This is a genomic window from Candidatus Poriferisodalis sp. (assembly GCF_965208555.1).
GTDB lineage: Bacteria > Actinomycetota > Acidimicrobiia > Acidimicrobiales > Poriferisodalaceae > Poriferisodalis.
The window spans coordinates 1-47,186 of sequence record NZ_CBDBOX010000001.1; the positions used below are offsets into that span (position 1 = coordinate 1).

Consider the following 47,186-nt stretch of genomic DNA (forward strand, 5'->3'; position numbering starts at 1 on the left):
ACGTATCGGACCCGCTTGATGTCCCTGAGCACTCCAGGAACCCGCAGAATGCCTGCTGGCGAGCTTCTGCGGAAGCTCAGTGATGCCCACTCCTCGCGGTCGACAAGTGGTACGCCAGCGATGACCGAAACGGCCTCCACAGAGTCCAATAGCAGGCCAGCAAGAGCAGAGTTCGATAGCGCATCTGTACCGATGCCTCTCCTCAAATCAACGTAGGGGACTACTTGGGTTGCTTCGGTTGCCACCGAACTAAGACACGATCGTGAAGAGCGTTACGGTCCTCTCGGCCAGCTACCCTTACGTGAGAGTCACGGTGAGCTTGCGCCAGGCGGCGGGCCGGTAGTGCGCGAAACCACACCGGCACGTCGAGGAGTAGGTGAGCCGGCCGCGGATCATCTGGTCGTTGATCATGCCGATCTCCGTCTCCATCGCTCGCCGCGTGACGAAGCCGAGCTCCATCGTGTCGCCAACGTATCCGATGTTGTACTTGCCGGCCGCAGCAGCGCGGAGCGGGCTGAGGTGCGTCGACAACGTGATCCCCATGCCGTAGGCCGCAAACGCCGGAAGCTGGAGGCCACGGACCGTCGGGATGATCGGCCCATACTGTGTCGTCGATGCCCGGAAGAGGTCCCGCACCAAGTCCGGGTGCGCCCAGAGGACGTTCGGCCGGTTCTGGTTGTGGGTCGCCGTCAGGATGTCGAAGACGCTGGCCAGGACATCGCCCACAACCATGTCGCTGTCGATCACCGCTGACGCGAAGGCTGACGTCGAAAGTTGGATCGGCGACTCGCCGGTGACTGCGCTGCTGAGCCCGCGGAGCGTGGTGCCGGTCCCGTCACCAGCCCCAAAGAGTGCAACCTCGACCGCGTACTGAACCGACTGCGGCATCCTGATGTCCAGGAGCCTGCGGATCTGCGACACGTCCTCGAGCGCGATCTTCGAGACGACCGCGTAGGCGCCCAGCTCGCGCATGCCAACCGTCTGCTCAGTGAGCTGGAAGGCAACCTGGGCGGAAGTGGCACCCTCAGCTTTCGACGCGGCGTCACCCTTATTCGTCGGCTTGCCAGACGCCACGCTCTCCTCCATGTAGACGAGCGACGCCTGGTCGGTCGTCTCCATCATGAGCTGTTCATAAATCGTCGGCATCTGCCATGCGGCCCGCTGGAACCAGTCCGGGCGGCGGATCGACTGCGAGGTGGTCAGCACCTGCGTACCGCCACCGCCAGAGGTCGTCTGGATCTCGTCCGCGGCAGTCAGAATCCGCTGCTGATGGTTCCAGGCGTCGTCGGCCGACTTCAGCGCGATCTTCCCGTTCGTCCCGGCCTCCTTGAAGACCGCGACGAGTTCGGCGTCGCCACCGAGGCTTATGGCCGCCACTTCCGTCGGCGTCTGGCCTGGAGCACTGAAGGGCTCCATCGGCGGACCGTCCGAGCGCGGCCTGCCGGCCGTCGCCGCGTCCAGGTCGATCACACCGTCTAGCGACTCCTTGTTCTGGGCGATGATGATGAGCGTCGCGATCTCGCCGCCGAGACGGTAGAACGCAGCCTCCTTCTCCTTCGCCGTCCCCTTGAGTACCTTGACCTCCTTCCGCTTCCAGTCGAGCGCACTGCCGCCCTCGACGGTGGCCTGGCCGTGCGCCTCCTTCGCGGTGAGGATCCGCTCGGTCGCCTGCTTACGCGCCTCCTGCGCGCTCAGGTGGCCGTGGTCCTTGAAGAACTTTTCGGCCGCGTCGGCGTGCAGCGTCCGGTAAGTCTGTTGGGCGAGTTGCAGGTCCATCAGTTGGCCTCCATGTCAAGGTTTGAAATCATGTGTTCGACGTTCGCCATCAGGGCGTCGTCGATTCCTTCCAGGGCATCCAGTTCCGGCTTCTGGCCGTCCGGGTTGTACTCGGTGGCCAGGCCCTCATCAGCCATCTCTTTGCCACTGAACCACTTCTCGGCCTTCATGTAGTCGTTGGTCTTCTTCGCATCCCATCCGGTGCGCGCCACGATCACCTCGCCAATCTGCTTGGTGCCGGCCACGACCATCTCCTTCTCCTTCGCCGCCTCGGCGTCGAAGGTGTCCTCGGTGACGTTCACTAACATCGCCGTGAGGCGCGGCTTGTGGATCATGGCCATTGTAGCCTCGTTGCTCTCCCGCACCTTTCCAGCCAGGAACAACGTCACGGCCGCTGACGCCACCACGCCGCCCGACATGGTGACAACCTCGACCCCGACCTTCGCGCGGCTGCGAAGCAGGTTGTACAGGGTATTGGCCATGAGCACGTTGCCGCCAGGCGAGTCGATCGTCATCTCGATCTTCTTCGCGTCCTCGTTGTCCTTGATCGCCGACACGATCGCGGTCGTGTCGGCGAACATCGGACCGATCGGGCCAACGACAGAAGCCTTGAGGGTGTCGCCATCGAGTTTGGCCTCAGCCTTCCATGATTCGATCCATCGCTGGGCGGACGGCGGCTCTGCACTCAGGCGCTTCGCGGCATCGCAGACGATGCGGTACATAGGGGCGAGTTCTGCCTTCAGGGAGTCGTACATGTCGCCGAGAACCATAGCAAACTGAAAATCACCGCGGCGCCGCCCGCCGATTCGGGTCCTGCGGCCTACCCTTGACTGGGTCGTTCTCGTTGCCCTCGCCCTCCCGCATCGTGACCTTCGCGCCGCCTACCGGGAACAGAAGGTCGTCGCCGCCAGGCTTCGCCCTGAAGCCATCATCGGCACGTAGCTCGTTCGGTGTGCGCAACGCGCCCTGCACCTGTAATCCGGCAATCTCCACGCGGCTGCGCAACGTACCGAGCGAGATCCTGCTCGTGTCCAGGATGATGCGCCGGTCCATGCCGTTGCCGATCAGCTTGAACGTCAGCTCCGAACCCACACGCCGCGCCCAGGGCCGCACCGCAATCCGCTCGAACATCTCGAAGTGGTCGTTCACGTCCAGGCCCTCGGAGTCGCCGCCCACCATGAACGGATGGATCTTGAGCGTCCGGATCACATCGCGCACGACCCAGTCCAGGATCTGGTCCAGTTGCAGGTCCAGCTCCGAGATCTGCACCGCATCCCAGTCCTCGAGCGCCAGCGGCCCATCGCCCTCCTCGTCCGATAGCGCCAGCGCCAGCTCCTCGCGCGCCTTCTGATTGCCGCCACGGCCCGACTGGCCAGTCATGAGCCGGTCCGCCAGCTTGAAGAACAGGTTGGCCAGCGGCCCGCGGCGAAAGTGCTTGATCTGGAGGTTCTCTGCCGATTCCAGCATCTTGATCACGCGCTTGGCCACGTCCTTGAACGGAGACGGCGATGACATGACGTTCGGGTTGAAGCCGGGACCGTTGAACACCAGCATGTCCGCAGCGTTGTAACCCTCAGCCGCGCGGCTGTTCACTGTGTACTTCACATCCTGGAACATGCCGTAGCGCGCACCTGAGCCCAGCAGCAGCGGCGTGGCCTCAACCCGTTGCAGGCCATCGAAGTCGCCGTTGTTGCGGCCGATGGTGCAGTACGAGTTGCCGTTCTCGATCAGCGTCCGCATCACCACCGTCCAGAACAGGTCGGCGTTCACGATGTCGGACGGCTTGTTCAGCATCGGCACAATCTGGCTGTCCGGTACGTCGACCCACTTCTCGATGTCGTCCATGCGATCCCGGCGCTGCTCGCGGAACATGCCCTCTAACAGGCTGTCCACGATGAGGCTGGTGATCTGGAACACCACCGGCACCCGCGTAAGCGCCATCGCCATCGAAGTGCCGTACACATAGTCAGCCACCTTCTCCAGCGAGTAGAACTGGTCGTCGGCAGTGCCAGTGTCGGTTTCAGTGCCAACACTGCCGCCTCCTTCCACGCCCAGCGTTGGCATCGCCGACTCACCGGCGACAGCCACCAGGCGCCAGCCGGCACGCGCTCCGCGCAGCTTGCCAATCATGCTCATGGGCGCCTGTACCTAACACCCACATCAAGCAGCCAGACCGGCGTGTACCGCTCACGCACATCGTCTGAGTTCTGGCGAATCGGTCCGTCGCCCTGAGCTACATTCACAGCCGGTATCCTAACCGCATGACGGCCTTCACCGTTCAGGTCCGTGTCGGCCGGCGCCGCATCTGGGGAGTGGTCGATGCCGGCTGGCAGCGAACGCTGCGCGTCAGAACGCGCCAGCTACAGCTCCAGGTACTGGCCCGCTCCGTGGCACTCCTCATGCGGACACTGCCCAAGATCACCGGCAGGCTGCGACGGTCAACCAGGATGAGCGTCGAGAGCGGCGGCCGGCGCTACCGCATCTGGTCCTTCGCGCCGTACAGCCGCTGGGTGCGCACCTCCATCCGCGTGTGGATCCGCGTCGGCAGGTGGACCAGGATCCAGCTCGCAGCCGCGAAGGGCAGAGCCTACATCCGCGTCCGCGTCTACAGCACGGAGCCGCTGATACCGCCCACCAGGTATGAGGCTCGAGTGCCGTACACGCTGCGGCTTCGGAAACTGCGCCCCACTGGCCGGCGCGTCCGCGGCAATGAGATCGTCGGCAACATGAGGTCGCTGTCCACACTGAAGGCCGACGTCGGCCGCACCGTAGCCGCCTGGTTGCGGCGCCGGGGCTGACGCGGCCATACTCGGCGGCCGTCCAGGCCGGCAGGCGAGCACGGCGCGTTTCCCGAGGTGTCGATCCCCGTGGGGGGCCTAGCGCCGCTTCTTCATCGGCCGGCGCTTGCCCATCTTCTTGCGCTTGCCCATCCGCGACGTCATCCGCTTCTTTCCACGCTTCTTCATCGGCATTCGATTCTCCTCCGTTCGGCCAGGATCTTTGCGATGTTGGCCCTGCTCATGACCGTAACACGCGGCTCTGTGTAGCGGTACGAGTACAGCAGGTAGCGCGCGGCATCAACCGAATGGTCGTGGCTCTTTACCGGCTTGTCCTGACCTCGCTCGGTGGCCTTCTGATCCCAGATGTAGCCCTCTAGCTCCTCAATGAACTTTGCGTTTTCCGCGTTGTCGGCGATGCTTACTTCGCCGCAATCGAACATGTCCTGCATGTTGATGATACCGTCCTCAACAGCGTTGTTTCCTGCCTCGCAACGGAACGGCGCGTCGCCGAAGCCAGCCGCGAAAGCGATCGCGTTCGGGTCCAGGAACATGACCGAAGGGTCCGGGCCGGCCCATTGGATGATGCGGGCCGCCTGCACGTTGGGCGGCACTACCGCACCGTCCGTGGGCGTGATGTACTTGCTGGTCGGGAAGTGGAAGTGCAGGCCACCGTCAGGCATCTCGTACACGTCAGCACGTACCGCGGCCGAGGCACTGGTGCTGCCGTAATCGCAACCCAGGACCACATCTATGAGCTGGCCGCCTACAGGTGGACCACCCAGCGGGATCTCCGGGAAAACGGCACCCTCGTTGCCAACCCACTGGCCCAGGATGTAGCGCTTGAAACGCGGTGAACCCTCGATGTAGCTGCTGGCAACCGCCGCGCGATCCTCAGCGTTGAGCCGCGGGTTGTCAGTCATCAGGAACTTTCGGTCGAACCCGAACAGGCCACCATCGATACGGCGCTTAACCCAATGCCGCGGCGCCGCCGTGTTCGTGGTTGCGATCAGCTTCGAGCCCGCGAACGTGAGCCGCGACAGCACGTACTCGTAGTACTCCTCCGGCTGCAACGTCAGCTCGTCCACGAATGCGTTGTAGGCCGTGAGCCCACGGATCCTGGCCTCCGACAGCAGGTTCTCGAATGCCGTGAACCGGAAGCGATGGCTGGCTGCCGCCGTCAACGTCCTGGTGGCGCCATTCCAGGATGGCACCGCCGATGGCAACAGGCCGCGAATGAGCCGCTCCATCGGCTCGCGGTGCTCCTGCTCCGCCGTGGTCGCATTACGGCCGATGACCAGGTTCGTGGGAATCGAACCCTCGTCGTCCCGACTGGTGTCCCGTAGCAGCGAGTGGGTTACGAAACCGACCCTGGCGGCGTGGCTTTTCCCGAACGGACGCTTCCCCAGGCCACCAGGGTCCGCTCACTGCCAGTAGCGCACTGGCGCCAGAATTCATGCTGCCGCGGCGAGAGCACTACCGGCTCCGGCCAAGCATCGATCCGAGGTAGACCGCGAACCCGAACAGACCGATGGCGGCGCCCAGGGCCAGCAGTCCGATGACGGCAACCACCCAGCCCATCAGTTAGCGGCCTCCATGTCGTCCGGGTCGTTGACCACCGCGCCAGTGATCGCCATGACCTCCTCGCGCAGGGACCGAACATCCGACGACACATCGACCGTCGCCGCCACCTGCTGCACCGGCTTCCCGTAGCCGTAGGCCAGCAACAGCTCGATGGCGCGCACCTGGCCAACACAGCCGTGATCCTGCGCGATCCGCATGAGCAGCTTGACCAGCTTCTTCCCCTTGCCCTGGCAAGCCTCGCGGATCTCTACGGTCGACTTGTTCTTGGAACCAACCGGCCGGCCGCCTGATCCCTTCACAAACTGCCCCTTCGCGTTGCGCTTGAGCGGAACACCGCTCGCATCACGCTTGGACTCGTCGATCGTGATCTCGTCGTTGCTCTTGAGCTTGTCGGTCATGGCCCGCAGTCTACACGGCAGATAGAAGACCACCTAGAACAGCGAACCCTGAGCTGCCGCAGCTCTGATCAACGATACCGCGACGTTGAAGTAGCTCCGCTTCAACTCGCCGCCCACGAACCGCCGCCCGAGCGAAATCGCCACGACCCCCTCGCTGCCGATGCCGGCGAACGGCGAGTACACGAGATCACCGCGATTGCTCCAAAGCCGGACGATGCGCCTGATCAGGCCGAGCTGGAGCGGGCAGATGTGCCGTTCGTCCTCCGGCAGTCTGCCGAACGCCGCGTTCAGGGTGTCGGTTTCCAAGATGCCGTCGTCGTCGGTGTCGGCTCCGGCCCACACGGGGCGCGCCCAGCGAATCCACTCCTCGCGGGTGCACTCAGGCGCGACCGGCTCCGTGTTGTCGCCGGGCGCGCGGAAGTGCAGAACAATGTCCGCGAGCGCCATGTGCATCAGCGCCGAGTCTTTCTCGAGCTGGACGAACAGTAGGCCACGGTCCTTCGTCCTGGCCGCCTTCGCCTGCGGGTTCTTGTCGACGGTGATCTCGCCGTAGTGCGTGTAGCCGGCCGAAACCATCTCGGCGATCATCGCACCGCGGAAGTCCCGGAGGCCGATGAAGCCGTCGCGGACCTTCTGCGCGACGCCCTGAGTGAGGTGGATCAGCACCGACCGGCCCGGCATGATCTTCGGGCGCATCGCGCGCGCCAGATACCCGAACCCCTCAACCATCTCCTCGATCTTGTGTGAGTTCCCCATGTCGCGGGGGTCGTCGGTGTAGACGTACATACCGGGGAACGGCGGCGAGAAGACGGACAGGCCGACCGACTCATCGTCGAGAATGCGTACGGTGTCGACCGAGTCGCCGAGCATCAACTTCCATTTCTCGCCGCTTTCCGTGTGGGCTGCTGGAGGTCCGCCATCCGGCATCATCTCCACCTTCGGGGTCGGCCGGATGTCTCCTGCCGGCGCGTTGTAGATCATCATCGCTTCGTCCTCCTTCCTGCGGAGGACGGCCAGCGCGTGGCGCGACGCCTCACCCCCGGTCACCAGCACTCGGACTTCCCGGCGCTGTCCCTGTCTCCAGCATCGGCGGATCGCCTGATACCACTGTTCGTAGCTGTAGCCGGCACTGATCCACGCCATCCGCGCGCAGTGCTGCCAGTTGAGGCCGTGGCCGGTCATCGACGGCTTGCTGACCAGAACCCGATGTTCTCCGGCCGCGAAGCCGTTCAGCACGGCCTCCTTCGTCTCGATCGGGTCGCCGCCTCGAATTTCGACCGCACCGGGGATCGCTTTCGCGACGGCCTCGGATTCAGCGTTCAACTCGCACCAGATCACCCAGGACTCATCCGGTTCGGCGGCAACGGCGCCGGCGATCACCTGGACCGCTTCCGCGAGGCCGTCTCGCCGCGACTGCCGCAGTGCCGAGATGCCTGACGTGTCCGCGAACAGCCGTCCGGATGGGGCATCCGCCTCCTTCGTGTGGAACGCCTCGACGATCCGGTACGGCGGCGGCTGCACGAACGAGGCCGGCACCCCACATCCCATGTCGGCCGGCGTTCGGCAGGTCGCCGCCCACGATCGCACCCACCGCCAGAAGTCGGCGGCCGCGTGGCCCTTGAGTCGCCATTTCGAGGTGTGATCGCCGTCGTTCACCATCCAGAGAGCGCGGGCCTGATCGGCGGACATGATGCCGAGCCAGTCGGCGTGATTCAGGAGCTCCATGACGTCGTTCGGCGCTGGAGTCGCTGTCGCGGCCAGCCGCAGGTCTATGTCTCCCTCCGCGACGAACGCCGTAAGCGCCCGGCGCGTCACGCCGTCCAAAGCCTTGAGGATGCTGGACTCGTCCAGCACGATCGCCCCGAAGTCGGCAGGGTCGTAGCGGTGCAGCCGTTGGTAGTTCGCCACCTCGATCGAGTCGAGGAAGATTGCCATCTCCGCAGCTTCCGCGACGATCTGCGGAGCGACCGCGAGCGGCGTCAGGTACAGGACGCGGTGACCGGCCTCAACACAGTGCCGCGCCCATTCGAGCTCGATCCTGGTCTTGCCAAGTCCGCAGTCGGCGAACACGGCTCCCCGGCCTTGCTCCACCATGCGTTGCGTGATTGCGGCCTGGAAGTCCCACAGACCGGACGCAAGACACGGCGACCAGTCCAAGCCGGTGCCGGTGTACCGGATCTCCTTCGCAGCCAGGTAGTCGCGGTAGCTAGTATGATTCATGCAGCCATGACCCTCCTTCACAGGGTTCGAGGTTAGCTCCGGGGGCCGTCGTGTAGCGGCCCCCGTTGAGCGCTTTCACTCTACAACATCCACGATGCGGCTCGTGCGGCTCGTCTGCGGCTCGATTTTTCCGCGAACGCGTACACCTCAAACACCTGCAAATACAGGCATTTACGCAGATGCGGCTCGTGCGGCTCGTCTTCCTGACAACCTCGCGCATGCGCGCAACGGCAGTGACACTGTCAGCGTCGCCTGTCCCGTGGCCAAAGCCGACAGCCGAACATAGGGCAAACGAGCCGCACGAGCCGCACATGCCGCAACAGGCACCGACGACGACGACGTCTGCCAGCGACGGCGGCTACAGCAGGTGACGACGACACCCACCAACGGCGTATAGAGGTTAGTACAACTACCACGAGGGAGATATTCCATGTGGGGAGGGTCGGCGGCGGCAACGCCGCCGCAGCCGCGGCTCCTACCCCCCTCTGCCCCCGCAGCTTTTTCGCAGGTTTTCCGCAGGCTGCGGAGGTTGGTGGTCGGTGGCGCTGGGCTGGTGGTCCAGCCACGGGCAGCCGGCGCAGCAGCAGGGGGCACGAGGCAGCAGGGCAGCCTGTAGGCCGCTCAGGACGGGGCACGAGGCAGCAGGGCAGCCTGTAGGCCGCTCAGGACGGGGCAGAGACGGGCAGGACGGGGCAGAGACGCTCAGGACGGGGCAGAGACGCTCAGGGCAGCCTGTAGGCCGCTCAGGACGGGGCAGAGACGCTCAGGACGGGGCAGAGACGCTCAGGGCAGCCTGTAGGCCGCTCAGGACGGGGCAGAGACGGGCAGGACGGGGCAGAGACGCTCAGGGCAGCCTGTAAGCCGCTCAGGACGGGGCAGAGACGGGCAGGACGGGGCAGAGACGCTCAGGACGGGGCAGAGACGCTCAGGGCAGCCTGTAGGCCGCTCAGGACGGGGCAGAGACGCTCAGGACGGGGCAGAGACGCTCAGGGCAGCCTGTAAGCCGCTCAGGACGGGGCAGAGACGGGCAGGACGGGGCAGAGACGCTCAGGACGGGGCAGAGACGCTCAGGGCAGCCTGTAGGCCGCTCAGGACGGGGCAGAGACGGGCAGGACGGGGCACGAGGCAGCAGGGCAGCCTGTAAGCCGCTCAGGACGGGGCAGAGACGGGCAGGGCAGCCTGTAGGCCGGGCAGGACGGGGCCTGAAAGGAAAGCGGCCTGCCGTACAGAGACGGCAGGCCGCAGGACGAGAGTGCAGCGTCAGGCCGGTGTCACGACAGGAGGAGCCACCCGCCGTCCGCCGGGCTGTACACCAGGCCAGGCCCGTCCGCCTCCTCCGCCGTCAGATCACGTTCCGCGCCCTCGCCAGCGAGACTCGGGACCGCCGAACAAAGCTCCGTGTAGGCATCCGTCTCCGCCGCCGGCTCGCGCCAGAGGTTGCCGACTCGCTCCCAGCCCTGATCGTCGAGCTCCCGTAGCAGTGTGTCCCGGTCCGCCAGCCAGCAGTAAGAGCCGTCATCTACCGCGACGTACCGCGACGTCGTTGCCATCTCAGTGTGGGTGGTGTTGGTCATGGTTGGGGGTTTCCTTTCCGTTTGTTGTGCGGTGGCGTTGGGCTGTGTTGCCCTGCGTCGGGGTTGTCGGGGTGGCGGGCCATCAGCTCTGGTAGGCGTACTGGCGGCCGTCCTCGTATCCGTGCTGGACGATCGCCTCGTAGTCGGCGCGGCAGATCTCCACGACGCGGAACCGGTCGGCGGCGTCCTCGACGTCCAGGTGCGGCACCGGCTGGCCGGCGGCGTAGCCCGCGACACGGCAGGCCGTTTCGATCGCCTCGTCGGCGCTCGGAGCGACAGCGTAGGCGACGTCATCGTCGTGGCCCAGTGCGGCGTAGTAGGTCTCGGTGGTGGTGGTCATTGTCTGTTCCTTTCCGTCGTGGCGTTGGGCTGTGTTGCCCTGCCGTTACTGTTGAGGGGACAGTACACGCTCCTGCCGCGTAATGCAAGGGGTCAGGGCAACTCTTTTTCGGCGGCCTGCGCGGCCGGTGGCCGGCGCTCGGCCGTCGCGTGGGTCAATCGGCCGTCACGCGGGTCAATCGGCCGTCACGTGGGTCACCCTACCGTGCAGCGCTGCACGGCCCGGTGCCGAGGCCTCTGACCACGCGGCACACCTGGGCGGTGGGTGGCCGGGCGCGACAGCGGCCGTCACGTGGGTCAATCGTGGGTCAATCGGCCGTCGCGTGGGTCAATCGGCCGTCGCGTGGGTCAATCGGCCGTCGCGTGGGTCAATCGGCCGTCGCGTGGGTCAATCGGCCGTCGCGTGGGTCAATCGGCCGTCGCGTGGGTCACCCTACGGCTACGCCGCGGCCTGCCAGCAGCCTGCCAGACTGGCGTGGCTGCTATGAGTCGGCTGCGGCGCGGATCGCGGCGCGGCGTGCGGGCCCGGCACGCCTCGCTGGCCCAGCGCCGCTTGCCGCCGGCCGGGATCGTGGCCCCGCAGCCGCAGGCGCACGGCCGGGCCGGCTTGCGCGTGCGCGATACGCCGTCCGGCCGGCAGGCCGTGCAGTACAGGCGCGGACGCCCCGGTCCGGTCGAGGCCGGGACCGGGGCGCCGCACGTGCACACGCGAGTCACGCCTCTAGGGCCGGACCGCTCACGGGATCGCCTCGCCGATGCCGAGGGCGAGCGCTTCGAAGCGCCCGGGCACGCTCCCAGTGGCACACACCGAGACAAAGGTGCCCGCCGAGCGTGTAGCTCGGCGGGCGGCAGCGCAGTGGGACCCGTCGTCTAAGGTCAGCGCCGATCAACGATACACAATCCGGCGCCGGGATCGCAAGGGGTGGCCGGGCGCGACAGCGGCCGTTTTCGGGGAGGCAGAGGCCGACCGCGTGGGTCACCCTACGGCGCTGCCGTAGCGCTGCGGCCTGCCAGCAGCCTGCCAGCGCTACCTGGCGTTCTGCGCCGAGGGTAGGTGGTGCGACAGCGGCCAGCAGCGGTAGGCCGGGAACGCCAGCCACGGGCAGCGACGCAGGTGGTAGCGCGCCGGCAGGTGCAGCGGCCAGGAACACCACAGCCCGCCTGGTGAGGGCGGGCTGTGGCTGGCCGTGGTGGTGCTGGTTGCCGCCGCCGCTACTTCCAGCCCTCGCCACGGATGAAGCTGGCGGCCAAGTAGCCCAGCGCCGCCTGCCGCGCCAGCACACCGCTGGCCAGGTCAAACTCCTGGGCCGGCAGCCGGTCGTACACCGGCCGCGCAACCACCTTGCGGTCGTACACATCCAGATCGCCCAGGCGCTGGCCATCCCGCTGCGGCGCCCAAACGCTGATCCGGTTGCTGCCAGAGCGCATGTGGAAGGTGTAGCAGCCGTCAAACTCGGCCTCCAGATCGCGGGCCATGTTGCCGGCCCAACTGCCGGTGCCGCTGGCGTAGCTGCTGCTGATGTAGGTCATGGTTCGTTCCTCTTGGGTTGTGGGTTGCCGCGACGTCGTTGTCATCTCAGTGGTCATCGTCATCTCCTTGGTCGACGCCTCTAGATCCAGCCCCAGAATTTCCAACTGCGATCGACGGTCACGTCGCTGGTCTTGGTGCGGAAATGGATCTCGCCGTCGCGGTGCCGGAACTCGCGGTCGGGATAGCGGTCGCGGAGAGCTCGAAGCGTGATGCGGATGCTGCGGGTGAGGGTGTGGTCGGTGCGGGGCTGGCAGCTGGTCATCGTCATCTCCTTGGTCGAGGTTGGGCTTGGGTTGTGCGGTTGCTGTGTGGTGGGTGGCGGTGAGCCGTCGCGCCGGTGGCCGGCGCTAGTTATCGGTCAGCGGCGGACAGTCCGGGCACGCGACCGTCTTCCAACCGTTGCAGCCGTCGCGCGCGTCGACGTCGATCGTGCCGGCTCCGTCGCAGGTCGTGCAAACGACCGGGACGTCGTCGCAACAGGCGTCGACGCCGACCGCGAGCTCGCCGACATAGCCGCAGGCCAAACAGAGTACCCAGCCCTCGGGCTGGTACGGCCGCGTGTCGACGTCGTCAGCGCGGCAGCACGGTTCGTCCGCCTCGAGCTCGCCGACGTAGCCGCAGCGCTCGCACTCGCGGAGCGGCGTCGCGAACAGGACGTGGTCGGGCGTTTCTTGGAGCTGCATCAGGTTCGTTCCTCTTGGGTTGTGCGGTTGGTGTTTGGGTGGCGCTAGTTATCGGTCAGCGTCTAGTTATCGGTCGTGGCCGTATCCGTACTGGACGGCCGCCTCGTAGTCGGCGCGGCAGATCTCCACGGCGCGGAAAAGGGTGGCGGCGTCCTCGACGTCCAGGTGCGGCCAGCGCCGCAGCGTGGATGTGGGGCTGTACACCGGCTGGCCGGCGGTGTAGCCCTGCCAGCGGCAGGCCGTTTCGATCGCCTCGTCGGCGCTCGGAGCGACAGCGTAGGCGACGTCATCGTCGTGGCCCAGTGCGGCGTAGTAGGTCTCGGTGGTGGTGGTCATTGTCTGTTCCTTTCCGTCGTGGCGTTGGGCTGTGTTGCCCTGCCGTTACTGTTGAGGGGACAGTACACGCTCCTGCCGCGTAATGCAAGGGGTCAGGGCAACTCTTTTTCGGCGGCCTGCGCGCTGGCTTTTCACCCGGGAGCGCGGCGCAGAGGCAGGGCCGTAGCAGGCGCAGGTGGTGTAGGTAGCAGTTGCGGTGCATGCGGCTCGTGCGGCTCGTGCGGCTCGTTTTCCCTATGTTCGGCGCACATTCGCACCTGCTACCTGCCAGTGCCACTGCCTGTGCCTGTGCCTGTGCCTGTCCCCCCGCGCGCATGCGCGAGGTTGTAAGGAAAACGAGCCGCACGAGCCGCATCTGCGTAAATGCCTGTATTTGCAGGTGTTTGAGGTGTACGCGTTCGCGTAAAGAACGCGCCGCAGACGAGCCGCACGAGCCGCATCGCCAACAGTGTTGGTGTTTCGTGGTTGGCCGGATGCGGCGCGTTTGGTGCTGGCCGCGGCGCGTTCCAGGTAACACGCTGGGGTACACGCTGGGGTAGTGGCCCAGGCCGGAGCGGCGTTTCTCGGCGTGCAGGATCGTTCCGCGTGGGTCAGCCTACGGTGGTCTGATGCTGGCTCTGCTGGTGTACAGCTACGCGAACGGCATCTTCGGTTCTCGTCGGATCGAGCGGGCGACGTACCGGGACCTCGGTGTGCGCTACGTGGCCGCGAATCTGCACCCGGACCACGACACGATCTGCTCTTTTCGTCGCAACAACCTGGTAGCGATCGGCTCGGCCTTCGAGGAGGTGCTGTTGATGGCTCGGGAGTTGAAGCTGTTGCGTGTGGGGATGGTGAGCGTGGACGGCACGCAGGTGGACGCAAACGCGAGCAAGCGGAACAGTCTGCGTTACGACCGGGCGATGGAGCTGCGCGAGCAGTTGCAGAAGGAGATTGCGGGCCTGATGGAGGAGGCGGAGCGGGCTGACGGCCGGGAAGCCTCAGACGAGCAGAGCTTGCCGGAGGAGTTGAAGCGGCGGCGTCACTTGAAGGCGAAGCTGGACGAGGCCTGCGCGACGCTCGAGCGGCGCGCGCGCCGTCGGGCGGAGCGTGAGCGCGCCGAGTACGAGCGCAAGCTGGCGGAGCGCAAGAAAGCGGCCTCCGAAGCGAAGAGGTCGGCGTCCGAAGCCTCCGAGCGAGGAGCCGGAGGCGGAGCAGCAGATCAACCTGACGGACCAGGACAGCGGCCTGATGAAGAAGAGCCGGAACAGCGAGTGGCGGCAGTCGTACAACGCTCAGGCGGTGGTGGACGCCGATGGGAGTCAGTTGGTGCTGGGGGCTCGGGTGAGCGGTTGCGCGAACGACAAGCGGGAGCTGGTCGCGGACGTGGAGTCGGTGCCGGAGACCGTGGGCACGGTCGAGCGGGCGCTGGCGGACAACGGCTACGCGAGCGGCAGCGAGGTCGGGACGCTGGAGGACCGGGGCATCGACGTGTTGGTGTCGACCCGCAAGGAGGACCGCCGTCGCCGGCACGACTTCCGGCCCGAGACGCCGGAGAAGCCTCAGAAGGAGCCGAGGGCCGAATGGGTGCTGAAGATGCAGGAGAAGATGGCCCGGGACGACAACCGCAAGAGGTACGGCCTGCGCAAGCAGACGGTGGAACCGGTCTTCGGCATCGTCAAGCAGGTCCTGGGATTCCGGCAGTTTCACCTGCGCGGGCTGACCAAGGTCGACACAGAGTGGAAGCTCGTCATGTTGGCGTACAACTGCAAGCGTCTGCACAACCTGATGGCCGCTTGAACCCCTCGTGGCCGTCTCGGCTCCAATGTCTGAAGCTCCCGACTGCACTCGCGGGCGAACCCGGACCCTGACAGCCGCCGAACGCCCACGAACGCTCGCTCAGCCCGCGACGGCGGCGCTCACGCAACGCCTATCGAACCGTCGCCCTGGCCTACAGGGGCGACTCCGCGACAACCCAAGTCCGACAGGCTTGTTAGGCGAACTTTTTTTCGGCGGCACGCTGCGCACGCATGTAGCAGCGCGAGCAGTATCCCCGGGCCAGGTGCTTCCGGCCGCAGCCTGGCGTTGTGCAGGTCTTGGCCGGTGGGCCGGGCGGCACGCTGCCAACGGGCGACAGCATGTCCGGGTGTTCGGCCGGGTTGGCCGGCCGGCCCAGCTTGTTCCAGCGCCGGTAGTGGCCCTGGCAGAGGCCCTTCGCGCAGTGCGGGCGGCCGCAGCCAGGGATGGTGCAGGTGCGGGCGGCGGTGGTGGTACGGGCCATCAGGCACCCACCGATCCGCCCGAGCCGAAGAAGCCCAGCCTGACAAAGCGCCGGCCGCCGTGGTGTTTCTCAACGGAGACCACAACTAGCTCAACAGGATTTGCGTCGGGGTTGTCGGGGTGGAAGGCCCTGACGACAATCTTGTCGCCAACGTTCGCCATGCCAAGCTGGTCGCCCGGGCCGGCCCAGATGTCGACGGAGTTGACCGTACCGGTCTTGGTGTTCAGGGTCATGGGCATTGTCTGTTTCCTTTCCCGTGTGGCGTTGGGCTGTGTTGCCCTGCCGTTACTTGTTGAGGGGATGATACACGCCTGCCGCGCAATGTCAAGGGGTCAGGGCAACGGTGGTGGCTGGGCTACCGCAGGCCCTCCCACACGGCGGCAGGGTCCGGCGCCCAACCTGCGTCAATGGCAAACTCGCAGGTAGCGCCCAGGGTGAGGCTCATCGCGTGCAACTTGGCCAGCGTGGCGCGCGCTTTCTGGATCGCGGCCTGGTCGTCGCCGTCGGGCACCAGCGTGATGCGCCGCCACCTGGCCGGCCCCGCGTGCAGTGCAGCTAGCGCCAGCCTGCCCATGCCACCCGACCCGACCGCGGCCGCTACCGTGCCGCCCTGGGTGCTGAGCGCCAGGGCGTCCGCCACGCCCTCGCACACCCGCAGGGTGTCGCCGGCGCCTACGCCAAAACCACGGCCGGCAGCAGGGCCGTAGGTGCGTTTGTCGGGTGAGCCGAACTTCTTGTGCGCGTGATCCAAGTACAGCAACTGGCAGGCGACGCCGGCGCCCAGCGGTGCTACCAGCGCACCTGCGGAGCCTTCCGGCACGTTGGCTTTCAGGCGTTGCAGCGCCGCCGCATCCAGCCAGGCCAGGGCCGACGGTTGCGCGGATCTGATCAGGCCGCAGCGCCATCCTTCGCGCACGCGCGCAGGTACAGGGCCGGCAGCTTCCACCAGCCGCCGCGCCAGATCCGCGATGTGCTTTTTGTGGTTGGCCACGGGCTTGGGTGCCGGGCTTGGTGCTGGCCGCGGCCTGGTGACGCGGTGCGGCGGTGTTACGCCGTTGCCACCTGTTTCGAAGTTTGCCGCGGCCAGTGCCGCCACATACCACTGTGGGTCGGTGTCATCGCAGTGGCGGCAGCCTGCCAGGCCCAGCCGACCTTCGACGTCGGTCACGTGGAAACGATCGTGCCCATCCCGGCACACGGGGCATGGGCCAACGTAGTGGTCTCCGCTGCGCCGCAGGTCAAGTTTCGCCGCCCACAGTTCCGCGCTGGGCCGTTCCAGCGGGCCTGCGGTGGTGGTGGCGCCGTGTGCGCCGGTGAAACTGCTCATGGCCTGCCGGAACGGAACTTCGGGTGCGGCGGCATCTGCCGCTGGCGGGAACTTCTTGCTTGCCTGCCTGCGCCGAAACCGAACTTCAACTTCGGGTGCGGCCGGCCGGTACCGGAACGGAACTTCAGGTGGCTTGCCTGCCTGCGCCGAAACCGAACTTCAACTTCGGGTGTGGCCCGGGCGCGGCGGCGGCGTGGCCGGCACCTGGATCGAACTTCAACTTCTTTGCCGTGGCCGGAACGGAACTTCAACTTCGGGTGCGGTGCGGCTGCCTGCCGGCCTGGATCGAACTTCAACTTCGGGTGCTGGAACCGAACTTCAACTTCAACTTCTTGTGCGCTAGAACGGTAACGGTTCTTCTTCGGTCACCAGGCGCAGACCCAATCGGAAACTTTTTTTGCTGCGGCCGCGGCGCTGCGACCGGAATCCGCGGTCGCGCAGAAAGGCTCCGAAGCGCTGGTGTGTAGGTGCGCGTTTGTAGCCGTTGTCCTCGAACCACTTCTTCATATCCTCGGCCAAGTCATTGAACCGTTCCTCGGCTTCAAGATCGCGCTCGGTGCGCTCTGCCAGCCACCGGTCCAGTGGTGGTGAGGCGTCGCGCATGAAGGCTTTGGATTCTTCGGTTACGCATTCCGGCACCGGAGGCAACCCGTCCTCCAGATAGACGATCGCCTCCTGAACGAGTTGGTGCAGTATGCCCCGGTACTCTTTGCGGAGCCGCTGTTTCAGGGTGACGTCGGGCTTGGCCGGCTGGTAGTCGAACGGAAGCACTCGCAGGCGCCGCGCCATTGCCAGGCCACCCTCGAGGCTGGGTGTGTGGTTCACACCGAACCAGGGAACGCCCATGAGGGTGATGTCCGTCTGGTCCTCGCGCATGCGGCGCGCGCGCAGGGTGCCGTCGCCGCCTGCCAGCATCTTGACGCGCTGGACTACCCACTGGCCCTCGGCGGCTTCAGGTTGCACGATCAGTCGCCGGTTGTGGAGGTCGGCTAGCTCGGTGGTGTGCCGGAACACAGCGGTCGGCTTGAAGAAGTCCGGCGCCACCTGAATGCTGTGTTCGCCCATCAGCTCGCTTAGCACGCGAAGGAAGATGCCTTTGCCGTTGCCGCCTTCGCCCTTCAGCAGGATGATGATTTCCTCCCGCGGCATGCCACAGAGGGTGTATCCGGCTAGCCGCAGCAGGTAGCGGCGCAGGTCCTCGCGCTCCAGCGTTACGTGGTCCAGGAAGCTGTTCCACACGGGTGTCTCGAACTTCTCGTCCGGGCACTCACCTAGCAGCATCTCGACGCGGTCGTTGGGTTGTGCCGGCCGCCGTTCGCCGGTGCGCAGGTCGAACACGTCCACGCGCATCTGATAGTTGCCGAGCGCCAGCAGGTACGGCTGCGAATCGAAGCGGATCTTCCGCTTCAGCGCATCGGCCGAGCAGAAGGAGGCCACGCCGCGGCACCACACGGGCGGGCACGGGTTCACCTCGTCGCGCGCGTTGTCCTCGGCCCAGTCGGCTATGAGCGCGAACAGCTCTCGGCTGCCGCGTACCCAGCGGCTCTCACCATCCCAGGTCATGACGTCGCCGGTTTCGCGGTCGGTTACGACGGTGTGGACGCCACCGAAGGCGGCAGCGGCTGTGGACACCCGTATCGGCTTCTTCTTGCTCATGGCTCACCACGCAGTACACGGCGGGCGAGGTTGTAGGCGTCGGCGGCCTGCGGGTTGTGCTTGTGGCAGGCCGAGGCCCGGCGCTCCAGCTTCCTGTCGATCACGCAGAAGGTGTCCTGGACCACTGCCGGCGCCGCGCTGCGTGCTGGATCATCTGGGTCGGTACAGCCGGCTACGCAGTGCCATCCGTCGTAGTAGTCCATATCGCCACCGCAGGCTGAGCAGGTGGGGTCACTCACTGAACACGCCAGGTTGGATGCTCATGCACTTCGGGCAGGTGACCAGGGATGGGCTGTTGCTGGCGCAGTGCTTCCCTGGGTAGACGCCGCAGTGAATGACGTCGAGCTTCTGGCCGCACCTGGCTTCCGGAGACCAGACCCCACCTGAGTTGGCGTGGACGTAGGTGGGCTTGGCGCTGGGCCGCGGAGGATCGTATCGGGCGAGGTTGGGGAAGTTCACATCAGCTCCTCCTGTTTCAGTGCTCGGTAGCGTTGCTCCCAGGCCGTGTAGCGCTTCCACTCGGCCTCGAGGTCCGGCCAGCGCTTCAGCAGCTCGTGGCTGCTGTACCAGGCGGCAGCCCAGGCCCTGGACGAGTGGTAGCTCACCAGCAGGCAACGGGCGCGATCGTTTCCGATGACGGCGGCTTGGTGGACAAGTTGCCATCCTATGTGTGGCGCGAACAAGAGCAAGTCGTCTATGAGCCCGGGCAGCTCGCGCCACTCCGGTCCGGTGTGGCCGCGCTCCTGTAGGCCCAGCAGCAGCGGCGCCTTCACCGCGCGATGGTTCTTCGCCTCGAGCCATTCCAGGTCGGGCGCACACCAGCCGTCCAGGGAGGCGGCGTAGTTGCCGCGCTCTAACGCAGCCGGGAACGCCCGGGGCAGGAATCGGTGCTGGATGACACGTTCCATGAGGTGGCCGCGCTCGCGCATGTTGCGGACGAACTCGGACACGGGCTCCTCTGGCACGCCGCGGCGCATGTCGGCCAGGTCGACCCAGGACTTCTTGTTCCAGTTCGGGTTGGCCCGCATCACCACGGCCGATGATGATGCGGTCATCTTCTTCGACCGCCAGGTGTGCCAGGCCGGGGAGCCCTGGTGGTAGTGGGCTACCCTCACCGGAAGATCTTCCTCGCCGCCTGGCGCAGCCCGGGACCGGCATCTGCCGGTAACTGATGCAGCCAGCTTCTCGAGCTGCGCGGCCTGGCGCAGCAGCCGGTTCACTTTGCGTAGCAGCTCGATGTTGATGGTGACGGGCGGTAACCTAGCCACGGGCGGACGGACGGGCGGCCGGAAGGAAGGTGTGCTTGCCGGTGTTCACGCCGAAGGCCAAGCGCTCGAGCTTGCTGGCGAACTGTTCGCGGCGCAGCCGGCGCCGTACCGCTTCGGGTGTCTCCTTGCCAGACCGTTGTGGCCTGCTGCGTTCACCTACTTCGGCATCGCATACCACGCCCATGAAGTCGTGATACAGATCTCTGAGTTCGTCGTGCGGATAGGGCTGCTGCGGCGTGCTGCTGACAGGTTCGGCGGTCATGGCATTGCCTCCTCGTCTAGGGCTATGGCTGCGGTGCGCAGGTCGGATCGTGTGGGCCGGCTGAAGAGCACGGGCCGCGTGCAGTCCACATCGCAAAGGATCGCGTTCACGAACGCGGCCGCCCAGGTGGTCTGCACGTCGATGGCAGTGAAGGTGAACACGCGCCAGCCCATTGCCTGCGCGAGGTTGGCCTTAGCCGAATCGGCCTGTAGGCCATCGTAGGAGCCGTGGCCGGCGCCACCGCCGCGCGGTGATCCCTGGATCTCGACGGCGATCTTGCGCATGGGCCAAGCGAAGTCGAACTCGAGCTTCCGGCCTACGTGGTCCGCGAACAGGTAGTCACGCTCGGGTTGAGGTACGCGGTCGCCGCGGGCGCAGGCCTCCGCCCGGTGACGTAGCTGGCGCGCGAACGCTGTCTCGAGGCTGCTTGGGCGCCGCGGCACTACGTCACCTCTTCGCCGAAGAAGGCATGGTGGTCCAGCCATCATTCGTCCTCCTCGTACGGCACGGATCGAGCGGTAGTGGTGTAGCCAGGACCCCAGCGTGCGAAGACACCAACCCTAACAGGGCCAGCAGTTGTGCCTGCCCATCAAGGTCCAGGGCGGCGTGGACACGGCCCCAGTCGGCAAACAGGATGCCGCCTGCGATCCCGTACATCTCGTTCGCTTCGTAGTAGGTGAGGCCGGCGCGCATCACATCACCTCAAGCACTGTCAAGAACCTGCGGTACGGGATCTCAGGGTTGTCGGTCGGCTCGGTGCCCACTTCGACCAGTGCCCCGGGCCATTGCCGGTAGTCGTCGCCGGCGCCCTGTATCATCGCGATGTGCTGGGTGTCGGTGAGCGGTTGCCGGGTGCCGTCATCCAGGTCCAGAGCCATGACAGGCGGCGCACCGGAGTTCTCGGCATCCCAGGCTTCTACCCACGACACGCTGTCCACCACGGCCTGGCGCGACGAGTGGGCTCCGTCGGTGAAGCTGCTCATGCTTCGCCGAAGACGTCCAGTGCGTCTTTCATCGCGGCGTTGTAGCCGGCCGCGTAGGCCGTGTTGCTGTTGATGCTGCTTACGGACAGCTTCGCAATGATCCGTTCCTGTTCGGCACGCAGGTCTTCGGCTATCTCGCGTGCTTGCTGTGCAGCGATAGTGTGGTGCAGGTCTTGAGGACCTGGGCGTGGCCTGGCAATCTGTTCCCACTTCTGGACCAGTGCCTTCACTGCTGTTCGACCTGCTTCTTCGCGGATGCCCGTTCGGACGCGGCCAGTGCGCGGCGTAGGGATCGGCGCATCCAGTCGGGCGGCGACATGCCGTCGCGCTTGGCAGCATCGAAGATGCGCTTCAGTGTGCCGCCTACGTCCTTGTGGCTGATCAGTTCTGGGTAGTGCATGGCGGGATCGTTGCCTCCTTTTCGGAATCGTAGTTTTCGTTCGGCTCGCAAGCCTCGGTCGCGCCGCTCAACGCCAGGGCCTCGCGCAGGCTGCGGCGCATCGCCGGGTCCATCGCCGGGTCACTGGCCAGCCGCTCGCGGGCCAGCCGCACGGCTGCGGCGCGCTCGGCAGCCGACCAGAGGGCCGGCCGGTGCGGATCGTTGCCGGGGGCCTGCCGGGCGATCACGGCCAGCCGGTGGTCGGCGATCGTGGTCCCGTCGGCCGGGTGCGGCTCGCCGCACCCGGGATCCTCGATCAGCAGGCGGTAGGCGGCGCGGATCATGCAGGGCGCATCGTGGATCAGCACGCCGTAGCGCGAGTCCGTCAGCCTCGATCCGCAGTCCGCGCACTCGCGGGATCCAGGCACGCCGCCGGCCTCCGCCCACGCGATCCGGTCGGAGTCGCAGTCAGGGCAGCGCAGGCCGACGTAGCGCCCGCTTGCATCCTCGCGGATCGGGATGCACACGTCGTGCTCCGGCGTCGCCGGCAGCGGCTCGCGGTCGCCGCCGGAATCGAACCACTCGCGCCGGTCCGGGTCCTGGTAGCGCTCGCGGTGCAGGCAGCCGCGCAGGCGCAGGGGCCTGGCGCTCGCGGTAGTCTGAGGGTCGGTCTCGGTGGTGGTCATCGTCATCTCCTTGGTCTGAGGGTTAGCAGCTCGAGCATTGCGGCGATGCCGGGGATGATGCCCAGGTAGTTGCTGCGTGCCTCGCGAGCTCGCCGGCTTCCGGCTCGCGGCCGTTGCGGGCCTTCCATAATGAGCCCGGCGGCAGTTCGACGTAGGCGTCGACCCGCTCCACGTTGGCTAGCTTGGCCAGCGCCTGTTCCGGTGGCTGCATACGGTCAGGGTAGCACATGGGTTGACAGCGGTAAACCGAGGTGTGCTACAGTCAACGCGCCGGCGGATGGACCGTAACGGCAGGACACGAAAAGGAACACCATGACCCCTCAGGAAGCCATCGACATGTACGAGCCTGTGATGCCCTCGCCCTACATCTTCAGGCGCGAGGCGCTGCGGACCTATATCCTGGCCGGCCGTGGTGCGATCACGGCGCGGTCGGAGATCAGCCGCAAGCGCTACACCTTCAAGTTCAGCCGGCCGGCGCACAAGCTGGGCGGGAAGCAGGCTCTGTTCGTGCGGCTCGTGACGGGGCCGGACGGGGAAACCACCTTCATCGGCACGATCTGGCCGGACGGCCGGTTCGCCGCCGACCGCAAGCGCGGCACCTTCCAGGCGAAGGCCGCGTTTGCGTGGCTGTGGCAGCAGGCGCGCCTCGATGGCGGCAACCTGCCGTCGAACGTGGCTGTGTGGCATGAGGGAAGCTGTGGCCTCTGTGGCCGTGCGCTGACGGTGCCCGAGAGCATCGAGTCCGGCTTTGGCCCGGTCTGCCAGGCGCGGATGATGAAGGCAGGTGTCTGATGCAGTGGGAAGAAACACCTGACCACGTCCGGAAGCTGAACCTCCTGGGCGCGGCAACCGAGCGCTCAGCGCCATGCACTGAGTGCCAGGAGGTTGACGAGCACGAGTTTGTCCACCCGGCTGTTGCGATGCAGGTAATCGCCCGTGGTGAAAACGTCTGATGCGCCGCTACCGCAAGAGCCGGAAGTTGTTCGCGCCCATGCAGACCATCGCCACGGAAGGCCCTGGCAAGCGCGTTGTCCGCGACGACAACGGCAAACGTCCTGGGCCGGGTGTACGGCAACGGTGGTGGACGTTACGTGGCGCTGGTGGCGGCCTACAGGCCGGACGCCGGCGACGACGACACCGAGCGCTGGGGCTGTTGCCGCATGCTCAACCACTTCCCGACCGAGGAACTGGCGGTTGCGGCCGACCAGCCTCGTGATGCGTTTGGCCGATTTCTAGCCGCAGCGGAGTGTCCGCACCGGCACATCACACCAGGACCCAACACCAACAGGAGGAAACGAAACATGGGTTCATTCACCGACAGCCACGGCGGCGGCGAGACCATCTCCACCGCCCAGCTCCAGAAGCAGAAGCAGGTCCGCGTCGTCGAGTCGGCCGAGACGGTCGACGGGTTCGGCGAGGGCGACCCCAAGCGCGTGAAGTTCACGCTGGTGGCCACCGACAAGTACGACGGCAACGTCCTGTACTCGAACAACTCCATCCGCGTCACGATGCTGAAGGCCGTGAACGACGACAAGATCCCGGACGAGATGGACGAGTGGCGCGGCTTGAAGCTGGGCCTCTTCGCCAGCAAGGTGCAGACGCCCAATGGCAGCACCACGGCCCGCCAGGTGAAGATCCTGGGTTGGGACGAGGACGTCCGGAAGTCGAAGCCCGCACCCACGGGCGGCGACGACGATTTCGACGAGAGCGAGACGGACGACAATATTCCGTTCTAGCCGGTCGAAACGCGGCACCTGCACGGGTGCCGCTTCGGGCGCACGGCAGCGTCCCTGACGATGACCTGACCACTCAGCCAGCCAGCGGATGGGCCGCAACGGCAGAACTACAAGGAGCAGCGAGCGCACATGGAACTCACAGACGCTCAGCAAGCCGCAGTCAAGGGCGCAGTCGCGTTTCTGAACGACGGCGACACGAAGTTGCAGACCAGCGACGACCCCGAGCCGATGGGAGGCTGGCAGGGCACCGCCGACTTCGGCGACGACGAACTACAGAACGGCATCAAGCGCCTGGGCGGCCTGGCTGGTGCTGGCAAAACGACCTGCCTGTCCGCGATTGCCGCTGCCGTGGAGCCGGCGCCACTGGTGCTGGCGCCCACGAACAGGGCCTGCGTGGTACTGCGCCACAAGGGTGTCCCGGCCTCCACGATCCACTCGGCGCTGTACACGCCGATGAGCCGCATGCTCCAGGACCAGCTAGCGGACCTCCAGGGCGACCTCGACACGCTGCCGCCCGGGCCGGAAGCCGGCCAGGTGAAGGCGGCGATGACCCGGCTGCTGAAGCAGATCGATGAAGCAGAGCAGGCGGGCGGCGAAGCCAGCGAAGTGAGCTTCGCCACCAGCCAGGACTGTGCGCTGGCCGAGGCGCCGTCGATCATCGTGGACGAGGCCAGCATGGTCACGACCGGGATCCTGTCGGACATGCGCTCGGTAACGAGCGCGCCGATCCTGTTCAGTGGCGACCACGCACAGCTACCGCCTGTCGAAGGCGAATCGGTGCTCACAGACGAGCCCATCGATTGGGAGCTCACCGAGAACATGCGAGTGGGCGACCAGAAGGACCTGGGCGATCTGGCGGTGCAGGTGCGCAACGAGGGACGCTTCCCGCAGCGCACCGGGACGCCGGCAGCGGTGTGGCGGCCGGTGCAGACGCTTGTGGAGAACCTGTCGTGGCCGGACGTGGTGATCGCCAGCCGTAACGCCACGGTCATCAAGCTCAACCGCCTGGCGCGCGCACAACGCGGCCTCACCTCGAAGCTGCCGGACGCCGGCGACCGGGTTGTGGCGCTGGGCAACGACCCGAAGCAGGGCCTCTTCAACGGCCGCCTGTACACGGTACTGGAGCAACTGGCACCGCCACCCACGGACAGCGACGACGTGACGACGCACCAGGGCCGCCCGTGCAAGATCCGCGGCCAACTCGAGCCGGGCGAGAAGATGTGGGGAGCCTTCATCGTGGAGCCGAACGGCGAGGTGAAGGAAGGCGACAAAGTGCTCGTTCGCACCCGCGGCGGCAAGAAGTGGACCGACCGTGTGTCGCGCGTAGTGAACGAGGGCCGCTGGGGAACCGAAGTCACCTGCGGCCGCCCGGGCCTACAGCTACGCCTACAGCCGCTCGACGGCGGCGATCCGATCGATGCCTCGTGCGACGTGGAAGCGTTGCGGTGGCAGGACACCCACGGCAAGAAGGCTCCCGGCAGCCACCCGTCGAACGCGATCGGCTGGGGCTGGGCTATCACCTGCCACAAGGCTCAGGGCAGCGAGTGGGAGAAGGTGGCTGTCGTAGACGATGCGGCGTGGATGTGGCATCAGAACCCTGACCACTACCAGCGCTGGCTGTACACGGCCGTGAGCAGGGCCAGCTCGCGTCTGGTGTACTCGAAGATGCAGAAGGGCGACGCGATCCAATGAGCAGACGGTTTCGCTGTGCAACCTGTCTTCACTGGCGGAAAGTCAAGGGGCTCAACGGCACCTGCTACGCAACGACGCCAAAGGTCGTGATGTGCCCCGATGGAACCGGGCGCGTTGCCTGGCCGATCACGGCATCGGACGAGAGTTGCAACTCATGGGCCCTGCTACGCCGACCACAGCGCAATGGCTGATGAGTTCGAACGTGCTGCTGAGGTTGCCCGTGAGTGGCTGCGGCCGTTGTACCTGGAAGCCTGGAAAGCGGTCGGCAAGCCCAGCGGCGACCGACGCCACTTCTTGGCGCGGGTGGTGCGCAAGGTGGCCAGCGCCGACGCCTACTGCACACCCGAGGCCGTGGCCGAGCGCCGCGAAAGGATCGAGGCATGGGTTCGCGCGAACCCTGCCCTAGCTGTGGCGGGTCTGTGCCCGCCGCTTCACCATGTGAAACCCTATAGGGAGTAGAACCAGTGCCAGCCAAGAAGAAGACCGCGACAGCGGCACCTGCGGCGCAACAGGCGCAGCAGACAACCATCGAGGGCATGAGCTTCTTCACGAAAGAGCTGGGCGCAGCCGAAGGCATCCGCGACAAGCGCGACGCCGGCTTTGCGCTGTCGATCATCGAGGAGAACGTGCGCAACATGAACAAGACTCGCTCCGCCCGCGAGCAGTTGCGGCGGAAAGAGATCGGCGTCTTGGTGGTGGCCCTGCGCCGCTACATTCGTCACACCCGTTTCGTGTCCCCGCTGCTGGCCTCGGCCAGTGTGCGTGACGGCGGTAGTCCCGGCTGTTGAGGTGGCGGGCGTGAACCCGTACCGCTACTGGCACCGCTACCGGCCCGAGAACGAGGTTGTCGTCCCGCAGTGGCTGGACACCATCCTCGCCACCATCATCGTGGTTGGCACCGCAGCCTGGCTGCTGATCGTGCTGCTGGGGCCGGCGTAGTGGACATCTATCCGTACTCAACGGTCGCATCGTTGCACCACGACCTGGAACAATACGGGGTCGACACGACCCTGACCTACATGCACAGCAAGGGTAACGGCGGCGAGGGCATGGAGGAGTACTTGCGCCGGCTGTTGCGCGAAGGTGTCCCGGATCATGATGCGATACACCCAGCCCTGCGGCGTGCATTGAAGCGCCGCAAGCTCATCTTCCTCCAGATGATCGACAACGAAGTGGGGTCCACAGCTTGAGGGCCTGGACGGACGTATGGCTCCGCGACGATCTCCCGTACGGGAACCTCGCCCGGCCGAGGAGGACGAATGATGGCTGGACCAATCGCACGCAGGCAGCGCCCGGGCCGCACACGCCGTATCCGCGCCATGCGCACACCGGACGAGTGGGCGCAGTTCTGGCGCCACCTCGGCCGTGGCTGGCCGGCAACGCGCCACCTCAAGAAGCCACAGCCGGCTCCTGGCTCGTGGTGGTCTGGCCTGTTCAGGCGACGCCGGGAGCACAACTGATCATCGGGAGCGCCGGGTGCCGCACACCGCGGCTTCTGCAAGTTCCATGACCCGGCGCTCCCACCTACACCACACCAGGCTGAAGACCACTACGAGGCCGGCAGGTCCCGGCTCAAGCAGATCACCGAAGCAATCGCGCCACGAACAGCGGCGCAACAGGAGGAACAGCAGTGAAGATCATCAAGCTAGAGGCCGAGAACATCAAGCGCCTGCGCGCCGTCGAGATCCGGCCTGACGGCAACCTGGTTGAGATCACCGGGCGCAATGGCCAGGGCAAGACCAGCGTCCTGGACAGCATCCTCTGGGCCATTGCCGGTACCCGTACCCATCAGAAGCAGCCGATCCGCGACGGCGAGCAGGTGGCGCGCATCAACCTGGACCTCGGTGAGATCGTGGTCCGCCGCCAGTTCATAGACGAGGACGGCAAGACCGCAACGCGCCTGCGCGTGGAGGCTGCCAGCGGCGCCGAGTTCAGCTCGCCACAGAAGATGCTGGATGGCCTGCTGGGCACGCTGTCGTTCGATCCGCTGGAGTTCATCCGGGCCGCACCGAAGGACCAGTTCGAGACGCTGCGGCAGTTCGTGGACGGCGTCGACTTCGTCAAGATGGACCGCCTGAACCGCGAGGCATACGACGAGCGGCGCGTCATCAACCGCGAGGCCAAGAAGCAGCGGTCCGCGGCCGGCCAGGTGCAGGTGCCAGAGGATGTGCCCACAGAGCTGGTGTCGGTGCAGGAGCTGGTTGCCGAGCTGAACCAGGCCAACGAGGCCAACGAGCTGATCGCGCGGGAACAACGAGATGTGGGCCGCAAGCGCGAGCGCTTGGCCGAGATCAAGATCGAGGTCGAGGACTGCGCCCGTAGGCTAGAGCGCCTTCAAACGGAGCGTGAAGGCATCGAGAACGACCTGGAGTTCGCTGACGAGATCCAGGCCCCGGTCGACACCACCAGCATCCGCCTACGCCTGGACAACGCAGAGGCGCTGAACGACGCTTACCGCCAGCGGCAGCGCCGCGACGAACTGCTGGCATCAGCCCGCGAGGCCGAAGACAAGAGCGCGAAGCTCACGGCTGCCATGACCAAGCGCACGCGCCAGGTGAATGAAGCCATTGCCGCGGCCGACATGCCGGTGGATGGCCTGACCCTGGCCGACGGCGCCGTGTTGCTCAACGATGTGCCGCTCGAGCAGGCCAGTGACGCGGAACAGCTCCGGTTGTCGTGCGCCGTGGCCATGCGCCAGAACGCGAAGCTGCGTGTGATCCGCATTCGCGACGGCTCGCTGCTGGACGAACAGGGCCTGGAGCTGTTGCGGGGCATGGCCGATGAGCACGACTATCAGATCTGGATCGAGCGCGTTGACAGCAGCGGCCGCGTCGGGTTCGTGATCGAAGACGGCACGGTCATGGAGCAGGGGCGCAGCAGGTGACAGTCGACTTCAACACCGGGCTCACGGACAGCCTGTCTTCGATGCTGGACCCGGAGGCGCTCACGCCAGTGGAGGAAGCACCGGGCGGCTACCTGTGCTTCTGTGGAGACTAGGTGCCACGGCCTAGCGGCTGCTAGCGGCCTGCGGTGCTACGGGATGCTGAGGCCTCTGACCACGCGGACGGCCGCTGCGCGCCGACAACGGCCGCTGTCCGCTCGGCCTGCTAGCATTGGAGCACATGAAAACTCCACTGCTGGAGCACAACGCATCTCGTTCATGCGGAACGACCGATGGCGCTGGCCAGGAGAAGGAGTGGTCGAGCCACGAGCTGACCGACCTGGGTGCTGAGGGCATCACTTCCATGATCCTGGAGTCGCGCCAGGTGTGGATCAAGTTCAGCAACGGCACGGCGGTTACACTGACACCCTACCTAGAGGACAGAGCATGAAGAACTGGCTCAAGAGCATCAACTGGAAGCACGTCATCGCGGCGTGGGCGCTCGGCGTCCTCAAGGCGTGGCTGGTGTGCAAGTTCGGCGTACCGTGGTCGAGTCTGGTGCCGTCGCTGTGACCCGCACCACCAAGACCCTGAGCGGGCTGGCGGGTCTGTACCTCGTCTGCTTCGCGTTCGTCGTCGTCGGGCCGCTGCTCCACTGCGCCCCCGAGTCTGCGTCCGTTCCTGAGTTCGTCGGCGTCGGCGATCAGCCGTCCGTCAGCGAGACGTATTTGATCAAGCAGGCTCAGGTTCGATGGGCGGAGGACATGCGGGATCACGTCCTGACTCACCTCGGCCTCGGCAACGTCCCGGTCAGGACCAACGCGGACCACTGGTCGAAATCAAGTCAGCGGGTGCGGTTCAACGCCTACGACGACGACCGCGCCTATGGCGTCACGTTCACGAACACCGGATTCAGCAACGCCGACATCACCTACGGCGACCCGGACGTGATCAGCGATCCGGCCGTGAACCACGGCGACAGCTTCTCCATTGTGGACAACTGCGGTAGCACGATCATCGAACATCAGATCGACGTGACGGTGACCGAGGAACACAGCGTCGAGACGACCGTTTCGCACTCCACCACCTTTGACTGGAAGGCCGGCGCGGAGGAGAAAGTCGGCGGCGAGTTTGCCGGCGTGAGCCTCGAAGTCACCCTGTCTCAGGAGTTCGGCCAGTCGTTCAGCCATGAGGAATCGCAGACCAAGAGCGAGAACACAAGCACTGAGAAGACGATCAGCGACAAGGTGGACATCCCGCCGCCCCCGGAGGACTTGGACTGCACCTACGTACTGATCACGGTGGGCAGCCAGAAGAAGACGGTGCAGTACCCGTTCAGCGCGAAAGGCGACCTGTCGTGGGGGATCGAGTTGGCGTTGCCCAAGCCCGGCAGCGGGCCGATCTACTGGACGTACAAGGGCAAGCGGTACGGCGACATCGACGATTGCTTCCGGGCAGCAAACGACGACGGAGGGATAGGCCCCGGAGATTGCGACGCGCACAACGACTACGACTGGTTCCGCGACAGCGAAGCCCTGGATCACTTCGCGACGGATCGGAACAACGGCTGGCGGCAGCGCGAGAACCCGACCAGCGAGCTTCACCCCTACGTGCTCAAGTTCGCGACCATCACCGACTTCTACCAGCTTTGGCGAGGCGACAACACGGAGTGGCCGGCTATGGAGAACGACGCTCTAGGCGCCGCGCATTCAGCGGCTCACCTGCTCGACAACAACCGCTATGTCGAGATCACGGGCACTCAGGTTCGCGTAGCCGAGGAAGGCACCGAATACTCGCTGCACGACATCAGCGACCCATCCTGTGATCAGGATGCCATCAAGGAGGCGTTCGACACCGACTTCGAGGGCCTGCCCGGAGACAAGCTGGACGAGTTGGGTTGCAAGTCGAGACAGCTATGAGCACATGTTCTGAGTGCCGCTGGTGGGAATCGTCGGAGTTGGAGCCGACCGAAGAACGCGGCACAGGGGAGTGCAGGCGTTTCCCGCCCGTTCCGCTGCGCGAGGATTTGGAAGTCGAGGGCTACTGGCCCACGACGGAGCCGGATGACTACTGCGGCGAGTACGCCGCGAAAGAGAAGGAGACATGATGAAGCGATCCCTACTCACCCTGACCGTGCTTGCGCTGCTTGCGATGCCCGTCGCGGCACAAGACATCCAGCCCGTCACGCCGCTAGAGCCAGCGCAGGGCGTCCACTCGGGGCACATCGCCGTCAACGTCGCGGGCGAGCAGCTCGGCTGGTCGTTCACGCTGCCCGAGGGGATGACGTTCGACGCCCAGGTGCAGCTCTACGAGGTCAACGACACGATGAGCGGCGTGGACCGCGTCAGGTCCGCCAGCGTCGGTCTCGGCTACACGCGAGACTTCGACATGTTATCCCTGGTGTTCGCCGGGCACGCCACGTATGCCAACGACGAGTTCAATCCCACGGCCGAACTGCGGCTGGAGTACGACCGATACCTGGTCTACGCTGAGTACCACTTCGACCCTCCGGACGGCGTGATCGACCTCGCGCAGGAGTGTTGGGAGGGTGTCTGTGTCGGTGTCGGGATTCGGTTCTGATGCAGAACCTCGTAGGACAGGTGATCTATGCTGGTGGCAACGCCGTTGCCAGGATCACCGCCCAGGACGGTGACAAGTTGACGATCTCTCCAGTCGGCGAGCCGGTGCAGGGTGAAACACCGATGCCGGCTCCAGGCGGCTGGAAGACGATCGAAGACTTCAACACCTGCGTCGGCATGGGGATCGAAGGCCCAGCAACCGGACGGGTCTTGACCGTCACGAAAGACGGCGTGTCCAAGCAGTACCGGCAGGTGTTCGGCGGGCCGTTCGATGGCACAAAGAAGGTGCCTGACGTGGAGCACCGGCAGGTGTTCGGCGGGCCGTTCGATAGCACAAAGAAGGCGCCTGCTGACGTGGACCACTGCGGCGAGTACACGCTGTCGTACTACGAGGGCGGCCCGAGAGAGGCGTTGGTCCTCAGCATGCCGGTCGAGTTCTTCTTCGAGAAGGGCTGACAGGCACTTCTGCACAGAGCCTGACAGGTTCGCCGCCCCGTCGATGCCTGTTGGTGCATTGGCGGGGCGGTCATGCGTTAGGCTGACTTTCAGCGATGGTTTCTGGGTACAGTTCGGCATCCAGCTCGGTCTGTCGGCGATCAGCTACCTGTCGAACAAGCGCCGCCGTAGAGGCAGCCGGCGCATCGCAGCGCAGCGCCGGCCGAATCAGATCCGCATACGCGGCGACGTTGACTTCCCGCTGTACTGGATCCTGGGCGAGTGCCGGATCAGGGCGCGGATCTTCTATCACGAGACCCGTGGCTACCTCATCACCACTGCCCCTCACTTCTCGGCTGCACGCCCGGGGCGCGGCCGCTACCTGGATGTCGGCAGCACGATCACCCAGGGCCGCAGCAAGGGGCCGAAGCTGATCGCGGTCGACAGAGACAACTTCAAGGATGTAGCCGACGCACCTGGCCAGGGAACGGACCTGGCATGGATTGAGGAGCCAGACACAACCGACGGTGGCCTGGTGCGATCCGGCACCACGCGGCGCCTCGGGAAGTGGCGGATGATCTTCAACACGCTCGCGGACGGCAGTCAGGGCTCTACGTTGCGCGAGGCTGCGGCCGCCGCCATAGCCCAGCACGCGCAGTCTCTACCCTTCGGCACCAACCACAAGGGCTACGGCATCTCGTGGGTCCACATGGAGTTCGACCAGCCTCCGTTCGGTGAACAGAAGGGAGTCACCGTTATCGCCGGCGACCCGTTCCCGATCGTGTGGGATGAGGACTCGGACGGGCCGGACGTGGAGATGATCTACGAGGGCATCTTCCTGAAGCTCCCGACGCGTGGCCAGGCGTATGAGCAGTGGCCTACCGTCTACACGCGCAACTGGAGCGCCGGCGAACTCTGGCGCCTGCTCGAGTTCGAGGGCCGGCCGCTGCGGAACATCAACCAGGCTTCCTTCATAGAAGCGGCCGAGATCAGCGCGACCAAGCTGGAGATCGATGCCGGCGAAGAGCTGTGCAACATCCGCTGGTGCTACCTGGGCACGCGGTCCAGCACGAGGCCAACGCAGCTCACCGGGAACGCCTGGCCACCACCGGCGCCGGGCAGGACGCAGCGCGAGGGCGCGGTAGCGGCATCAGGCATCGCCGATCCGTATCTGTGGTACGCGCTCCAGTTCAATATCGATGGAACCTGGACCAACTGGGGCGCGTGGATCCTGTTCCATTCACCGCGCGGCGGCAACGGAGGCAGAGGTGGCCAGTCAGCGAATGCGCTGGCTGTCAGGGCCGTGAAGTCGACCGGGCTACTACCAGGCGCCGGCACCGATTCGCTGGCGTCGTCCGTGTCTTTTGCGGTTGACGGGCCAAGCGTCGTTGTTTCCGAGTTCGGTGCACCGGATCCTGGCACCATCGACCTGAACCCTGTCCCGGGCGAACGCGAGACGGAAGACTTCGCCACACGCAACGGCACCTTCTTCACGGCCTCCCAGGAGATGCCGACGCACCGGATCAACTTCCAAGCGCCGGATGCGTTGCAGAGTCTGAGCCTGCGCTTCGAGTTCCGCACCGGCGCGGCCGTGAGCAACGCAGGCGAGAAACTGTTCTGGCTCGGGTGGCCCAGGCACCGAGACCTGGTTGGCTACGGCATCGTCAGGAACGGTCAGCTTCTGATCGTCCACGGCTTTGGGCTGCCAAACGACGAGAAGCGCCGGGACCAGGTGCGGTACAACCTGCGGCCCAACACCACCTATGAGGTCCAGTTCGACTTCCACGGTGGAGATCACTACCAGCTACAGGTGACGCCACTAGATGAGAGCATGGCGCCAGCGAACGTCACCGGCATTCCGAGCATCTCCTACCTGCCTGCTGGGCAGGCATCCATCACCTTCGGCGGTGAAGGCACGAGTGCAGAACCGATACAGCCAGGAGCTAGCTTCAGCGACCTGGTGATCTCAGGCCAGCGCGCCGGCCCGCGCCTGAGCGGTCCTAGCCCGTTGCCGCCCGGTGTCATCCCCGGAGACCCTGCCGACGTCTACTGCCGGCAGCTTGGCCTGGACCGGGAGGTTGAGCTGTACGAGGTGAACGGGATCGTATCGAGCGACGACAGGTTGGCCGACGTAGCCGACGAGATGGGATTCGCCGGCTCAGGTGGAGTCGTATCTGATGGCGGCGTCCAGTACGCGATGCCGGGATGGGACCGGGAGCCGGTAGCGCACCTGGACGCGACGCATCCGGACGTCCAGCGGTTGCCGTGGCGATCGGCGCCGCCACTCGATGAACGGGTCAACGCTGCGTCCGTGACCCTGGCCAACTCGCGCGCTCACCACCACAAGCCCTACACCACGGCGCAGGTCGTCGACCAGGCGCAGCGGGTCCGCGATGGCCAACTACTCCACCACCACTACGGCAGCAAAGGCTTCATGACGTCGCCGGTTGCGGCAACGATCATCCTGAGGCAACAGCTCGCGGCGGCCAGGCCCTGGAAGGTGGTGCCCTACGAGATGCCGATCGAGTTCGATGCCTCTCTGAGGAAGGCGATACCTGGGCAGCGGATCACCTTGAACGATCCCGGTATCGATCTGCATCCGGTTGTGAGCCGCGACCCGGCCGGCGCACTGTTCGGCTACGGCAACCCGTCCGGCCGCTACATGCGCCTGCTCAACCGCACATTCAACTTCGAACAGCTCACGATGCGGCTGCTGGTAGTTGAGCACCCTGACGGCGTGTTCGCTCCTGACCAGGCTTTCCCTGGGCTCGAGCCGGACCCGAGTGCTCCTGGCTCCTTCGTTGCGAAGCCCACCGGACTGTCGCTCTTTGAGCGTGCCTACACGACGGACGATGGGGTTCTGCGCACCGACATACTCGGCACCAGCGAGATCGCAGCCGTGGCGAAGCGGATTGTCCAGTGGCGCCCTGTGATCCCGGGCGGTACACCGGAGAATCCCTACACGTCGCTCACGGTAAAAAACAACCAGGGCAACGATGTGACGCTCACTGAGACGCCGGCCTGGGGCGGTGAGCGCCAGTTCAGCATCGACGGCTCTGACTTCACTTTGCCTGACGTGAGGATCGGCGTGACGCTTGAGTTCCGATTGATCGACGTGAGCTTCAGCGGTGCTAACAGCGAACCTTCGGACGTAGCGACGATTACACCAGATGGGATGACCGATCAGCTTGCCGATCCTTCCGGGCTGTCGGCAACGCCGATGACGGGCGACTATTTGATCGAGTGGGAGCTGCCGAACGAGCCCGACTACGGCCTGACACGCATCCGCCACAAGCGCGGAGTTTCGACTGGTGCAACGCCGCCTGCCGATGCTGTTGCGGCGGGAGCGGTGCGCGGTACTTCGGCCATTTACCAGCTTGGCGGGAGCGCCGCACCCGGCTCGGGGCGGGCGTGGATTCAGCACGAGGACAGACGCGGCCGGGCCACGAACTGGGCGGCGATCAACGTGGCGCAACTGGGCGAAGACGAGAACGAGGTCTACGTTGACATCGTGTTCGCCATCTCGGACTCAAGCACTTCCGCTCCAGCGCTTGGGCCGAACGATGCGATCACGGGAGCCCGCCGGATACCGATGGACACAACCACCGCATGCCCGTACCTATGGGCGTGGGCCAGGACGGCCAAGAGGTCGGCTGGGGGCCTCTACCTTGAGTGGTCGGCATGGGGCGAAGCTGTTCTCTGGGGGGTTCACGAAGACACCGAGCCGCCTGTCGGCGCGTTCCAGATTCAGTTTGAACGACGAAGCCGAAGCGACACCGAGTACAGGGAACCGGTCGACGGAAACGTATCTTCTGCCTATCCGTACTTCGACATGCGCCAGCGTCGGAGAGTCGGATCTGCCGGTTCGTGGACAGATTGGGGGCCGTGGATTCTCATGGCCGTACTAGTCGACGGCGTCACGTTCGAGGGAGTGTTCGCACGATTCAGCGCCCTTCAGGTTGGTGTGGCCGCTTCAACCAGCGACCCGGTCGTCACCCCATCCTCGACTTGGTCGGGGTGGACGGACCGCGGCGCGGTAACGGCGCAGAACCGTCCTTCATGGCTTATGGACATGAGCAACTGGAACGACTTCAACGCTTCGACACCAAGAACGGCCGCGTTCCTCATCACATCGGGCGCGACCAACAAGCCGACTCGGGTAGACGCCGACACCAGGGGTCTGATTTTCAGGTTCGACGGGACTCAAGACCTGCTCCTTGCGGACCTGTGGGGAACAGCAGCCGTTGGGCTCCTGTACTTGATTTGGGCTCAGACCACGAGCGGGAATCCTGCTTGGCGCAACAACCTCGACCACGACATATATGACATCCAGGCGACCCTTGATGAGGTCGGTGTTGGACCAGGAGGAAGCATCCTTTCCCCAGACTTCATGCCCGGCAACCTGGACGATGTCGCGGCCGGGTCGATCAGAATCTTCTCTTCACTCTCGGCAGATAACGCGCCACCGAACAGCCTGATCGGGATCATCCAGCGAGTGGGCAACACCCAGGATGTTCTATGGGACGACTTCCAGGCCGGGGTCGGATCCTACCGATGGGCCTCGCGCACGATAAGCTAACCCGGCCAGACCTCCGTCTTCTCAGGTAGCCGCGCCTGGTTCTCGTAGATCCTGTCGTCGGGGTAGATCGACCTCTGCGACTCGTCGCTCTGACGGGTCACGCCGGCCTGGCTCGGCAGATACCGCGCTGAGTCCACATCGAGCGAGTAGCGGTTGCCTTCGTCCAGTGCCTCGCCCACCTGGCCCACGTAGCGCAGGTCCGGCTCCCACTCGCCATTGTCGATACGCAGCAGGAACGTGACTGTGGCGTCGCGCACGGACGGCCGGATGAGCCAGGCACGGAACAGCGGATCGGCGCCCTCGAGGTAGACCGTGATCGGCTCCTCGCGCTGCATGTCGACCTCGTAGTCCGATAGGCCCAGGACCTCGCCAGGGCGGTAGCGAACACCGCCGAGCACCAGGTCGTTGACGCCGTTCCACCACGCGAAGCCCTGGCGGTATCCGGGATCACCAGGAGAGCCGACTGGCTCGATGTAGAGCGCGATGCGCGACTCGACCGAACCTCCCGGCCTCGACGTCTGTACCGGCGCCAGCCGGCGCACGTCGATCATGAAGTCCCGGTCGCGCTGTAGCCCGTCCTCATCCTCGCCGCGCCAGCGCCAGATCTGGACCCCGGGCTCACGCAGGCGGCCGCGGACACGACGGTCGTTCGCGGGATCGAAGGCGAGGCCGGAAGGTGTGGCGGCAACCGGCACTGCTCCCGCGGCAACCCGTAGCAGCGAGTACGTCTTCGCGCCGACGCCACCACGGGCTACTGGAAGCGTCTCGTCGATCTCGTCGCCTACGAACCAGGTTCTGTCGGCAACTGGCGGCAGCACCATAGCTGGCGGCGTAGGCGCCCCAACCGAGATGAAGAACTGTCGCTCATGGTATGAGCCGTCCTCGTCGGTTGCCCGGTACGTGAGTGGGTACACGCCGAAGGTGGAAGCGTTGCCGGAGTAGCTGCGGCCGCTGAAGTGGATGCCTGGAACAACGCCCACGACGTTGTAGGTGAGGTCACCATTCCCGCCGTTTGCAGGTGGCAATACCTCGTCGATGGCCACACCCTGGCTGAAGGTCTTGTTCTGGATCTGGGGCAGGATCGGTGTCCGGTCGTCGGTGAGGGCTGCACCCACGATGATGCCGGCGAAGTGACTTGCGTTACCGCTTTCGGCTTCGAGCATGAGCGTCGGCGCACCTTCGATAGAACCCTGGAAGTAGGAGCCGATACCGCTTGCAACCTCGATGCGAACTGGTTCGTCAAGCCGGCCGCTCCAGAAAGATCCAGGCGCGGTCGACACCTCGAACATGAACTCGCGGCGCAGCGCCCCGTCGAAGCCGGTGCCCATCGCTTCGCTCGCAGCCTCAAAACCGAACTCGGTCCGCAACGAGCCGGAGAAGCCTGTTCCGGCCGCGGCCGACGAGACGATGATCGATATGAGGTTTCCCAGGCGGCCAGTGAAACCCGATCCGCTCGTGGTTTCGATGTCGAGCCCAAGGGACGATACGGCCGGCCCGAGAGTTGCAAAGAAGCCAGTGCCGGCCGCTGTCGTTGCAACCTCGAGCGCGATAGGATTGATGATTCGTAACGCGAACACGCCGCGCGGGATTCCGAGATCACTCGGCAACGCGCCGTGGTTCGTGCCAGTGCCGGGAGACGTAGGGTCCGGGATCTCCCACAGCTCGTCCCCGGTATCGTCAACGATCCACGCGCTGCCAGTTTCCTGGTCGATGGAGATGCCGGTCGGCCTCTGAAGATTGGCCGGCAACAAGCCTCGGCTGACAGCGCCGGCCGGGTTCGACGGATCGGCGGCCTCGATTAGCCAACCGTTGACAACGTCCACGACCCATAGATGGCCGTCGGCGTCAAAGGTAATGCCAAAGGTAATGCCTTGCGGCCCGGGCAGCAGTATCCCGTGGTTCGTGCCAGTGCCCGGAGACGTCGGGTCCGGGATTTCCCAGACCTGATGCATACCGCTGGTAACCCACAGGCTGCCGTCAGCGTCGAACGCGATGCCGTTCCCGGTCCCGATGAACCCACTCGGCAGAAAACCTTGGTTTACGGCGTCCCCAGGGGAGGTCGGATCAGCGATGCGGTAGATGTAGTTGTTCGCCAGCACCCAGGCAACACCAGCAGAATCGAACGCCAAACCATGTGGGTTGCTCCCCGCTGGCAGTATCCCGTGGTTCGTGCCAGTGCCGGGAGACGTAGGGTCCGGGATCTCCCACAGCTCTACCCCCCCCCCGCTTTCCTCCGCGACAACCCAGATCGAGTCAGCCATGCCCGTGGACTACCTCATCTAGTCGGCTTCGGTCGACGTAGTCAACGCAGACCCGGCTACGACCTGGGCGCTGTAGTTCGCGTCCGTGACCTCCGTGTTCAACGCCGTACCAAGCCGAACCAGGAAGTTGCTGCCAGCCACTCCGAGCGCCGAGTCGATGAGGTTCTTCAGCCCCGCGTCGTCGAGGCCACCGCTCTTGATCACGAGGTCGAACTCGTTCGCGTCGAACTGCATCGGCCGGCCGGCCTTGACCGCGACCGACGCCGTCAGCGCCGTCCAATCAACGAGCGTGGCGCGGGTGGCCGGTGGCCCGTATTCGACCATCGCGTGAGTGATGGTCACGTCGGCCGCGGCATCACCGTGGTCGATGGCTGCTGAGTTCTGAATCCGTACTGCCATTCGGTCCTCCTGCTTAGGGTAGCTCCTCGATCCAGTGGGCAATGGCTCCTGGGTACGTGCCAATCACGCGGATGTCCCTTGATCCCCAGCGCGGATTGAGGCTGGTGTCAAGCCGCACGGTAACAGTCGAAGCACGGCGCAACACCGTGGACCCCGTAGGCGGCTCGACACGCGGGTTCAGGTGCAGTACACGACCTGTCTGGCCGTACACCTCGTACAACCGGTCTTGGCCAGCGGCGTTGCCCACACGAACCATCGAACCACGAGGTGGGTCAGCAACACCGGCGCGCGCTGTGATCGTGACGTCCGTGAAACGGCCCGATAGCTGCACGACAGTCACAGACCAGTCACCGTCGGCCGCGTAGACGTCATCGATGGGCAGGTTCGCATCCGGGCCAGCCAGTGGCAGCTCTACCAGTTGCGCGGCGCCGCCCAGGGAGTCCAGGAACAGGCCAAGCTCACGTGTCGACCACGGTCTCACCTCAGTCTCGATCCGCCAGACGGGCGGGTTCGGATCATGCGGAGGTCCCTTGCTCCGTACCTGCTGACCAGGCACCACCACCTGGCAGTCGATCCGTTCCAGCCAGATGTCGGCCGGCCAGGCAACGCCAGCCACTACACGCCTCCATCGATCGCCACGGAACACCAGGTAGCGCTGGCGGCGCTGTAGCAGCCTGCGGCGCGCTGGCACCGCCGTAGGCTGACCCACGCGGACGGTCGCTGCGCGCCGAGAACGGCCGCTGTCGGGCCGCCCGCGCCCATCAGACGTTCCCTCGGTTCTGCATCCGAGCGATCCTGGCATCAATGACCCGGTTGAGCTGCGGGATGGCCCGGTCGGAGAACAGTGCGTAGTTCTCCTCGGCGTTACCGCCCTCGAACACGAACGTGGGCGAGATGGTGACACCTCCCAGGCCAGGCTCTACGTGCGCGCCAGACGGCAGGAACACGCGCTCGGCACCGCGCTCGCCCACGATGTAGTCACCACTGAAGTTGATGGCGCCACCGAACTGCCGACTGCCGCCGAAGAAGCCCAGGCCCTGGCTGAGGTTGCCGGCGCCATACTGAAGCAGGTTCGACAACGCAGCCAGGAACACATCCTCCCATTCCAGTGTGTCGCGGATGGCAGCATCGAACACGTCCTCGATCGTGGAGCCCAGCAGCCGATAGCGGCCCAACTGCTGGTCCAGCAAAGCCTGTTCCGCCTCGTTGATTTCGTCCAGGCGCTGCTGGTTGATCCGGTTCAGTGTCTCGTTCCGGATCGCTTCCTGCTCCTCGGCCAGCTCAGCCGCTGCCTCCCTCTCCTCGCGGATACGTTCGAGCCGCTGTTCGTTCACGCGGTTCAGGGTCTCGTCGCGGATTTCGCCACGGGCCGCGGCCAGCTCCCGCTCTGCTTCGATGGCTGCGAGCGTCTGCTCGTTGACACGGTTCAGCGCTTCGGCGCGGATCTGCTCCGCCGCAGCCGCGTCGCGCACTGCCTGTTTCTGCTGTTCCAGGAACGTCTCGACAGCCCGCTCGAAATCGAAGTCGACCAGCTCTACCTCGACATCAGGCAACGGCGCCAGGCCCTCCAACGGCTGCCGGTTGTCAACGTCGAAGACGGTTGGCTGCCTGAACTGTGCGCCCGGGATCCGATCACGAAAGATCGATCCGAAGGCTCCAAAGAAACTGCCCTGGTCTTCGAACTCGCCCTCCACGTTGAGCGAGTCGATGAACTCGTTCACGTTGTCGCGGATGGTGGCCGAGAATCCGGCCGCAGCCTCCAGGCTGCCAGCCAACCCTGCGGACGGCCCCAAGCCGCGCTCCATCGTGTCAACCCACTCGATCGCTTCCGTCTTGATGAGCTGGAAGGACTGGCCAACACCGAACCTAAGCTCCTCGCCCAGGTCAGCCGACACGTCCTCGGCTGCCTCGAAGGCGTCAACGAGCACGTCGCGCGTGAGCTGTCCTTCGGCCGCGGCATTGCGGATGTCACCTATGCCGTTCACCTCAAAGTCGATCCGGGCTTCCTCTGACAGGCGCCGGAAGCCAGTGACCAGTACACGGGTGATGCCGGGCAGACTCTCCAGCACCGACCGCAACTCATCGCCCTGGAAGCGATTGGACGCGAAGCCCTGCGTCAACTGCACCAGGCCGGCGTTCAGCTCTCTAACGCTCGAGCCGCCAGCGATGCCGGCGCGCAACAGGCTCTCCGTGAGCCTCAGAACACGGCCATCGTCTATGTCCTCGATCGAGAAGCGCAGCCGCCCGTACACCTCGGCCAGATCAGCGACGTCGGTACGCCAGCGCTGTGAGATGTCAACCAGCTCCTGCCGTACGGCAAGCTGCTGGGCCTCCGTCTCCGTGACCACTCGCAGCCTGTTCTCGAGGCGGACGTTAGCGTCGGCGAGCTGGATGTACTCGCGGCCTATCAGGCCGACAGCAGTGCCTACGAGCGTGGCCCGGGCGGCAACCCTGCCCAGCGTCGTCTCGGCCGACGCCATGTTGCGATTGAAGTCCGTGACGTCGGACGTGAACCGTGCCCGCAGTGTCCCTATGTCAACCATCCCGGCTCCCGCTGCCGGCGCGCGGCAATGTACGCCTGACGCTCCTCGACCGTGGCATCACGGATTTCCTCCGGCAGCTTGGCCATCAGCTCCCGGTGATCCGCTACGAGCTTGTCCAGGTCGTGCCACCACATGACATCATACGCGCTGACCGGGTCATCCTTTGTCGACGCGGCCTGGGCTATCCGTTTCGCTCCCAGGTACTGCATGCCGCGGTAGCCGCGCATGGGATTTCGCTCGATGTACCACTGCCAGGCGTTGTACTCGGTCAGCGAGAAGCCACGCCCGGGGCGGCCGGCTATGAACGATCGGATCCGCGCCCAGAGGCTGCGCCGGCCGTAGTCGGCGCCCAGAACATGGGTCAACCGGGCGCCGGCTTCTATGGCGACCTCGAAGTCGCGCTCTACTGGCCGAACTACTCGGCCACCGACTTCGAGCCCTGGCCCTCTTTTCCCAGGTCTGACCCGTCGATGGTGGTGCGCCGCAACCCACACATCTTCTGCGCGGTCACCGCCAGCTCACAATCGGTCGGCCCCTCACCGTTCAGGTGCGCGTTCTCGTAGAGCTTCGCGAACCAGTGCTCGGGATCGTGGCCATCGGTATCGCATATGGAGATGCAGGTGGCCGCTACCTCAACCTGCGATGCCATGAGTTCAGGAAGGCGCTCGTCAGTGCGATCGCCCTTCTTGATCTCGGGCTGTGCCATCTGCACCGCTACGATGCGCTCGACATCTGCCCTGGTCGATGGGTAACGCAGCTCAACGGTGCTGCCGAGGAAGGGAACCTGAACCATCAGGCTGCCGCAACGGTTGGTAGGTTGGTCGGCCGCTCGTAGGGCACATTGTCATCCACCAGCTCGAACACAATCGCGGCCGTTGCCACCTGGCCGCGCTCACCGCCCGAGAAGTCACCGATCCGAGGTGCCGAGATCACGAGCAAGTTGAAGAAGCCCGTGTCCGTGGCCGGCCAGACCGTCTTGTAGACCACAGCAGCTACGGCAGCCACCAGCTCCGTACCTTCGGTGAATTCGGACATGGCACCGGCTGTTATGCCCTGCTGGTCCAGCAACACCGTGAGTTCGTCTATCTGTGCCGTGAGATCGACCGAGCCTGCCTTGCCTTCCAGTTCCCTGATGACGAAGTCCTTGCCGGCTGCTGGTCCTGAAGCCGGCTGTAGCGCCATGCCCTTCGTCACGTCGGCAACGTGCGGGTCGCCGGCGAAGGTCGGCACGAACGCCTGGCTTATCTCGACCGTGCCAGTCAGTGCGCTGGACACGGGAAGCTCGAGACGCCGCTGGCGTACAGGAAGGCGCGTTGACGTGCCCTCCAGAGCGGCGATGGCACGGTAGTCGCGCAGGTGTGCCGCCATGTCCACCTGTAGCGTGAGCGTGCGCGGCTGCTGGCTCACATCCGGATCGATGGTGCGGATGTTGCCTGATGGTGCCCGCTGGCGCTGATCTTGCCCGGCGCCGGCCGCAGGGCTTGACAGCGACAGCCCCTTCACCTCGCCCGGGAAAGTGACTACACGGCCGTTGATGTTGACGTCGATGAACGTCCCATAGGCCTCGCGGCCGGTCTGTACTCCTGTCGGGTTCGGCATCGCCTACCTCCTGCGCGTGATTGTTACATGCGGAACTGTACATGGGCAACGCGGCGGAACGTGGTAGCGCGCTCCACCACCAGGTCCAGGCCGTGGTTGTCGGTGAGGTACTCCCACCCATCGGCCTTCAGCTCCTTGCGGAACGCCTCGGCCAGTGTGCGTGACTGGCGGTAGTCCTGGGCAATCACATCGACCAGGAACGTCTCGAAGTTGATGGGGCGGTTGCCGGACGGCGCCGCCTCACCGAACGGCTGGATGCCTTGCGAGGTGTACAGCAGGCATGGGAACTTGAGCTTATGGCGGCCGCCAGTCACAACGGCGCGCTGCACCTGCGGATAGATGTTCGAGGCGTCGTTCGGAGCGGCTACCGCCCAGGCACGTTCCAGCTCATCGATGGGTGCATTGATCTGCGTCATTCGCGAACCGTCCCTGTTGGCTCCGTGGCTTCCAGTGTCACGCGCCAGATGTTGCGCAGATTGAGCATTGGCATGTAGCCACGGATACGATGCCTGATCCCGTCTATCTCTGCGTGCCAGCTCGTACCCACCCCATCCGGTGGCGACAGAACCTCGTAGACATCGTCGCTGGTCGAGGTGAATGCACTGTCAACAGAACCTACGTACTTTTCCGGCATCCTGATGAGCCGCGCGCCCGTTGGTGTGTGCCTGTACTCACCGTCCGTCGCGGTTGGCTGAATGAAGACGATCTGTTTGGTGAACCGCCGCCTCATCGTCGTCGCTGGAACACCAGCAGCGGGGACACGAAACGGGTGTGACGAACAAGGTCTCGCAACGAGTCGCGGCCCAAGGCCTGAGCTATCCGCACACTGTTACGGGTGTACACGAGCGCATCCAACATGAAGAGCCGCGCCCTAATGTACCTGGTGCCCAGCTCGAGGAAGCGGCCATAGGGAGCCGTGGGGCCGCCAGCCAGCAGGTCGTAGCCGCTCAGGAAGCGCCCATGCAAATCTCGTGCCTGCACGATCTTCATGGAGCGGCGCAACGCCCAGGTGATGTTGTTGAACGAACGTGTCCGCTGCGCGTGGCGTAGGGCAATGTAGGCCAGGCCGCGAGCCACCGGCAGGCCCATGCGCCGCGGGGCCTGATTGCGCATCCGGCTCATGTGGCCGCGCATCGCTTCTGTGCCGTCTACCCTGAAATCGATGTACACCCGCTGGCTCTTTGCCTGTAGCGGTTAGGGCTTGGTGTCGACGCCGCTCTTTCTCGGAGACGGCTTCGGCGACGGCTTCTGAGCATCGTCCACGATCTCAAGCAGCAACCTTGTGGCGCTGGTGAGTTCAGCGACGATCTCGTGGACCAGCGAGCCGTCGATTGCCATGTCGTCTGTCCGGTCCAGTGCTTCCGATACCTGCTTCAGCTTCTTGTTCATTGCCTGTCTCCTAAAGTGGAATGGTGGTTCTGTGGCTGAAATCTACTACACCAATCGACTTCACAAGTGACGGGGAACTTGGCCTCGATCTCGATATCAGTCTTCACTGGCACCGGAGGGCGCTCGTGGCACTCGCCCTCTTCAAGCTTCGTACCCGTAGCGTCGCAGTACCAGTGCCGGCAGTCAGCGCAGGCGGTCACAGCCACACCGCCAGAGCCAGTAACAGGACGGCACACACAGCCTCGCGCCACCCGCAAGCGGCGATCGCCATCCTAGCCTCGTCCAGTCCGCTCACTGGACACTCACTCCTGCCTGCCTGAAAGCGCGCCCAGGCGGGTTTTCGCCGCTCTTGCGCGGCTGCCGATGACGGCAGCACTAAGCCCGCAACGAGTAGACCGTGATCGTGATGGCGCTGCCGTCGGCGAACTTCATCCACGATTGGCGGGACTCTTTGATGATCGCGGCGATGGCAGCGGGCTCCAGGTCGGCCAGCTCATGGCCGGCCCACTCATGTTCCTCGCCCTGGTGGTCCGTAGTCCGCATCAGCGACACGGCCTGCATCGCAGCGACTTCGACGACTTCGCTTGCTGCTCCCATTGGTGTGCTCCTCCTTTGTTTTCCTCTTAGTGCCTGAACCTGAATGATGAGCCGGACGCCGGCGTTGGTGCGTCGGAAGGATGCCTGAGCTCGAACACGTGGTACGCCTTGCCATCGATTTCTATGTCGTAGGCTGTCCACACGCGCAGCGTGTTTCGGCTTGGATCTCTTGCGCCAAGCGCATAGATGCCAGTCACGGGACCAGCAGCGACTGGCGACGCGATGGCGATGTCCACCTCGCCACCCCGATAGTCGAAGTGGCCCAACTGTATCGTGTCGCCAACTGCCACTGTACCGCGACTGGACATGAAGTCATCCTCGGCGAACTGCTGCACCGGCGCCGGATCCAAGTGCCACGCTGAACGCAACAGCCAGTCCGCCTCCAGGCTGATCGCCTGATCTAGGCTTAGTGATCCACTACGGACGTGTGCTGTCGCCGTGACCTCTCCGGCGGTCGCCGGCTTGAGTGACCATTCGTCGACGACCTCCGCTCCGCTTTGGTTCGTGAGCCAGCGCTGAGCTGGCCGCGGGCCGCCGGTCGGCTCGGGCAGGTCGGTCGTTTCGCCGACGGCGATCCTCGCCGGCGCCCGCAGCGCCAGCGGCGCGGACACAGAGGCGCGGAACTCGTGGAAGACCGAGCCGACCGCGTCGGTGGCGATCATCCGATAGGTGCGCTCTGGCGCCAGCTCGGTCGCCGCGCCCGTGATCGTCGGGACCCCTTCAATGACCTCCAACACCTTGCCTGTTGGCAGCGGCCACGCCATCGAGTAGGAGAGTTCACCCGTCGCTCCCCGCGCCGCTGGCAGAGCGTCAGACGCTTCCTTACGGAGGATCCAGTCGAACGTCACGACGGGATGTGCAGCCAGGCCATGCGGACGATGATCGGAATGTAGGCCGACGCCCAGGCGCCCAAGCCCCGATCCGTGTTCCAGTAACGGTACTCCCTACCGTCGATGGTGATGTCCGTCGCAGCCGCCGCGATTACGACCCCCGGACTCCAGACGCTTGGAATGCCACGATTCACCGTGACCGTGTCCAACAGTCCCAGCGCCGTCCCCGGAGCCAGGTCGCCGGGGACGGCGAAGTACTCATCGGCGACGCTCGTTTTCGGCAGCGCGAACGCTCCGCGCCCGGTCGTGATCGTCGGGGTCCACGACCCGAACGTCCGGCTGTAGCTCGTCATGCCGTCGGCGCCTAGAAAGTCGGCCGGCGTAAACGGGTCTGCGTCCCCACGGATCGCGAAGCGCCGCAGGATGCGCGGATCCGGCTCAGGGATCGCCACGTCGCCGATCTGAGACAGCGTCGTCTCCCCGGTACGAACGCTGACCATCGCCTTCCGTTCGTCCGTCGAGTTTCGCGCGATCTGTACCGCGCCAGTGAGGTTGAGCAGGTTCGGCTGGATGCCTGCGGCCGGGCCGGCACGGCTGATCGTGCCAACAATCGGGATCGGGGTCGTCATTCTCTGTCTCCCTTAGATGGTAAACGTGAAGCCGCTGAGCACGTCGTAGCCGACGGTAGCGCTCCGCAAGACAACGTAAGGTCCACCGCCAGGAATCACCGTCAACCCTACCTCCTGAAACCAGTTGGCCTGGTTGAACGGCGGCACCGGCTCAAACCTCTCGAAAGCTCCACGTGAGAGAGGCCAGAACAGGTAGATGAACTTGCTGCCCGTGAACTCGGGCAGTGTGAGTTCATTCGTCTCGGTAGACGTGCCGCTGGTCGGATCGACCTCAGCGGACATGTCCTCCTCGGTCGCCACTGCGTACACGATCGGCGCCATTCGATTCTCCTCTTAGGTCAAGGTCCAGGCGAAGCCGTTCAAGCTCGGGAAGAACACAGTCCTCGATTGCCAGTGGTGTCCCGTTTCACCGTCCACGACGACCTGCCCCATGTCCTCAAGCGAGGCAATCGACTCGAACCCGGCAAGTATGGCAGAGGCCAGCACACCCCGAGCGCTTGGATAGAAGAAGCTCACGTACTGCCCATTTTCACCTGGCGGGACCACGATGTCAGGCGGCGTGATGCGGTTCGTCGTGCTGCTCGTCCTAGACGACTCAATGAAGGCTTGGTCCGTGGCGCTCATAAAGCGGATGTCGTGGGCATCGGCGTAGAGAGTCGTCACGTCGGGTTCAGGTGGCACCACAACCACGGTGTTTCCACTCATCCAGTCCCGCGTCAACTCCTCTAGCTGGTCCTTGACTCCATCAACCGAGTCACCTGCATGCAGGCGCTCAGCCACGAGGATCACCGCGCGCTTCAAGTTTCGCGGCACGCCCGATCCGTCTTCTTCGCTGTCAACACCGTGGACTAACTGAACCTCGATCGAACTGCCGGGCTCAATCAGAGGCCAACCACCTGCCAGTCCCAGCGACGCCGGCATGATCCGGTTTTCACCCTGTCGCGGCGTCAGCACCGTCCCAACGTCGAAGTTTGAGACCGAATCGTTCGTGACGGCTG

The 47,186-nt window shown here is 65.2% G+C and carries 56 protein-coding genes and 1 pseudogene; 17 read left to right on the plus strand and 40 right to left on the minus strand.

Annotated features, from left to right (window positions below):
- The 4 genes from ACOGXE_RS00005 to ACOGXE_RS00020 all read right to left on the minus strand — a co-directional run.
- A partial coding sequence (locus ACOGXE_RS00005) for a hypothetical protein (RefSeq protein ID WP_419930407.1) occupies positions 1-245 on the minus strand: 245 nt, incomplete at its 3' end.
- Positions 246-297: 52 nt separating this feature from the next.
- Positions 298-1,776 carry a hypothetical protein gene (locus ACOGXE_RS00010; RefSeq protein ID WP_419930408.1) on the minus strand — a complete coding sequence of 493 codons (1,479 nt, stop codon included), beginning with the start codon at positions 1,774-1,776 and terminating at the stop codon, positions 298-300.
- A complete protein-coding gene (locus ACOGXE_RS00015) occupies positions 1,776-2,531 on the minus strand; it encodes an ATP-dependent Clp protease proteolytic subunit (RefSeq protein ID WP_419930409.1) in 756 nt (251 codons plus the stop codon). Before ACOGXE_RS00015 ends, ACOGXE_RS00010 begins: the two co-directional genes overlap by 1 nt.
- Positions 2,532-2,559: 28 nt before the next feature.
- Positions 2,560-3,912, minus strand: a complete 1,353-nt coding sequence (locus ACOGXE_RS00020) for a phage portal protein (RefSeq protein WP_419930410.1) — start codon at positions 3,910-3,912, stop codon at positions 2,560-2,562.
- A gap of 125 nt (positions 3,913-4,037) precedes the next feature.
- Between ACOGXE_RS00020 and ACOGXE_RS00025 the strand changes: the two genes are divergently transcribed.
- Entirely contained in the window at positions 4,038-4,574 is a 537-nt protein-coding gene (locus ACOGXE_RS00025) for a hypothetical protein (protein ID WP_419930411.1), read from the plus strand.
- A gap of 164 nt (positions 4,575-4,738) precedes the next feature.
- Here the strand turns inward: ACOGXE_RS00025 and ACOGXE_RS00030 are convergent, their stop codons facing one another.
- The 9 genes from ACOGXE_RS00030 to ACOGXE_RS00070 form a co-directional block, all read right to left on the minus strand.
- On the minus strand, positions 4,739-5,962 hold the full coding sequence (locus tag ACOGXE_RS00030; protein ID WP_419930462.1) for a terminase large subunit domain-containing protein: 1,224 nt from the start codon (positions 5,960-5,962) through the stop codon (positions 4,739-4,741).
- A 171-nt stretch (positions 5,963-6,133) separates the two neighbouring features.
- A complete protein-coding gene (locus ACOGXE_RS00035) occupies positions 6,134-6,535 on the minus strand; it encodes a hypothetical protein (RefSeq protein WP_419930412.1) in 402 nt (133 codons plus the stop codon).
- Positions 6,536-6,568: 33 nt separating this feature from the next.
- Positions 6,569-8,776: a DNA methyltransferase gene (locus tag ACOGXE_RS00040; RefSeq protein WP_419930413.1), complete on the minus strand. Its 2,208-nt coding sequence runs from the start codon at positions 8,774-8,776 to the stop codon at positions 6,569-6,571.
- 1,250 nt (positions 8,777-10,026) lie between these two features.
- A complete protein-coding gene (locus ACOGXE_RS00045) occupies positions 10,027-10,329 on the minus strand; it encodes a hypothetical protein (protein WP_419930414.1) in 303 nt (100 codons plus the stop codon).
- Between the two features lie 82 nt (positions 10,330-10,411).
- On the minus strand, positions 10,412-10,669 hold the full coding sequence (locus ACOGXE_RS00050; RefSeq protein ID WP_419930415.1) for a hypothetical protein: 258 nt from the start codon (positions 10,667-10,669) through the stop codon (positions 10,412-10,414).
- A gap of 1,211 nt (positions 10,670-11,880) precedes the next feature.
- Positions 11,881-12,198 (minus strand): hypothetical protein, encoded by a 318-nt coding sequence (locus ACOGXE_RS00055; RefSeq protein ID WP_419930416.1) that lies wholly within the window; start codon positions 12,196-12,198, stop codon positions 11,881-11,883.
- Between the two features lie 80 nt (positions 12,199-12,278).
- Positions 12,279-12,461: a hypothetical protein gene (locus ACOGXE_RS00060; protein WP_419930417.1), complete on the minus strand. Its 183-nt coding sequence runs from the start codon at positions 12,459-12,461 to the stop codon at positions 12,279-12,281.
- An 85-nt stretch (positions 12,462-12,546) separates the two neighbouring features.
- Complete coding sequence (locus tag ACOGXE_RS00065; protein ID WP_419930418.1) at positions 12,547-12,882, minus strand: hypothetical protein; 336 nt, start codon at positions 12,880-12,882, stop codon at positions 12,547-12,549.
- A gap of 66 nt (positions 12,883-12,948) precedes the next feature.
- Positions 12,949-13,218 (minus strand): hypothetical protein, encoded by a 270-nt coding sequence (locus tag ACOGXE_RS00070; RefSeq protein WP_419930419.1) that lies wholly within the window; start codon positions 13,216-13,218, stop codon positions 12,949-12,951.
- A gap of 608 nt (positions 13,219-13,826) precedes the next feature.
- Between ACOGXE_RS00070 and ACOGXE_RS00075 the strand changes: the two are divergent.
- Both ACOGXE_RS00075 and ACOGXE_RS00080 read left to right on the plus strand, forming a co-directional pair.
- Positions 13,827-13,988: pseudogene (locus tag ACOGXE_RS00075) on the plus strand (transposase); the annotation flags it as partial.
- Positions 13,989-14,448: 460 nt separating this feature from the next.
- Positions 14,449-14,997: a transposase gene (locus tag ACOGXE_RS00080; protein ID WP_419930420.1), complete on the plus strand. Its 549-nt coding sequence runs from the start codon at positions 14,449-14,451 to the stop codon at positions 14,995-14,997.
- A 193-nt stretch (positions 14,998-15,190) separates the two neighbouring features.
- On the opposite strand, the gene ACOGXE_RS00085 is transcribed toward ACOGXE_RS00080, so the two are convergent.
- The 12 genes from ACOGXE_RS00085 to ACOGXE_RS00140 form a co-directional block, all read right to left on the minus strand.
- Complete coding sequence (locus ACOGXE_RS00085; protein WP_419930421.1) at positions 15,191-15,478, minus strand: hypothetical protein; 288 nt, start codon at positions 15,476-15,478, stop codon at positions 15,191-15,193.
- Complete coding sequence (locus ACOGXE_RS00090; RefSeq protein WP_419930422.1) at positions 15,478-15,711, minus strand: hypothetical protein; 234 nt, start codon at positions 15,709-15,711, stop codon at positions 15,478-15,480. The genes ACOGXE_RS00085 and ACOGXE_RS00090 overlap by 1 nt, the downstream gene beginning before the upstream one ends.
- Positions 15,712-15,833: 122 nt before the next feature.
- Entirely contained in the window at positions 15,834-16,646 is an 813-nt protein-coding gene (locus ACOGXE_RS00095; RefSeq protein WP_419930423.1) for a hypothetical protein, read from the minus strand.
- Between the two features lie 498 nt (positions 16,647-17,144).
- Positions 17,145-18,461, minus strand: a complete 1,317-nt coding sequence (locus ACOGXE_RS00100) for a DNA primase family protein (RefSeq protein ID WP_419930424.1) — start codon at positions 18,459-18,461, stop codon at positions 17,145-17,147.
- Complete coding sequence (locus tag ACOGXE_RS00105) at positions 18,458-18,700, minus strand: hypothetical protein (RefSeq protein ID WP_419930425.1); 243 nt, start codon at positions 18,698-18,700, stop codon at positions 18,458-18,460. The genes ACOGXE_RS00100 and ACOGXE_RS00105 overlap by 4 nt, the downstream gene beginning before the upstream one ends.
- Before the next feature lie 216 nt (positions 18,701-18,916).
- Positions 18,917-19,681, minus strand: coding sequence for a hypothetical protein (locus ACOGXE_RS00110; RefSeq protein WP_419930426.1), 765 nt, complete (start codon positions 19,679-19,681; stop codon positions 18,917-18,919).
- 40 nt (positions 19,682-19,721) lie between these two features.
- Positions 19,722-19,991, minus strand: coding sequence for a hypothetical protein (locus ACOGXE_RS00115; protein ID WP_419930427.1), 270 nt, complete (start codon positions 19,989-19,991; stop codon positions 19,722-19,724).
- The gene (locus ACOGXE_RS00120) at positions 19,988-20,275 is read right to left on the minus strand and encodes a hypothetical protein (protein ID WP_419930428.1); all 288 of its coding nucleotides are present in this window, start codon (positions 20,273-20,275) and stop codon (positions 19,988-19,990) included. Before ACOGXE_RS00120 ends, ACOGXE_RS00115 begins: the two co-directional genes overlap by 4 nt.
- A 408-nt stretch (positions 20,276-20,683) precedes the next feature.
- Positions 20,684-20,974 (minus strand): hypothetical protein, encoded by a 291-nt coding sequence (locus ACOGXE_RS00125; RefSeq protein WP_419930429.1) that lies wholly within the window; start codon positions 20,972-20,974, stop codon positions 20,684-20,686.
- Positions 20,971-21,204 carry a hypothetical protein gene (locus ACOGXE_RS00130; RefSeq protein WP_419930430.1) on the minus strand — a complete coding sequence of 78 codons (234 nt, stop codon included), beginning with the start codon at positions 21,202-21,204 and terminating at the stop codon, positions 20,971-20,973. The genes ACOGXE_RS00125 and ACOGXE_RS00130 overlap by 4 nt, the downstream gene beginning before the upstream one ends.
- A complete protein-coding gene (locus ACOGXE_RS00135) occupies positions 21,201-21,374 on the minus strand; it encodes a hypothetical protein (protein WP_419930431.1) in 174 nt (57 codons plus the stop codon). Before ACOGXE_RS00135 ends, ACOGXE_RS00130 begins: the two co-directional genes overlap by 4 nt.
- The gene (locus ACOGXE_RS00140; protein WP_419930432.1) at positions 21,356-22,039 is read right to left on the minus strand and encodes a hypothetical protein; all 684 of its coding nucleotides are present in this window, start codon (positions 22,037-22,039) and stop codon (positions 21,356-21,358) included. Before ACOGXE_RS00140 ends, ACOGXE_RS00135 begins: the two co-directional genes overlap by 19 nt.
- A gap of 312 nt (positions 22,040-22,351) precedes the next feature.
- Here ACOGXE_RS00140 and ACOGXE_RS00145 point away from each other — a divergent pair, with 312 nt between their 5' ends.
- From ACOGXE_RS00145 to ACOGXE_RS00210, 14 genes are all read left to right on the plus strand, one after another.
- The gene (locus ACOGXE_RS00145) at positions 22,352-22,831 is read left to right on the plus strand and encodes a DUF6011 domain-containing protein (protein WP_419930433.1); all 480 of its coding nucleotides are present in this window, start codon (positions 22,352-22,354) and stop codon (positions 22,829-22,831) included.
- A 509-nt stretch (positions 22,832-23,340) separates the two neighbouring features.
- Positions 23,341-23,775, plus strand: coding sequence for a hypothetical protein (locus tag ACOGXE_RS00150; RefSeq protein ID WP_419930434.1), 435 nt, complete (start codon positions 23,341-23,343; stop codon positions 23,773-23,775).
- Between the two features lie 129 nt (positions 23,776-23,904).
- The gene (locus ACOGXE_RS00155) at positions 23,905-25,467 is read left to right on the plus strand and encodes an ATP-dependent DNA helicase (protein WP_419930435.1); all 1,563 of its coding nucleotides are present in this window, start codon (positions 23,905-23,907) and stop codon (positions 25,465-25,467) included.
- Positions 25,468-25,650: 183 nt separating this feature from the next.
- Positions 25,651-25,926: a hypothetical protein gene (locus ACOGXE_RS00160; RefSeq protein WP_419930436.1), complete on the plus strand. Its 276-nt coding sequence runs from the start codon at positions 25,651-25,653 to the stop codon at positions 25,924-25,926.
- A 5-nt stretch (positions 25,927-25,931) separates the two neighbouring features.
- Entirely contained in the window at positions 25,932-26,255 is a 324-nt protein-coding gene (locus tag ACOGXE_RS00165) for a hypothetical protein (RefSeq protein ID WP_419930437.1), read from the plus strand.
- Positions 26,256-26,265: 10 nt separating this feature from the next.
- Positions 26,266-26,406, plus strand: coding sequence for a hypothetical protein (locus ACOGXE_RS00170; RefSeq protein WP_419930438.1), 141 nt, complete (start codon positions 26,266-26,268; stop codon positions 26,404-26,406).
- Positions 26,406-26,657, plus strand: a complete 252-nt coding sequence (locus ACOGXE_RS00175) for a hypothetical protein (RefSeq protein WP_419930439.1) — start codon at positions 26,406-26,408, stop codon at positions 26,655-26,657. Before ACOGXE_RS00170 ends, ACOGXE_RS00175 begins: the two co-directional genes overlap by 1 nt.
- A gap of 440 nt (positions 26,658-27,097) precedes the next feature.
- The gene (locus tag ACOGXE_RS00180) at positions 27,098-28,351 is read left to right on the plus strand and encodes an AAA family ATPase (RefSeq protein WP_419930440.1); all 1,254 of its coding nucleotides are present in this window, start codon (positions 27,098-27,100) and stop codon (positions 28,349-28,351) included.
- Positions 28,352-28,589: 238 nt separating this feature from the next.
- Complete coding sequence (locus ACOGXE_RS00185; protein ID WP_419930441.1) at positions 28,590-28,799, plus strand: hypothetical protein; 210 nt, start codon at positions 28,590-28,592, stop codon at positions 28,797-28,799.
- Positions 28,796-28,921 (plus strand): hypothetical protein, encoded by a 126-nt coding sequence (locus tag ACOGXE_RS00190; protein WP_419930442.1) that lies wholly within the window; start codon positions 28,796-28,798, stop codon positions 28,919-28,921. The genes ACOGXE_RS00185 and ACOGXE_RS00190 overlap by 4 nt, the downstream gene beginning before the upstream one ends.
- Positions 28,918-30,267, plus strand: a complete 1,350-nt coding sequence (locus tag ACOGXE_RS00195) for a hypothetical protein (protein ID WP_419930443.1) — start codon at positions 28,918-28,920, stop codon at positions 30,265-30,267. Before ACOGXE_RS00190 ends, ACOGXE_RS00195 begins: the two co-directional genes overlap by 4 nt.
- Before the next feature lie 187 nt (positions 30,268-30,454).
- Positions 30,455-30,928 carry a hypothetical protein gene (locus tag ACOGXE_RS00200; protein WP_419930444.1) on the plus strand — a complete coding sequence of 158 codons (474 nt, stop codon included), beginning with the start codon at positions 30,455-30,457 and terminating at the stop codon, positions 30,926-30,928.
- Entirely contained in the window at positions 30,928-31,383 is a 456-nt protein-coding gene (locus tag ACOGXE_RS00205; RefSeq protein ID WP_419930445.1) for a hypothetical protein, read from the plus strand. Before ACOGXE_RS00200 ends, ACOGXE_RS00205 begins: the two co-directional genes overlap by 1 nt.
- Before the next feature lie 43 nt (positions 31,384-31,426).
- Positions 31,427-35,941 carry a hypothetical protein gene (locus tag ACOGXE_RS00210; protein WP_419930446.1) on the plus strand — a complete coding sequence of 1,505 codons (4,515 nt, stop codon included), beginning with the start codon at positions 31,427-31,429 and terminating at the stop codon, positions 35,939-35,941.
- Here ACOGXE_RS00210 and ACOGXE_RS00215 read toward each other — a convergent pair.
- The 15 genes from ACOGXE_RS00215 to ACOGXE_RS00285 form a co-directional block, all read right to left on the minus strand.
- The gene (locus tag ACOGXE_RS00215; protein WP_419930447.1) at positions 35,938-38,070 is read right to left on the minus strand and encodes a hypothetical protein; all 2,133 of its coding nucleotides are present in this window, start codon (positions 38,068-38,070) and stop codon (positions 35,938-35,940) included. The two genes, ACOGXE_RS00210 and ACOGXE_RS00215, sit on opposite strands and share 4 nt — an antisense overlap.
- Positions 38,071-38,220: 150 nt before the next feature.
- Entirely contained in the window at positions 38,221-38,601 is a 381-nt protein-coding gene (locus ACOGXE_RS00220) for a hypothetical protein (protein WP_419930448.1), read from the minus strand.
- Between the two features lie 13 nt (positions 38,602-38,614).
- Positions 38,615-39,292, minus strand: a complete 678-nt coding sequence (locus ACOGXE_RS00225; protein WP_419930449.1) for a hypothetical protein — start codon at positions 39,290-39,292, stop codon at positions 38,615-38,617.
- A 70-nt stretch (positions 39,293-39,362) separates the two neighbouring features.
- Positions 39,363-41,144 carry a tape measure protein gene (locus ACOGXE_RS00230; RefSeq protein WP_419930450.1) on the minus strand — a complete coding sequence of 594 codons (1,782 nt, stop codon included), beginning with the start codon at positions 41,142-41,144 and terminating at the stop codon, positions 39,363-39,365.
- Positions 41,132-41,509 (minus strand): hypothetical protein, encoded by a 378-nt coding sequence (locus ACOGXE_RS00235; RefSeq protein ID WP_419930451.1) that lies wholly within the window; start codon positions 41,507-41,509, stop codon positions 41,132-41,134. Before ACOGXE_RS00235 ends, ACOGXE_RS00230 begins: the two co-directional genes overlap by 13 nt.
- A gap of 50 nt (positions 41,510-41,559) precedes the next feature.
- Positions 41,560-41,937, minus strand: coding sequence for a hypothetical protein (locus ACOGXE_RS00240; RefSeq protein ID WP_419930452.1), 378 nt, complete (start codon positions 41,935-41,937; stop codon positions 41,560-41,562).
- Positions 41,937-42,743 (minus strand): hypothetical protein, encoded by an 807-nt coding sequence (locus ACOGXE_RS00245; protein WP_419930453.1) that lies wholly within the window; start codon positions 42,741-42,743, stop codon positions 41,937-41,939. The genes ACOGXE_RS00240 and ACOGXE_RS00245 overlap by 1 nt, the downstream gene beginning before the upstream one ends.
- Positions 42,744-42,766: 23 nt before the next feature.
- Positions 42,767-43,159 (minus strand): hypothetical protein, encoded by a 393-nt coding sequence (locus tag ACOGXE_RS00250; protein WP_419930454.1) that lies wholly within the window; start codon positions 43,157-43,159, stop codon positions 42,767-42,769.
- 310 nt (positions 43,160-43,469) lie between these two features.
- Positions 43,470-43,913, minus strand: a complete 444-nt coding sequence (locus ACOGXE_RS00255) for a hypothetical protein (protein ID WP_419930455.1) — start codon at positions 43,911-43,913, stop codon at positions 43,470-43,472.
- Positions 43,914-43,937: 24 nt separating this feature from the next.
- A complete protein-coding gene (locus tag ACOGXE_RS00260) occupies positions 43,938-44,132 on the minus strand; it encodes a hypothetical protein (RefSeq protein WP_419930456.1) in 195 nt (64 codons plus the stop codon).
- A gap of 375 nt (positions 44,133-44,507) precedes the next feature.
- Positions 44,508-44,729, minus strand: coding sequence for a hypothetical protein (locus ACOGXE_RS00265; protein WP_419930457.1), 222 nt, complete (start codon positions 44,727-44,729; stop codon positions 44,508-44,510).
- Positions 44,730-44,755: 26 nt separating this feature from the next.
- On the minus strand, positions 44,756-45,577 hold the full coding sequence (locus tag ACOGXE_RS00270) for a hypothetical protein (protein WP_419930458.1): 822 nt from the start codon (positions 45,575-45,577) through the stop codon (positions 44,756-44,758).
- Positions 45,574-46,188 carry a hypothetical protein gene (locus ACOGXE_RS00275; protein WP_419930459.1) on the minus strand — a complete coding sequence of 205 codons (615 nt, stop codon included), beginning with the start codon at positions 46,186-46,188 and terminating at the stop codon, positions 45,574-45,576. The genes ACOGXE_RS00270 and ACOGXE_RS00275 overlap by 4 nt, the downstream gene beginning before the upstream one ends.
- A 12-nt stretch (positions 46,189-46,200) precedes the next feature.
- Positions 46,201-46,509, minus strand: a complete 309-nt coding sequence (locus tag ACOGXE_RS00280; protein ID WP_419930460.1) for a hypothetical protein — start codon at positions 46,507-46,509, stop codon at positions 46,201-46,203.
- Positions 46,510-46,521: 12 nt separating this feature from the next.
- Positions 46,522-47,186 (minus strand): hypothetical protein (locus tag ACOGXE_RS00285; protein ID WP_419930461.1); only part of this gene is annotated, 665 nt, incomplete at its 5' end.

Coding starts and splice junctions, on each gene's coding strand:
- ACOGXE_RS00230 (WP_419930450.1), bottom strand. CDS start 41,144: ATGGTTGACATAGGGACACTGCGGGCACGGTTCACGTCCGACGTCACG.
- ACOGXE_RS00185 (WP_419930441.1), top strand. CDS start 28,590: ATGAAAACTCCACTGCTGGAGCACAACGCATCTCGTTCATGCGGAACG.
- ACOGXE_RS00080 (WP_419930420.1), top strand. CDS start 14,449: ATGAAGAAGAGCCGGAACAGCGAGTGGCGGCAGTCGTACAACGCTCAG.
- ACOGXE_RS00125 (WP_419930429.1), bottom strand. CDS start 20,974: ATGAGCAGCTTCACCGACGGAGCCCACTCGTCGCGCCAGGCCGTGGTG.
- ACOGXE_RS00245 (WP_419930453.1), bottom strand. CDS start 42,743: ATGCCGAACCCGACAGGAGTACAGACCGGCCGCGAGGCCTATGGGACG.
- ACOGXE_RS00205 (WP_419930445.1), top strand. CDS start 30,928: ATGCAGAACCTCGTAGGACAGGTGATCTATGCTGGTGGCAACGCCGTT.
- ACOGXE_RS00145 (WP_419930433.1), top strand. CDS start 22,352: ATGACCCCTCAGGAAGCCATCGACATGTACGAGCCTGTGATGCCCTCG.
- ACOGXE_RS00250 (WP_419930454.1), bottom strand. CDS start 43,159: ATGACGCAGATCAATGCACCCATCGATGAGCTGGAACGTGCCTGGGCG.
- ACOGXE_RS00120 (WP_419930428.1), bottom strand. CDS start 20,275: ATGCGCAAGATCGCCGTCGAGATCCAGGGATCACCGCGCGGCGGTGGC.
- ACOGXE_RS00240 (WP_419930452.1), bottom strand. CDS start 41,937: ATGGTTCAGGTTCCCTTCCTCGGCAGCACCGTTGAGCTGCGTTACCCA.
- ACOGXE_RS00010 (WP_419930408.1), bottom strand. CDS start 1,776: ATGGACCTGCAACTCGCCCAACAGACTTACCGGACGCTGCACGCCGAC.
- ACOGXE_RS00135 (WP_419930431.1), bottom strand. CDS start 21,374: ATGCACTACCCAGAACTGATCAGCCACAAGGACGTAGGCGGCACACTG.
- ACOGXE_RS00015 (WP_419930409.1), bottom strand. CDS start 2,531: ATGTACGACTCCCTGAAGGCAGAACTCGCCCCTATGTACCGCATCGTC.
- ACOGXE_RS00150 (WP_419930434.1), top strand. CDS start 23,341: ATGGGTTCATTCACCGACAGCCACGGCGGCGGCGAGACCATCTCCACC.
- ACOGXE_RS00160 (WP_419930436.1), top strand. CDS start 25,651: ATGGCTGATGAGTTCGAACGTGCTGCTGAGGTTGCCCGTGAGTGGCTG.
- ACOGXE_RS00090 (WP_419930422.1), bottom strand. CDS start 15,711: ATGACCCTGAACACCAAGACCGGTACGGTCAACTCCGTCGACATCTGG.
- ACOGXE_RS00210 (WP_419930446.1), top strand. CDS start 31,427: ATGCCTGTTGGTGCATTGGCGGGGCGGTCATGCGTTAGGCTGACTTTC.
- ACOGXE_RS00140 (WP_419930432.1), bottom strand. CDS start 22,039: ATGACCACCACCGAGACCGACCCTCAGACTACCGCGAGCGCCAGGCCC.
- ACOGXE_RS00275 (WP_419930459.1), bottom strand. CDS start 46,188: ATGACGACCCCGATCCCGATTGTTGGCACGATCAGCCGTGCCGGCCCG.
- ACOGXE_RS00190 (WP_419930442.1), top strand. CDS start 28,796: ATGAAGAACTGGCTCAAGAGCATCAACTGGAAGCACGTCATCGCGGCG.
- ACOGXE_RS00155 (WP_419930435.1), top strand. CDS start 23,905: ATGGAACTCACAGACGCTCAGCAAGCCGCAGTCAAGGGCGCAGTCGCG.
- ACOGXE_RS00115 (WP_419930427.1), bottom strand. CDS start 19,991: ATGACCGCCGAACCTGTCAGCAGCACGCCGCAGCAGCCCTATCCGCAC.
- ACOGXE_RS00200 (WP_419930444.1), top strand. CDS start 30,455: ATGAAGCGATCCCTACTCACCCTGACCGTGCTTGCGCTGCTTGCGATG.
- ACOGXE_RS00020 (WP_419930410.1), bottom strand. CDS start 3,912: ATGAGCATGATTGGCAAGCTGCGCGGAGCGCGTGCCGGCTGGCGCCTG.
- ACOGXE_RS00085 (WP_419930421.1), bottom strand. CDS start 15,478: ATGGCCCGTACCACCACCGCCGCCCGCACCTGCACCATCCCTGGCTGC.
- ACOGXE_RS00060 (WP_419930417.1), bottom strand. CDS start 12,461: ATGACCAGCTGCCAGCCCCGCACCGACCACACCCTCACCCGCAGCATC.
- ACOGXE_RS00050 (WP_419930415.1), bottom strand. CDS start 10,669: ATGACCACCACCACCGAGACCTACTACGCCGCACTGGGCCACGACGAT.
- ACOGXE_RS00100 (WP_419930424.1), bottom strand. CDS start 18,461: ATGAGCAAGAAGAAGCCGATACGGGTGTCCACAGCCGCTGCCGCCTTC.
- ACOGXE_RS00260 (WP_419930456.1), bottom strand. CDS start 44,132: ATGAACAAGAAGCTGAAGCAGGTATCGGAAGCACTGGACCGGACAGAC.
- ACOGXE_RS00280 (WP_419930460.1), bottom strand. CDS start 46,509: ATGGCGCCGATCGTGTACGCAGTGGCGACCGAGGAGGACATGTCCGCT.
- ACOGXE_RS00265 (WP_419930457.1), bottom strand. CDS start 44,729: ATGGGAGCAGCAAGCGAAGTCGTCGAAGTCGCTGCGATGCAGGCCGTG.
- ACOGXE_RS00045 (WP_419930414.1), bottom strand. CDS start 10,329: ATGACCAACACCACCCACACTGAGATGGCAACGACGTCGCGGTACGTC.
- ACOGXE_RS00035 (WP_419930412.1), bottom strand. CDS start 6,535: ATGACCGACAAGCTCAAGAGCAACGACGAGATCACGATCGACGAGTCC.
- ACOGXE_RS00025 (WP_419930411.1), top strand. CDS start 4,038: ATGACGGCCTTCACCGTTCAGGTCCGTGTCGGCCGGCGCCGCATCTGG.
- ACOGXE_RS00065 (WP_419930418.1), bottom strand. CDS start 12,882: ATGCAGCTCCAAGAAACGCCCGACCACGTCCTGTTCGCGACGCCGCTC.
- ACOGXE_RS00055 (WP_419930416.1), bottom strand. CDS start 12,198: ATGACCTACATCAGCAGCAGCTACGCCAGCGGCACCGGCAGTTGGGCC.
- ACOGXE_RS00220 (WP_419930448.1), bottom strand. CDS start 38,601: ATGGCAGTACGGATTCAGAACTCAGCAGCCATCGACCACGGTGATGCC.
- ACOGXE_RS00070 (WP_419930419.1), bottom strand. CDS start 13,218: ATGACCACCACCACCGAGACCTACTACGCCGCACTGGGCCACGACGAT.